The sequence below is a fragment of the Acinetobacter stercoris genome, from assembly GCF_900323515.1.
Taxonomy (GTDB): domain Bacteria; phylum Pseudomonadota; class Gammaproteobacteria; order Pseudomonadales; family Moraxellaceae; genus Acinetobacter; species Acinetobacter stercoris.
The window spans coordinates 1-40,782 of the sequence record NZ_OOGT01000007.1 but is presented as its reverse complement, the minus strand read 5'-3'; the positions used below and the strand labels follow the sequence as shown (position 1 = coordinate 40,782).

47 protein-coding genes, 4 tRNA genes and 2 pseudogenes are annotated in these 40,782 nt (G+C 39.6%); 12 read left to right on the top strand and 41 right to left on the bottom strand.

All coding sequences use genetic code 11. The features are described 5' to 3' along the window. Positions 1 to 104: 104 nt before the first annotated feature. A tRNA-Arg gene (locus tag KPC_RS01500) sits at positions 105 to 181 on the bottom strand. 122 nt (positions 182 to 303) lie between these two features. Then, positions 304 to 1,527 carry an MFS transporter gene (locus KPC_RS01495; RefSeq protein ID WP_121972671.1) on the bottom strand — a complete coding sequence of 408 codons (1,224 nt, stop codon included), beginning with the start codon at positions 1,525 to 1,527 and terminating at the stop codon, positions 304 to 306. A gap of 94 nt (positions 1,528 to 1,621) precedes the next feature. Here KPC_RS01495 and KPC_RS01490 point away from each other — a divergent pair, with 94 nt between their 5' ends. Next, a complete protein-coding gene (locus KPC_RS01490; protein WP_121972670.1) occupies positions 1,622 to 2,062 on the top strand; it encodes a winged helix-turn-helix transcriptional regulator in 441 nt (146 codons plus the stop codon). A 704-nt stretch (positions 2,063 to 2,766) separates the two neighbouring features. Further along, positions 2,767 to 3,039 carry a hypothetical protein gene (locus KPC_RS01480; protein ID WP_121972669.1) on the top strand — a complete coding sequence of 91 codons (273 nt, stop codon included), beginning with the start codon at positions 2,767 to 2,769 and terminating at the stop codon, positions 3,037 to 3,039. Between the two features lie 122 nt (positions 3,040 to 3,161). On the opposite strand, the gene KPC_RS01475 is transcribed toward KPC_RS01480, so the two are convergent. From KPC_RS01475 to KPC_RS01465, 3 genes are all read right to left on the bottom strand, one after another. Then, positions 3,162 to 3,238, bottom strand: a tRNA-Arg gene (locus KPC_RS01475). Positions 3,239 to 3,295: 57 nt separating this feature from the next. Then, positions 3,296 to 3,372, bottom strand: a tRNA-Arg gene (locus KPC_RS01470). A 15-nt stretch (positions 3,373 to 3,387) separates the two neighbouring features. Next, positions 3,388 to 3,477, bottom strand: a tRNA-Ser gene (locus KPC_RS01465). Between the two features lie 269 nt (positions 3,478 to 3,746). Here KPC_RS01465 and rnr point away from each other — a divergent pair. The 5 genes and pseudogenes from rnr to KPC_RS01440 all read left to right on the top strand — a co-directional run bounded on the left by rnr (position 3,747) and on the right by KPC_RS01440 (position 10,066). Further along, entirely contained in the window at positions 3,747 to 6,170 is a 2,424-nt protein-coding gene (gene rnr / locus KPC_RS01460; protein WP_121972673.1) for a ribonuclease R, read from the top strand. A gap of 254 nt (positions 6,171 to 6,424) precedes the next feature. After that, a complete protein-coding gene (locus tag KPC_RS01455) occupies positions 6,425 to 8,464 on the top strand; it encodes a M3 family metallopeptidase (RefSeq protein WP_121972668.1) in 2,040 nt (679 codons plus the stop codon). A gap of 43 nt (positions 8,465 to 8,507) precedes the next feature. Beyond that, on the top strand, positions 8,508 to 8,714 hold the full coding sequence (locus tag KPC_RS01450; RefSeq protein WP_171334405.1) for a YheV family putative zinc ribbon protein: 207 nt from the start codon (positions 8,508 to 8,510) through the stop codon (positions 8,712 to 8,714). A 21-nt stretch (positions 8,715 to 8,735) separates the two neighbouring features. Next, positions 8,736 to 9,170 (top strand): hypothetical protein, encoded by a 435-nt coding sequence (locus tag KPC_RS01445; protein ID WP_121972666.1) that lies wholly within the window; start codon positions 8,736 to 8,738, stop codon positions 9,168 to 9,170. A gap of 12 nt (positions 9,171 to 9,182) precedes the next feature. After that, a pseudogene (locus KPC_RS01440) lies at positions 9,183 to 10,066 on the top strand (DMT family transporter). 222 nt (positions 10,067 to 10,288) lie between these two features. Here the strand turns inward: KPC_RS01440 and KPC_RS01435 are convergent. The 5 genes from KPC_RS01435 to KPC_RS01415 all read right to left on the bottom strand — a co-directional run bounded on the left by KPC_RS01435 (position 10,289) and on the right by KPC_RS01415 (position 15,602). After that, the gene (locus KPC_RS01435; RefSeq protein ID WP_121972665.1) at positions 10,289 to 12,481 is read right to left on the bottom strand and encodes a TRAP transporter large permease subunit; all 2,193 of its coding nucleotides are present in this window, start codon (positions 12,479 to 12,481) and stop codon (positions 10,289 to 10,291) included. 174 nt (positions 12,482 to 12,655) lie between these two features. After that, on the bottom strand, positions 12,656 to 13,237 hold the full coding sequence (rrtA, locus tag KPC_RS01430) for a rhombosortase (RefSeq protein ID WP_121972664.1): 582 nt from the start codon (positions 13,235 to 13,237) through the stop codon (positions 12,656 to 12,658). 80 nt (positions 13,238 to 13,317) lie between these two features. Beyond that, a complete protein-coding gene (locus KPC_RS01425) occupies positions 13,318 to 14,403 on the bottom strand; it encodes a hypothetical protein (protein ID WP_121972663.1) in 1,086 nt (361 codons plus the stop codon). A 541-nt stretch (positions 14,404 to 14,944) separates the two neighbouring features. Next, positions 14,945 to 15,352, bottom strand: coding sequence for a hypothetical protein (locus KPC_RS01420; RefSeq protein ID WP_121972662.1), 408 nt, complete (start codon positions 15,350 to 15,352; stop codon positions 14,945 to 14,947). Then, the gene (locus tag KPC_RS01415; protein WP_121972661.1) at positions 15,345 to 15,602 is read right to left on the bottom strand and encodes an FAD assembly factor SdhE; all 258 of its coding nucleotides are present in this window, start codon (positions 15,600 to 15,602) and stop codon (positions 15,345 to 15,347) included. The genes KPC_RS01420 and KPC_RS01415 overlap by 8 nt, the downstream gene beginning before the upstream one ends. A 183-nt stretch (positions 15,603 to 15,785) precedes the next feature. Here KPC_RS01415 and KPC_RS01410 point away from each other — a divergent pair, with 183 nt between their 5' ends. Next, the gene (locus KPC_RS01410) at positions 15,786 to 16,958 is read left to right on the top strand and encodes an acyl-CoA dehydrogenase family protein (protein WP_121972660.1); all 1,173 of its coding nucleotides are present in this window, start codon (positions 15,786 to 15,788) and stop codon (positions 16,956 to 16,958) included. Positions 16,959 to 17,356: 398 nt separating this feature from the next. On the opposite strand, the gene KPC_RS01405 is transcribed toward KPC_RS01410, so the two are convergent. The 30 genes and pseudogenes from KPC_RS01405 to KPC_RS01260 all read right to left on the bottom strand — a co-directional run bounded on the left by KPC_RS01405 (position 17,357) and on the right by KPC_RS01260 (position 33,631). Beyond that, positions 17,357 to 18,847 carry a flavin-containing monooxygenase gene (locus KPC_RS01405; protein WP_121972659.1) on the bottom strand — a complete coding sequence of 497 codons (1,491 nt, stop codon included), beginning with the start codon at positions 18,845 to 18,847 and terminating at the stop codon, positions 17,357 to 17,359. A 205-nt stretch (positions 18,848 to 19,052) separates the two neighbouring features. Beyond that, on the bottom strand, positions 19,053 to 19,430 hold the full coding sequence (gene rplQ, locus KPC_RS01400; protein ID WP_004869494.1) for a 50S ribosomal protein L17: 378 nt from the start codon (positions 19,428 to 19,430) through the stop codon (positions 19,053 to 19,055). An 18-nt stretch (positions 19,431 to 19,448) separates the two neighbouring features. Beyond that, a complete protein-coding gene (locus KPC_RS01395; protein ID WP_086174445.1) occupies positions 19,449 to 20,456 on the bottom strand; it encodes a DNA-directed RNA polymerase subunit alpha in 1,008 nt (335 codons plus the stop codon). Between the two features lie 17 nt (positions 20,457 to 20,473). Then, positions 20,474 to 21,100 (bottom strand): 30S ribosomal protein S4, encoded by a 627-nt coding sequence (rpsD, locus tag KPC_RS01390; protein ID WP_121972658.1) that lies wholly within the window; start codon positions 21,098 to 21,100, stop codon positions 20,474 to 20,476. Positions 21,101 to 21,112: 12 nt separating this feature from the next. Continuing rightward, the gene (rpsK, locus tag KPC_RS01385) at positions 21,113 to 21,499 is read right to left on the bottom strand and encodes a 30S ribosomal protein S11 (RefSeq protein WP_001040166.1); all 387 of its coding nucleotides are present in this window, start codon (positions 21,497 to 21,499) and stop codon (positions 21,113 to 21,115) included. A 19-nt stretch (positions 21,500 to 21,518) separates the two neighbouring features. After that, positions 21,519 to 21,875 (bottom strand): 30S ribosomal protein S13, encoded by a 357-nt coding sequence (gene rpsM, locus KPC_RS01380; RefSeq protein WP_005012957.1) that lies wholly within the window; start codon positions 21,873 to 21,875, stop codon positions 21,519 to 21,521. A 107-nt stretch (positions 21,876 to 21,982) separates the two neighbouring features. Further along, entirely contained in the window at positions 21,983 to 22,099 is a 117-nt protein-coding gene (rpmJ, locus tag KPC_RS01375) for a 50S ribosomal protein L36 (RefSeq protein ID WP_000867907.1), read from the bottom strand. Between the two features lie 20 nt (positions 22,100 to 22,119). Then, entirely contained in the window at positions 22,120 to 23,436 is a 1,317-nt protein-coding gene (gene secY / locus KPC_RS01370; protein WP_171334404.1) for a preprotein translocase subunit SecY, read from the bottom strand. Positions 23,437 to 23,481: 45 nt separating this feature from the next. Next, positions 23,482 to 23,922 (bottom strand): 50S ribosomal protein L15, encoded by a 441-nt coding sequence (rplO, locus tag KPC_RS01365; RefSeq protein ID WP_121972656.1) that lies wholly within the window; start codon positions 23,920 to 23,922, stop codon positions 23,482 to 23,484. Positions 23,923 to 23,925: 3 nt separating this feature from the next. Then, the gene (gene rpmD / locus KPC_RS01360) at positions 23,926 to 24,102 is read right to left on the bottom strand and encodes a 50S ribosomal protein L30 (protein WP_000849088.1); all 177 of its coding nucleotides are present in this window, start codon (positions 24,100 to 24,102) and stop codon (positions 23,926 to 23,928) included. A 6-nt stretch (positions 24,103 to 24,108) separates the two neighbouring features. After that, positions 24,109 to 24,606 (bottom strand): 30S ribosomal protein S5, encoded by a 498-nt coding sequence (gene rpsE / locus KPC_RS01355; RefSeq protein ID WP_121972655.1) that lies wholly within the window; start codon positions 24,604 to 24,606, stop codon positions 24,109 to 24,111. Positions 24,607 to 24,608: 2 nt separating this feature from the next. Then, positions 24,609 to 24,959: a 50S ribosomal protein L18 gene (gene rplR, locus KPC_RS01350; protein WP_121972654.1), complete on the bottom strand. Its 351-nt coding sequence runs from the start codon at positions 24,957 to 24,959 to the stop codon at positions 24,609 to 24,611. Between the two features lie 14 nt (positions 24,960 to 24,973). Next, positions 24,974 to 25,507 (bottom strand): 50S ribosomal protein L6, encoded by a 534-nt coding sequence (gene rplF, locus KPC_RS01345; RefSeq protein ID WP_121972653.1) that lies wholly within the window; start codon positions 25,505 to 25,507, stop codon positions 24,974 to 24,976. A 13-nt stretch (positions 25,508 to 25,520) separates the two neighbouring features. Next, entirely contained in the window at positions 25,521 to 25,916 is a 396-nt protein-coding gene (rpsH, locus tag KPC_RS01340) for a 30S ribosomal protein S8 (RefSeq protein ID WP_121972652.1), read from the bottom strand. A gap of 11 nt (positions 25,917 to 25,927) precedes the next feature. Further along, positions 25,928 to 26,233: a 30S ribosomal protein S14 gene (gene rpsN, locus KPC_RS01335; protein WP_121972651.1), complete on the bottom strand. Its 306-nt coding sequence runs from the start codon at positions 26,231 to 26,233 to the stop codon at positions 25,928 to 25,930. A gap of 9 nt (positions 26,234 to 26,242) precedes the next feature. Beyond that, positions 26,243 to 26,779 carry a 50S ribosomal protein L5 gene (gene rplE / locus KPC_RS01330; protein ID WP_004869527.1) on the bottom strand — a complete coding sequence of 179 codons (537 nt, stop codon included), beginning with the start codon at positions 26,777 to 26,779 and terminating at the stop codon, positions 26,243 to 26,245. A 15-nt stretch (positions 26,780 to 26,794) separates the two neighbouring features. Then, a complete protein-coding gene (gene rplX / locus KPC_RS01325) occupies positions 26,795 to 27,115 on the bottom strand; it encodes a 50S ribosomal protein L24 (protein WP_121972650.1) in 321 nt (106 codons plus the stop codon). Between the two features lie 11 nt (positions 27,116 to 27,126). Next, a complete protein-coding gene (rplN, locus tag KPC_RS01320; protein WP_004725701.1) occupies positions 27,127 to 27,495 on the bottom strand; it encodes a 50S ribosomal protein L14 in 369 nt (122 codons plus the stop codon). 92 nt (positions 27,496 to 27,587) lie between these two features. After that, complete coding sequence (gene rpsQ / locus KPC_RS01315; protein WP_121972649.1) at positions 27,588 to 27,845, bottom strand: 30S ribosomal protein S17; 258 nt, start codon at positions 27,843 to 27,845, stop codon at positions 27,588 to 27,590. Next, the gene (gene rpmC, locus KPC_RS01310) at positions 27,842 to 28,039 is read right to left on the bottom strand and encodes a 50S ribosomal protein L29 (RefSeq protein WP_004869536.1); all 198 of its coding nucleotides are present in this window, start codon (positions 28,037 to 28,039) and stop codon (positions 27,842 to 27,844) included. The genes rpsQ and rpmC overlap by 4 nt, the downstream gene beginning before the upstream one ends. Next, positions 28,039 to 28,452, bottom strand: coding sequence for a 50S ribosomal protein L16 (rplP, locus tag KPC_RS01305; RefSeq protein ID WP_121972648.1), 414 nt, complete (start codon positions 28,450 to 28,452; stop codon positions 28,039 to 28,041). Before rplP ends, rpmC begins: the two co-directional genes overlap by 1 nt. After that, positions 28,392 to 29,208: pseudogene (gene rpsC, locus KPC_RS01300) on the bottom strand (30S ribosomal protein S3). The gene rplP and the pseudogene rpsC overlap by 61 nt, the downstream one beginning before the upstream one ends. Position 29,209: 1 nt before the next feature. Beyond that, positions 29,210 to 29,539, bottom strand: a complete 330-nt coding sequence (gene rplV, locus KPC_RS01295) for a 50S ribosomal protein L22 (protein WP_001982638.1) — start codon at positions 29,537 to 29,539, stop codon at positions 29,210 to 29,212. Between the two features lie 12 nt (positions 29,540 to 29,551). After that, positions 29,552 to 29,827, bottom strand: a complete 276-nt coding sequence (gene rpsS, locus KPC_RS01290; RefSeq protein WP_001138119.1) for a 30S ribosomal protein S19 — start codon at positions 29,825 to 29,827, stop codon at positions 29,552 to 29,554. Positions 29,828 to 29,846: 19 nt separating this feature from the next. Then, positions 29,847 to 30,671: a 50S ribosomal protein L2 gene (gene rplB / locus KPC_RS01285; protein WP_121972646.1), complete on the bottom strand. Its 825-nt coding sequence runs from the start codon at positions 30,669 to 30,671 to the stop codon at positions 29,847 to 29,849. An 11-nt stretch (positions 30,672 to 30,682) separates the two neighbouring features. Continuing rightward, positions 30,683 to 31,003 (bottom strand): 50S ribosomal protein L23, encoded by a 321-nt coding sequence (gene rplW / locus KPC_RS01280; RefSeq protein WP_004825192.1) that lies wholly within the window; start codon positions 31,001 to 31,003, stop codon positions 30,683 to 30,685. After that, on the bottom strand, positions 31,000 to 31,602 hold the full coding sequence (gene rplD / locus KPC_RS01275; protein WP_016654879.1) for a 50S ribosomal protein L4: 603 nt from the start codon (positions 31,600 to 31,602) through the stop codon (positions 31,000 to 31,002). The genes rplW and rplD overlap by 4 nt, the downstream gene beginning before the upstream one ends. Positions 31,603 to 31,613: 11 nt before the next feature. Beyond that, positions 31,614 to 32,252 carry a 50S ribosomal protein L3 gene (gene rplC, locus KPC_RS01270; RefSeq protein ID WP_121972645.1) on the bottom strand — a complete coding sequence of 213 codons (639 nt, stop codon included), beginning with the start codon at positions 32,250 to 32,252 and terminating at the stop codon, positions 31,614 to 31,616. Between the two features lie 59 nt (positions 32,253 to 32,311). Beyond that, entirely contained in the window at positions 32,312 to 32,623 is a 312-nt protein-coding gene (gene rpsJ, locus KPC_RS01265; RefSeq protein ID WP_004725677.1) for a 30S ribosomal protein S10, read from the bottom strand. Between the two features lie 279 nt (positions 32,624 to 32,902). After that, positions 32,903 to 33,631, bottom strand: a complete 729-nt coding sequence (locus KPC_RS01260) for a type 1 glutamine amidotransferase (protein ID WP_121972672.1) — start codon at positions 33,629 to 33,631, stop codon at positions 32,903 to 32,905. 189 nt (positions 33,632 to 33,820) lie between these two features. On the opposite strand from KPC_RS01260, the gene KPC_RS01255 reads away from it, so the two are divergent. From KPC_RS01255 to KPC_RS01240, 4 genes are all read left to right on the top strand, one after another. Next, complete coding sequence (locus KPC_RS01255; protein ID WP_121972644.1) at positions 33,821 to 35,020, top strand: PLP-dependent transferase; 1,200 nt, start codon at positions 33,821 to 33,823, stop codon at positions 35,018 to 35,020. 18 nt (positions 35,021 to 35,038) lie between these two features. Next, a complete protein-coding gene (locus KPC_RS01250) occupies positions 35,039 to 36,577 on the top strand; it encodes a helicase HerA-like domain-containing protein (protein ID WP_121972643.1) in 1,539 nt (512 codons plus the stop codon). Between the two features lie 148 nt (positions 36,578 to 36,725). Further along, on the top strand, positions 36,726 to 37,490 hold the full coding sequence (locus tag KPC_RS01245) for a globin domain-containing protein (protein ID WP_121972642.1): 765 nt from the start codon (positions 36,726 to 36,728) through the stop codon (positions 37,488 to 37,490). Positions 37,491 to 37,685: 195 nt separating this feature from the next. Beyond that, positions 37,686 to 38,132 carry an RrF2 family transcriptional regulator gene (locus KPC_RS01240; protein ID WP_121972641.1) on the top strand — a complete coding sequence of 149 codons (447 nt, stop codon included), beginning with the start codon at positions 37,686 to 37,688 and terminating at the stop codon, positions 38,130 to 38,132. An 83-nt stretch (positions 38,133 to 38,215) separates the two neighbouring features. Here the strand turns inward: KPC_RS01240 and KPC_RS01235 are convergent, their stop codons facing one another. Continuing rightward, a complete protein-coding gene (locus KPC_RS01235) occupies positions 38,216 to 40,627 on the bottom strand; it encodes a membrane-bound PQQ-dependent dehydrogenase, glucose/quinate/shikimate family (protein ID WP_121972640.1) in 2,412 nt (803 codons plus the stop codon). Between the last annotated feature and the right edge of the window lie 155 nt (positions 40,628 to 40,782).

The following is a 40,782-nucleotide window of genomic DNA, read 5'->3' as shown; positions in this document are numbered from 1 at the left end:
ATACAGTAGATAATTTCATCTAGCTGCCCAAGATCTCATCAATTATTTAATATTAAATAAATTAAAAACAAAAAAACCGCTAAAAAGCGGTTAATTTTTCAAGTTGGTGCGCTCAGAGAGATTCGAACTCCCGACCCCTTAGTTCGTAGCCAAGTGCTCTATCCAGCTGAGCTATGAGCGCGTACTTGATGGGGACGCATTATACGCCTTTTTGTTATTTTGATAAGTCCTTTTTCACATTTTTTATTTCAATCGCATAGATATTGGACAATTCAGACATTTTCTTGGTAAAAAACAAACAGATTATGTTTTTATTTTAATTTTAGGATTAGAAATAAAAAATATAAGCGCAAGCACGCTACTGAATATACCTGCACCGCAAATACCGGTCCATCCCCAATGAGCGTAGACACTTGTTGCAATTGCTCCCCCTGTAGCACTTCCCAATGCATAAAACAACATATAAGCACTAACTAGTCGGGCGTGTAATTCTATTTTTGCCTGTTTTAAAATAGCACTCTGATTACTGACATGAATAGCTTGTATTGCAATATCCAGAATAATAATTCCAAATATAAACAATATCATAGAAGTTTTAAGCCATAGCAAAAACAACCATGAAAGTATCAATAACATTAAAGCACAGACTGTAATTTTATCCAGATATCCTTGATCAACCCACTTTCCCACTCGGATAGCAACCATTGCCCCAACAGCACCAATGAGTCCAAAAGCACCAATAGCACTATGAGAATACTGAAATGGAGAAACACTTAAAGGAAAAACCAGAGCATTCCAAAATAAATTAAGATTCATAAATCCCCAGAAGGCCAGAACACCCCTGATTTGTAATATTCGGTTAGTACATAATTGTTCAAGTAAAGAATAAATAATATTTTTATAGGAAATTTCACGTCTTACTTTGCCCGTAGAAGGTAAATTTATCCATAAGAAAAAAGAAATCAAAAAAATAATCAGTGCCGAGCTAAAATACACTCCCTGCCACCCAAATAAATCACTAAATACCCCAGCAAAAACCCTTGATAATAAAATGCCAAATAAAACACCGGCTTGAACAATAGCAACCGCAGCCCCTCTTTCTTCAGCTTTTGACAAAACTGATGTATACACGATTAAACTTTGTGTCATAGCAGTTCCTAGCATTCCGACCAGGAAGAAACTCAAAAGTAATAACCATATTTGCCCTGCTGAACCCAATAAAAGTAATGCCAGAATTAAACATGTCGCCTGAATCAATAATAATGGTTTACGTAATACTAAATCCCCTAAAGGCACAATAAAAAGTAAAGCAAAAATAGTCCCGAGTTGAGTTATTGTTATAACAAGACCTGTATATGCAGGCTGAAGAGCAAAGCCTTGCGCAATAAAATCCAATATCGGTTGCGCAAAATAAACATTTGCAACACTTATCCCTGCCGCACATGCCAAAAAAATAACAAGCGTATTCGATAACGGCGCAATGCTATTTTCAGAATGGATTAAATCAGCGGCTTTATCTTTTTGCATTTGACAACCTAGTTTTATTTTAAAACCAGTTGTACAATAAATAATCTTGTTTTAAAATGCAACTACTTTTAATGATCTGAAAAAAATATTAGCAATGCAAGATAATCACTACGAAGCATGTCCTGTTGCCCGATCCATCCAGCTTATAGGTGACCGATGGGCTTTGCTCATTGTCAGGGATGCTTTTGATGGCATAACCCGTTTTAGTGATTTTCAAAAAAGCTTGAATGTTGCCCGAAATATTCTTTCTGACCGGTTAAAAAAATTACTTGAAGCAAAAATTTTACAAGTTCGCCCTGCATCTGATGGCTCTGCTTATCAAGAATATATTTTAACCAGGCAAGGATTAGCACTATTTCCAATTATTGTAGGTTTGCGTCAATGGGGAGAACAGTTTTTATTTTCTGAACAAGAGCCTCATTCCAAACTGATTGATATAAAGACTGGATTGGAATTGGCTCCAATGGTGCCGATAAACCAAGATGGAAATGCGGTTTCCTCCAAGGATACTCAAGTGAAAAAAATAAAAGGCTGACTGTAAAATCTTATTTATTAATAGATATTTCCGTCAGCAAACACATACACTGTCCACAATAACAAACCGTTTCATCTGTAGTCTGAATTTTTAATTCGTAGGCAAATCCAATGAGCGAACGGTTACATCCGTCACAATTTTTTAACGACTGATAACAGATAAAATCAATGTATTCATAAGTGTAATATCCATCTGTAAATTTTCTCATTTTAATTTTCAGCAATGCCAAATCATGACTCTATTTTAGTAGATTTTATCTACATAAAAACTTAGAAGAATAGGTAGTACGACAAAAAATGTCGTGCTATTCATTTCCGTTTTAACACGATATATTATTGATCCACGAATAATTCAATAAAAATAAAATGGCGAACTGCTCGGTACTTTGGATTAAACCCGATATTCATTCTGAACTAGATGATAATGATATTTATCAAGAAACCAGATATGGTATTCCTTTATTTTGACTCGCATTATTTACGCAAGAAGATATTCAAATTATCCAAGATGAAGCAGATGGAGCGTTATATCCAGTTTTTAGAGCAACAATAAAAAAGAGTATCACCACATTTCAATCCAAGTTTGATCTTTGGACAAGCATATTCCATGATGAGCAAGTCAATGAATTAGCAGAGAAATTTATAGGTTTTCTTGGGCAATACCAGAACTGGGTTGTCGAGTTAGATATTAACCAAATTACTGCAATGGATCTCGAAAGCGAAAGTTGTACTGATTTTAAAAACGGAATGATCAAGATCGTCGATATCATGGATCATATCCTTTCACATCCTCAAGCGCCAATCCCTGCAAACTCCTGGCTACCCAAAAAAGTAAAGTTACTTACAACTCAAGACCGGATTCTATATTTAGACGGTTTTGGGAAACAGTTGATTCCATATCCTGAATTTGATGCACAACTAGAAAAAAATGATGAACAAGCATCTAAGTCAAAAAAATTAGGCGACGACTATTTTTAATCATTCTGATTGTATTTATAACAATGATCATTTTTCATTTAAGCAAATAATATCAATACATTGCTTTAAATATTATTTTTAGACACAAAAAAACCGCTATATAAGCGGTTAATTTTTCAAGTTGGTGCGCTCAGAGAGATTCGAACTCCCGACCCCTTAGTTCGTAGCCAAGTGCTCTATCCAGCTGAGCTATGAGCGCAATACTTGTATTGCCGAATAAACGGCATTCGTTAATTTCGCAGAGGTTTTAATTGATTGGTGCGCTCAGAGAGATTCGAACTCCCGACCCCTTAGTTCGTAGCCAAGTGCTCTATCCAGCTGAGCTATGAGCGCATCATAAGAAAAACGTGGCGGTGAGAGAGGGATTCGAACCCTCGATACAGTTGCCCGTATGCGTCCTTAGCAGGGACGTGGTTTCAGCCACTCACCCATCTCACCGTAACGAGCCGCCATAATACAAATTAATACTCGATTCATCAAGTCATCGATTCACTTTTTTATCAGTTTTTTACTCAATTAAATATTTTTTAAGCAAATTTCTTATTTTTGTTGATTTTTTATACCAAAAAAGCGCTATTTAAAATGTGCCTGATAAAAATCATAAAAAATTTGCTGCTAAAAACAGATTATTGCAATCAATTGCGTGCAGTCTTGGCTCGCATGACTTATGCTAATCACATATCTTTTGAATGCGTCCAAATGACATTATGAAAAATTGGGTAGATCCTGAAGCTAAAGCAGAAGCTGAGCGTTACGACAATCCTATTCCCAGCCGTACTCTTATTCTGGAGACGATAGAACAATTAAAAGCACCACAATCACATGCAGATTTAGTGGAGCATTTTGAAATTGCTGATCAAAAAAGTATTGATGCATTAAGTCATCGCTTAAGTGCGATGGTTCGTGACGGTCAGCTGATGAAAGACGGTTATAAGTTTGATCTGATGGCAGATCAACCTATTTATGATGCAACGGTTTATATCAATGCAAAAGGCCTAGGTTCTGCAAATATTGATGGTCAACGTGAAGAAATATTGTTACCTGAGCGCGAACTTCGCCAAGTCTTTCACGGCGACAGAGTTAAAGTTCAACAAACATCTGTAGATCGTAAAGGTAAAGCATGGGGCTATATCACTGAAGTTACGCAACATAGAGTGAAAGAGTTAATTGGGAAACTTGCTACTTATGATGATGAATACTTTATTCAACCATCGAATCCCAATGCACACCAACCCATCACATTAGAAAAAGAACTGATTGAATATGCTAAAGCCAAAGTCGGTGATGCATTACGTGTAGCCATTGATGACTACCCTACTCGTGATGAATTTTCGACTGGACACATCGTGCAATCCATGGCAGATCAGGCTGATACCCAGATCATTATCCCACAGACCATTTTGGAATATGGTTTGCCTTATGAGTTTCCTGAAGATGTTATAAAAGAAGCTGAAAGCTTTAAAGAACCAGGTGCCAAAGATCGTGCTGGTCGTATTGATTTAAGAGATTTACCTTTAGTTACCATTGATGGTGAAGATGCACGAGACTTCGATGATGCAGTCTATGCTGAAAAACGTCCTGGTGGCGGCTATCGCGTTGTGGTTGCAATTGCGGATGTAAGTCATTATGTACGTCTTGATAAACCACTTGATAACGAAGCACAAGAACGAGGTACTTCGGTATATTTTCCTCATTTTGTACTCCCTATGCTTCCTGAAGCACTTTCGAATGGATTATGTTCACTTAACCCACATGTAGATCGTCTGTGCATGGTATGCGATCTGACCCTTTCTCGTGCAGGTCGTGTTACTGGATATGAGTTTTATCCATCGGTTATGCACTCGAAAGCTCGTCTTACCTATACACAAGTTGCCAAATATTTTGAAGGCGATAGTGCTGCGATTACTGAAGATCGCAATGTTAGAAAATCGCTCAATACCTTGTTCCAGCTTTATCAAACTCTCAAGGAGCTACGTGCTAAACGTCACGCTATGGAGTTTGAAACTGTCGAAACTTATATGACTTTTGATGAGTTAGGTGGTATTGAACAAATTTTACCGCGTACTCGCAACGATGCACATAAATTGATTGAAGAATGTATGCTGCTCGCTAACGTGGCTGCTGCTGAATATTGTTTAAAAAATGATATTCCAATGTTATATCGTGTACATGAAGCCCCTGAGTTTTCTCGTATTCAAAAAGTCAGGGATTTTGTCAAACTGCTTGGACTCAAGTTCCCTGAGCAGCCAACGCAGGCAGATTATCAGGCAGTCATTGAAGCAACCAAAGATCGTATCGATGCTCCAAGTATTCATGCCGTACTATTACGTTCAATGATGCAAGCTTATTATGGCCCTAAGAATGTAGGTCACTATGGTTTGGCGTACGAAGCATATACTCACTTTACGTCACCTATTCGCCGTTATCCTGATCTGTTATTGCATCGTGCAATCAAAGCCTATTTGAATAAGAAACCTTACCCTCTTTCTGGAGCTGCGCTTGATGATGCTGGAGAACATTTCTCCCAGACTGAACGCCGTGCAGATGAAGCTTCTCGTTCAGTGACCTCTTGGTTGAAATGTCACTATATGTTACAGCATTTGGGTGAAGAATTTGTCGGGATTATCAGTGCTGTTACAGAATTTGGTCTATTTGTTACCCTCAAAGATTTGTATGTCGATGGCATGATTCATGTCAGTCAACTCGGAGAAGATTTCTTTGTTTATGATCAAGTCAGCCAGAGTCTGGTCGGACAAAACAAAGGGCAGATTTTTGGTTTAGGGGATGAAGTTAAAATCAAAGTTGCAGGCGTTAATCTTGAAGAACGTAAAATTGACTTTGAACTTTTAAAACAGCTCACCCATGCAGGTCGTGTCATTCGTAGTCGTGCACCACGTGTTGCCAAGCCTACGGCAACTGAAGAGGTTTTTGGTAAAACAAAACCTGTTGAAGCAAAAACCAGTGATGACGGAGAACAACCAGTTCGTAAGAAAAAACCTAAATCCAAGCCAAGCTCATATTCAAAAAAACCAGGTAAAAAAACTTCAAGTAAGTCTGATGCCAAAATCAAAGACAAAGTGAAGAAAAAAACCAAAAAGAAAAAATCCAATGCTAAGGCTAGAACTGAATAACACAAAAAGAGAGCTACGGCTCTCTTTTTACTTAAACCTATTTATTCAAGTGATAACTCATGTGAAAAAGAATATTTTATAACAGTATATTTGGCGAAATAATGCTGGTTATCTTTTTGAAGATAATAATGAGAACCAGATAAAAAAATACAGTGAATATAAGTTAACCAATTGTTAATTTAATAGAAATTCACTTGATTTCTATCTTGATAATCCACACATTACAAACATGACTTATATTTGGCTGAAATAATATGACATTAGAAAAGGCAACTTTGCCAGTTCCCCAGTTTGATCGCATCACACTGAAAGATTTAAAGAAACAGATTAAAGCTGCAATTCAAAAAGGTCAGACTTTTTTAAATGAATTGCAAGAGGTCGCTGTCGACCCTGAACAACAATTACTTGTATTAAATAAAATTGATCATTTAGAAAATGATTTAAATGAGTCATGGGGCATACTTTCTCATTTAAATGCCGTAATGAACAATCCAGAAACTCGTGAAGTTTATCAATCATTACTTCCTATTTTAAGTGAATATTACACTCAATTAGGACAACATAAAGTTCTATATCAGACATATCAAAACATCGCAGATCATCCTATTTTTCAAACATTGAGTGCAGCCAGACAAAGTGCAACTCGACTGGCACTTCGGGATTTCAAGCTATCAGGTGTCGCACTCGAGGGGGATGAACAAAAACGTTATGCTGAAATCTCAGCCCGCTTGTCTCAATTGTCTTCTGATTTTTCCAATCACGTCTTGGATGCAACACAAGCTTTCAGTAAACCGCTTGATGAAGAACAACTCAAAGGTTTACCACAAAGCAGTATCGAACTTTTAAAACAACTGGGACAGGCACGTGATATTGAGCAGCCTGTAGCTACTCTGGATATTCCATCCTACATGGCAGTAATGACATATGCAGATGATCGGACATTGAGAGAAGAACTCTACAAAGCATACACAACTCGTGCATCTGACCAGTCAGATCATCCTGAGTTTGATAATACTGAAACCATGGTTGAAATCTTAAGTTTACGTCAGGAAATGGCAAAGCTTTTAGGTTTCAACAACTTTGCTGAATATTCGCTTGCCAGCAAAATGGCACCAGATGTTCAGACAGTAGATCAATTTCTTGTTGATTTGGCTAAACATGCAAAAGCTCCTGCACTTCAGGAAATCGGGGAACTAAAACAGATTGCGGCTCAAGATGGTGTAACGGACCTGCAACCTTGGGATACGGCATATTATTCTGAGAAATTAAAACAACAACAATTCAATCTCTCTCAAGAAGATTTGAAACCTTATTTTCCTGCCCCTAAGATCATTCAAGGCTTATTTAGTGTCGTAAATCGTTTATACGGAATCAATATCGTAGAGCGTGAAGCTCCTGTCTGGCACCCAGATGCACATTATTTTGAATTAGAGGATCAAGGTCAGGTCATAGGCGGTTTTTATTTTGATCTTTATGCGCGTAGTGGTAAACGTGGTGGTGCGTGGATGAGTGGTTTCCGCTCACGTATGCAAACTGAAAATGGGCTACAAAAACCGATTTGTTATATGGTCTGTAACTTTACTCCACCTGTAGGCGATCAACCAGCGCTATTAACACATGATGAATTGGTTACTATTTTTCATGAGTTTGGTCATGGCTTACATCACATGTTAACCGAAGTGGATAATATTTCAGTTGCAGGCACGCATGGTGTCGCCTGGGATGCAGTTGAATTACCAAGCCAGTTTATGGAGTTCTGGACCTGGGATAAAGAAAGTCTGGATGCCTTAAGTGAACATATCGAGACTAAAAAAGTGTTATCAGCTGAGCTATTAAAAGCACTACTTGATGCTCGCTTCTTCCAGTCAGGTATGCATACTCTGCGTCAAATTGAATTTGCATTGTTTGATTTAACCATTCATAAACTTACACCTGCATTAAATGCTGCACAAATTCAAGATACTCTTGATGACATACGAACACGATTTTCGGTTGCACCGACGACTACATATAACCGCTTCCAGAATAGTTTCAGTCATATTTTTGCGGGTGGATATGCTGCAGGATACTACTCCTATAAATGGGCTGAAGTTCTGGCGAGCGATGCTTTTGATCGCTTCGAAAATGAAGGGGTTTTTAATACGAAAACTGGTGCGGAGTTCCGTAAAGCAATATTAGCTGTAGGCGGCAAAGATGCAGCTCTCGATGCTTTTATCAATTTCCGTGGTCGTGAGCCAAAAATTGATGCTTTACTACGTCATCAAGGTTGGACGAACAGTACTAAAAGTGCTTAAAATACCAATCTAGATTAATCAATAAGTGGTAAACATGATGAATATCAAAAAGCGTTTCATCGCGGGTGTAAAGTGTCCAAAATGCGAAGCGCTAGATCGAATCATTATGTTAACCACTGATGATGCGGAATGGATTGAATGTATCGAGTGTGGCTATTCAGAAAATCGTCCAACACATGTTGAAGTACAGTCGGAGCCAGCAACACCTGATGAAATTGGGGTAATTCAATTCAAGCCGCGTCAGAAATAACCTGAAAATAACGGAAAAAAAATGACGCAAACTCAGAGAGAAAACTCTCATTTAATATGGTGGATTGCTGGGGGCTTATTCAGTATTGTTTTAGCTATAATTGTTTTTTTCCAGATGAATACTCCGCCCAGGACGGAGCACCAAACATTACAAATTCCTAAGACTGAAAATCAAAGCAAACTTAAAAAAGAAAGTGCTCAACCCACACCCACGCCACCAACAACGACATCCGAATTAAAAACATTGGTAAATGATGATCTCTTAAAACAGCAGATACCAACCAGTCCAAGTCTTGCCAAAGAGGAAATGACTAAACTGGATGATATACAAAAACAGCTTCATGATCAGGCGAATACACTAAAAGATCAACATATTGATGCTGAACAATTAATTAAACTCAAAGAAGAGCAAATCAAGTTATTGGAATCACAAATGCAAGAACACAATAAAATCTAAGCTTCATATGAAATGAATCTAATCATATCAAATCGAAATCTGGTTAAAGCCATTGTTTATTTGACCTTTTCAGCCTTTTTATTTTCGGTTATGGGAGTACTGATCCGTTTTGCCTCCTATACTGTAGATAATTACACGATTGTTTTTTTTTCAGGAATTCGGTCGGTATTTTCATTTTTTTACCTCTCATTCTGAACAAAGGGTTAAATTTTTTTAAAACCCAAAAACTCTGGATGCACACATGGCGATCAGTCGTGGGATTGGCAGCCATGTATGGTTTTTTCTACGCCATCGCACATTTAAAACTATCTAATGCCATGGTTTTTACTTATTCCTCTCCAATCTTTATCCCACTGATTGCCTGGTTGTTCCTAAAAGAAAAGATTACCTTAGCCATGCTTATTGCTGCCGGTTTAGGGTTAGCTGGAGTAATCATGGTTGCCAAGCCAGATAGTGGCTTATTTAATCATATTTCAATGATTGGGTTATGTGCGAGTTTTCTTGCAGCTATGGCATTTGTCACGGTACGGGCTTTAACCAATACAGAACCTCCTGAAAGAATTGTTTTTTATTTTTGCATCATTGGCTCACTCATCTCGGCAGTCCCAATGTTTTGGGTATGGCGTCCCTATACATTTCATGAGCTTTGCTTATTGATCGGAGCTGGCTTACTTGCAAATATTAGTCAGATGTTTATGTCTTATGCCTATAAGCTTGCACCTGCTGGACAGATTGGACCTATCAATTATGTAGCTATTATATTTGCAGGAATCCTGGGTTTTTTATTCTGGCATGAAATCCCTGACCACTATGCCCTTATCGGTTTCGGATTAATTATTTTGGCAATTATCTTGTGTAGTCCCCTTATTCAAAATAAATTTCGCCAGAAAAAATAACCTAAATCAGCAATACAAAGCTTATGCTGTATTCAACATACTTTGCCTATATTTAAATCACTTCTGAATTTATATTTTGGATCAGGTTATATGATAAATATACTCAATTTAAATATATTCATACCTATAATATTCCCCCCAAATAAACCACTTAAATAAAAATGCCAGTCAATTTATCTACTGACTGGCATTGATGTTAAGTGACATACTTACTTTTCAAAATTAGTGATACCACCCAAACATTTTGAAAATATACGGTGCATAAGTCACGATTAACAGTGATGGGAACAGAACCATAATCGGTAGTAACCAACGCTCATATCGATAATAGAACTTTGTATATTTACTCTTGGCTTCTGCATCTGCTGCTGCCACCTCCTCATCACCAACAGACAGTCTTGTTAGCAAGTGATTCAATGCGACTGGAGGCGTGACATAACCAAGCTCAAATGCAACCAATACAATCATCCAGAAGTGAATTGGGTGTACCCCATTTTCAAAAGCAACAGGAGCAATCGTACCAGCAACCAAGATGACAGCACCAAATGGGTCAGTACACATGCCAATGATAGCGAGTAACAATGCCATAAAGCCCAGTGTAATCAAAATACTGCCTAGATGTGTCGGAACCATAGTCACAATTTCTGAACGCTCGATCAGGCCTGCCATGCTTGCAGACAATGCCATCAGAATGATAAGAGCACCGATATGCCCAACTGTTTCTGCTGTGGCAAAACGTACAGCACTACCAAAACCGCGACGGTTATTTGGTGTATCACTATGCTCACGCATGAATTTTGATTCACTGGCATGTATCGTAGCCAAATCTACAGTTTGTGCCTGATTGGTCGATAGTTTTTCCGAGAATAATTTATCAAACAAAATATATGCGAGGAGGATAAATGGAAGCATTACTGGAGCAGTAAACTCATCCATTTTTGTATCTAGACCATAACGATATATCGCGATAACAGCAATCGTAATCAAGATATATGGAATGACAGGAACAAAGGCTTTAGCCATGCCTGGTAATGCAACTTTTGGTGAGTTAATACGGAACTTTTGATCCGCCAGCATCAACGACACACCTAAGAATAAAAATGCAGTTAACCAGAAAACATATATACCATGGTTAAATAGCTCGTCAGAAGTCACATGACGGCTATCTAGCATAGCGATCAGCACAACCAAAAGACAAGGACGGATAACCACACCAAGTGAACCAGACATTGCTGAAACTGCCAAAGCATATTGACGTCGAGCACCAGCATTCCAGACTTCTTTATAAATAATCGCACCCGCAGCAATCACGAAAATACCCGATGCTCCCGTATATGCTGTTGGAATTGCTGCAGCAATCAAAATAAGCCAGGTCAGTGTTTCTGGAGCAAGATTCCATGGACGAAGAATATTTAGGAATAAATCCATAACACGTGTTTGTGTCAGTAACATCCCGGCCCAGATAAATAAGGCAAGTTTTAGAAAAATATCTGCAAACTCTGTAAGTTGTCCCAGATAAATCCCTTGCCCCATCGGATAGTCCATAACAAAAATGAAGACTAATCCAGTCAGTACCGCCATATAGGCATACAAAGGCACACTCAGTAATGCTAGCCCAAAGTTTCCACCTTCTTTGGTTGGTTTTGGTGGTTTAACTAACTGATACAAGCTAATTATGGTTAATGAAGCAAATAAAATAATCCATAGCCAGTAAATAGCGAGCGTCTCAAAGGTAGATGTCACCCCTGAATTAAGTACTGAACGATATTGACTAATAACCGAATAAGTTAATAGACCATTCCCCAGAACCATGACACTGGAATAAACACTAAAATCCAGCCTGGTTACTGCAGGACGTAAGCCAATATGATGCATTTTGACTGATGCAGTAATCGCAGAGACCACAACCATCAATAGTAAAATCAGAACTTTATTATCTACACCAAACTTAAAGACCCCAAAAAAAGTGGTCTCAAATGTACGATAAGGACGGATGCTTGGATGATCATCCATATATTTCATCGCCTTATCGTAAAATATATGCTTATCTTCACATAGTTGTTGAGCGGCAAGAACCGAATTACGAACGTCTGCCTCTGAAGAAGTACCAAAAATATCAGCGAATTCATCATTAGCATTAGCTTTCATCTGTTGCTGAACAAGTACATCGATATTTGGATTGCGATCACAGGTCGGCTTGCTTGGTTCAGCGCGTAGAAATGAATATTGTATCCCGCTTTTAGGATCTCCATATAAACCTTCGCCTATACGGAGCAATTGACCATGAATCATTTCACCTGTACCGATAATCAGGGTCAAAAGTAGAAGAATGAGAATGGAAAAAGTGGAAATCCACTCATTCCAGACATAACGGATGAGACCAAACCCTGATCTCTTTTCATCATTGTTTTGCATGTTTTTTCCACTTTTTTTTATTCGCCATCACAAAATTGAATTTTTTGTATAGTGCGATGTTTTCCTTGATTATGAGAATCGCTTCTCACAAGCTTTCTTTAATCTATGTTTAAATTTGCATCAAAAGCTAACAATATAAAATGACAAATTCCACAATTTTTATGGTCTTTTATGTCAACCGTCTATCTTTAAGCACTTGTGTTTAAATAATAAATACAGTAATGCAAGGATAGTTGAGCAAATAGCTCCCCATAAATGTGCTTCAACAAGAACAGGGCTACCAATCAGTTCTGCCGTTCCTGTTTGCCCAAAAGTATTTTCCCAAAGCAACTTGACCATGACTAAAGTCAGAATCAATAGTGCAAATTTTCGTTCCGTTGGTATTGTTAAATACAGGATCGCCGCAAAAACATATAAACCATGTAAAACACCTGAAAGTCCTGCATAAGCTTCAATTGCTGGATATAAAAAATAAAACACCAGACTAATCAGGGGAGACAAAACGAAAAGCGAAGTCACAAATATTTTATTTTTAATTTGTGGAAATATAAAAGGCAAACATGCAAATGCGAGCATATTCAAAAGGTAATGCACCCACCCGACATGTACCCAATGTGCTGTCCACAAACGCCAAAATTCAGAGAATAAATTAGCTCTTAAATAAATAAAAAAACCGGGAAATACCTGTAAACAGGCTGAGAAAGAGCAACATACTGCAATCAATACAATTTTTGATCGTAATTCATTTACCTGCATGTTGCTATCTCTAAGTCTTGTCAATTTAATGCCATATATTGATGATTAATCTTTGATGCATATCATCAATAAAAAATAGCTTAATTGGCATTTGTCTCTGTTGCAGGCGGAGCTTCTATGGTACCAGAGTCACCATCCTGAAACAGTTCATCTAAACCACTAGAATCGCTTTTATCATCCCAGAATGTAGTAAAACCATCATCAGCTGCACGTACTCCAGTATTTTCTGTCCAATATCGATCTGCAATTTCTTGCATCATTTGACCTGCCATACTGTCAATCAATCGGAATTCAGGATTTACAGGCTTATCTTCAGCCCGAGAAGCCCCATAAGCACGTAGCGCATTACGAATCTTGGTATCATCGCCACTGGCTTGTGCAGCCATTGCATTGAGTGCATAAGCCAAGCGTACCCCTTTCTGATCAGCAATTTTCATAGACTGATCTAAGGTTTGATATGGATCTGGTTTACCATCACCTGAACCTGGCAATAAAGTCCAGATTGTTGCACGTGTTGCATTTGGTGCTCCCCAGAACTTGGCATTATCTAAACAGCCGATGCTACGTTCAACAATTGCAGCAATATCTTTTGGCACATTGACTTGACCACCAGAGTTAATATCATTAGTCATTGCCTGTAAGCCACTTAACAGTCCCAATAAATAAACTGTTTGATCCAGATCTTTATGCATTGTTGGGCAAGAATCTCCCAACTTGTATTTATATTTTGCTTGCCAGCGCTCAGCAAACAATTGATAAGCTGTATATTGCCGCTCTGCAGCAAGAGCTGCCCAGCGCTTTTGCTCAACCCGCGCATCTTGAGCTTCAGAAACCTGATTGGCTTTTGAAGCTCGCAAATAGCGTAATTCTGCGTCAACTGACTTCCCTTCCGCACACATACCGGCAGCAGAGTATAATAATACTGCCATTCTGGTTGGATCTGCCCCCATATCTTTAGTTGCCATAATCGCTGGCGTTAAAGCTGTCCCCGTTTGACATGCCATATCTGCATCACCCATTTTCAAGATAGGTGGAACGATATGTTTATCACTAAATCCAATGGCAACATTTGCACCAGATTTAACTACATAAGAACAGCCTGATAAAACAGAAGATGCAATAAGTGCAGTCATTGCAAAACGAGTAATTTTTTGGACTTTAGACATTCTTCCTGTCCTCTATATAATTTTGTTTATATCCTTTGCCTAACATATCAGAAGCAATTTTTTAAAAACAGAGTAATTGCTCTAATTATATAATTGTAATGTGCCACAGTTAATTTTTAAAAAAATTGACCTAATCTTGGGTCTATAAAAAATTTAGGCAAAAAAAAGTAGCATTGCGACGGTTCAGCACATGCTACTTATTAAATGGTAAACTCTCAAGAGAGTCTGTTCGTTTTATTTTTTTCGATTCGTTCCCTCAGCACAGTTCCTAGTCTTCCTACAAAAATCGCTAAAAAAATAGCGATGACCAAGAACCACCACGTATGAATTTCACCCATTTTGAAATTCCTCATTCGCTGTTGGTATATTTAATTTAACTGCTGTTTGAAAATTGTGTGGCTCAAATTGTCTAACAAGGCTGAAATTCATAATTTTTTTGATGTTTTGGTCTAACAAAAGCTAAAATCCCCCCAAATAAATTTATAATATTTTGATTTTTAATAAAAATTAAAATACAAAATAAAGTTACCTTGTTAGACAATTAATGTAATTTTGCACGTGATTTTAGGCTTTTCCATTGCAACCTGCTCAATTGATCTTGCCATATCAATACAGATTCAGGCTTTGAGCCATAAAAATAAAGCACAATATAAAGCTGATGATCTAACATTCTTTCTAGTTCTAGAGTTTGTGTATTTTTATTATCACTATACTTTAATGACCAATCATTTTGATCAAGCCACTCAAGTTTTATTAACTGTTTCTGATTCAGAAAAAATATATAACTCAAAATCAGGCCTATACCCGCAATGAAACACATCCAGATATTTAAAGCTTGATATATACAAAAACAAATCAGCAGTAGCATAAATATATGCAACGCGATCGATAAACGACTGTGTTGCAAGCTGAAACTAAAGTGATTCATTTTACCCGTTACATTAGCCATGAACGTAATGTTTTAGTTTTAAAATAAAAGCTCTTAATTCTGGACGTGGTGGCTCAGCTACTTCCATGAACCAGTCCAAAAGATCAGGATCTTCCTGATCGACCAGTTCTTTGAACAAAGCCTTTTCTTCTGCATCTGCCTGTAAATAATACTGCTTCACATAAGGGTCGAAATAAACATCAATTTCTTTTAAGCCGCGACGTGCACGATAAATAACTTTACGTTCTTCTAAAGTGATTTCTTCAGACATCATTTTCCCCTTTTCATTGACTGATAATAGTGTACTGAACATCCAGAATAATTTCTTAGCTAATTTTCAAAATTGACAAAATTTATCATTTCAACATGATAAATGAGCATTCATCTCATTGTACCTGAAAGCCGCATCTGTAACGATCAAAGCACACCATAACACTATAGGGATAGAATAAAAATGCAATCAGGTGCAATCCGTCCACTTGCCAACATGTTGTCGCGCAATTTATTTACACAAGAGCATGAAGCTTTTCGTGACACAGTACGCAAATTTTATGAAAAAGAAGTTGTTCCAAATATTGCAAAATATGAACAACAGCAACATGTAGACCGTAACCTCTGGAATAAGGCAGGCGAAATGGGACTGCTTTGTACCACTATGCCAGAACAGTATGGTGGCTATGGTGTAGATCGTCTATACAGTATGATCCTTATTGAAGAACAGGCTTATGCTATGGATTCTTCGACTGGTTTTTCCCTGCACTCAGATATTGTTGCGAATTACATCAATAATTTTGGTAATGAAGAACAAAAACAAAAATGGCTGCCTAAAATGGCTTCAGGTGAGGCCATTACTGCTATTGCAATGACAGAGCCAGGAACAGGCTCAGATTTACAGGCTGTTAGAACGTCAGCAGTTTTAGATGGTGATGAATATATTATTAATGGTTCAAAAATTTTCATTACCAATGGTTATCTATGTGACATGGCTGTCGTTGTTTGTAAAACAGGCAATAGCGATAAAGGTTCAGCAAATTTGTCTCTAATCATCATCGAAGCAGATCGTGACGGGTTCAGTAAAGGCAAGCCACTGAATAAAGTTGGAATGAAAGGTCAGGATACGTGTGAATTATTTTTTGATAATGTCCGTGTACCAAAAGAAAACTTGTTAGGTGCGGAAGGAATGGGTTTTATTATGCTCATGAAAGAACTTGCCTGGGAACGCATGATTGTGGCCATTGCCTGTCAAGCTGGAGCTGAAGCTGCTTTCGCACATACAGTTCAATACACAAAAGATCGCAAAGCTTTTGGAAAGGCTATTGGTACTTTCCAGAATACACGTTTTAAACTCGCTGAATTACGCACAGAAATTGATTTTTGCCGTGCTTATCTGGATCGAAGTATGCAACTTCAGCTAAACGATGAACTTGGTATTGATGCCGCTGCAGCCGCTAAATATAAAATTTCAGATATGTTTTCAAAAGTAGTTGACGAATGCGTACAGTTACATGGGGGCTATGGTTATATGCTGGAATATCCAATTGCACGTGCATATATAGACAACCGTGCTAACCGTATCTATGCAGGAACCAATGAAATCATGAAAGAATTAATTTCTCGCACACTCTAAAACCCCAAAATAATCACTTGTGCACTAGTGGGAGGATGGCTTTTTAATAGTGAAATATTAGATCAAGATAGTCATTGCACGTTTTCTAAAAAAGCTACAATGACTTCTGAGCGTCTCCCAGCTTTTCCTAACATGGAATACACCCAAACCAATGCTTAAATAGAAACTAATCTATTGTTGTCTAGGGCTAATCCGATAACATACCTAGACGGCATAAGTGTTGTACATTCAGCATTTTCACAATCTATAAGCTATATTTTATTTTCATGATTATCTAAAACATCAATACTTATACTGCAAATTGATTTTCTATTTTTATGATATTTCTAAAATACCAAGTCAAAACATAAGCTTAAATAAAAAAGGAGCCGAAGCTCCTGAATTAAAATTAATTGTATTTAGGATACTAGCTTAGGTTTACGATTATCTTCTAAATCCCGTTTAAAAAACTTTAGAATGCCATCTTCAAATTTCGCATGTTTTAGTTCTTTACGATCTGCCAGATAATTATTAGTGACTTTCCATGGTGCATGTTTACCTTGCTTAGGCATAACATCCGCTGCACGTGCGATATAGCCTGAAGAAAGACTACCCATCACAGTATCTTCGAGAATCTCAGTTTGATCCCCCTGAGGAATAACCTCATCGTAACCCTTTTTGTCCATATAATTCAGTAGACGGCAAATGTAATCAGCAGCAATATCAACTTTCAACGTCCAAGAAGCATTAATATAACCGATGATCATTGCCATATTCGGAACATCACTAACCATAACCCCTTGATAAAGCATATGTTTAGACGTATTTAAAGGTTTTCCATCTAAGGTTGCTTTAATTCCACCCAAGATTTGAATTTCTAAGCCCGTTGCAGAAACAATAATATCAGCATCTAAATGTTTTCCAGATTTTAACTGAATGCCAGTTTCCGTAAACTTCTCAATTTGATCAGTTTCAACACTTGCTTTACCAGAACGTAATATCTTAAATAAATCTCCATCAGGAACCACACATAAACGCTGATCCCATGGATTGTATGCAGGTGTAAAATGTTTCATATCCACTTTACCCTTTAATTGCATTTCTATAGATTTTAGAAGGAATTTTCGGAGTAATTTAGGTTGTTTCTGCGCGATCGCATATATACCTCGTTGCATACCAATATTACGTGCACGGGTTAACTTATATGCTACATCTTCGGATAATACTTTACGCATTTTCTCATAAAGAAAATCAATAGATGGAATAGAAGCAATGTAAGTCGGTGAACGTTGCAACATCGTAACATGTTCTGCACCGCCTTTTGCCATGGCAGGAACAAGTGTAATTGCTGTAGCACCACTACCAATAATGACTACCTTTTTACCAGTATAATCCAAGTTTTCAGGCCAATGCTGAGGATGAATAAACTGTCCTTTAAATGCTTCACGATTCGGGAACTCTGGTTCATAACCATGATCATAATTATAATAACCTGTACAACCCAAAACGAAATTTGCTGTCCAAGTTTGTTTCTTTTGATTTTGATCTTCTACATTCAATATCCATTGCTTTAATGAAGAATCAAAATTTGCTGAAAGTACACGATGCCCAAAATTAATTTTATCTTTAAGTTTATATTCATCTACAACTTCAGATAGATAACCTTTGATTGCAGAACCAGAGGCTAATACATTAGACTGTTGCCAAGGCTTAAAATTAAATCCAAAAGTAGACATATCAGAATCTGAACGAATACCAGGATATTTGAACAAATCCCAGGTACCGCCAAAACTGTCACGACGCTCTAAAATTTCAAATTGTCTATTTGGACAATTCCTCGAAAGATGTGCTGCCAAACCGATTCCTGAGATACCAGCACCAACAATCAATATATCAATATGCTTATCCATTTTCTTTTTATAACCTTTAAACGAGTACAGTTTTATTTAAGCACAAAACTGACAATACACAATGTCAAGTTTGGAGTTTTTTTAATATTTTTTTGTCAATTCGGGACACAGTATCTAAATTGTTAGACAATCTATTTACATGCAATAAAAAAGGTCGGTTTTAAACCGACCTTTATTGAATAATAAAAAAGTAAAACTTTTAAAATTATTCTGCAGAAGATTTAACTTCGCGATCTACAAGCTCTACATAAGCCATCGGCGCAGCATCACCTGCACGGAAACCAGCTTTAAGAACACGTAGATAACCGCCGTTACGTTCTTTATAACGAGGGCCAAGAACTGTAAATAACTTACCTACAGTTGCTGCTGAACGAGTACGAGCAAAAGCCAAGCGGCGGTTTGCTACAGTATCGTTTTTAGCTAAAGTGATTAAAGGCTCAGCAACGCGACGTAATTCTTTTGCTTTAGGCACAGTTGTTTTAATCAACTCGTGTTCGAACAAAGAATTAGCCAAGTTTTGGAACATCGCTTTACGATGACTGCTTGTACGGCCTAATTTCACACCACTATTACGATGACGCATGGTGATAGTCCTACTTAATTAACGGCTACGATAGGCAAAACGATCGTCCATACGGAGACTAGCTGGTGGCCAGTTCTCTAAACGCATGCCGAGTTGTAAGCCTTTCGAAGCTAGAACATCTTTAATCTCTGTTAACGATTTTTTACCTAGGTTAGGAGTTTTTAATAACTCAACTTCAGTACGTTGAACAAGATCACCGATGTAGTAAATATTTTCTGCTTTCAAACAGTTAGCAGAACGAACAGTAAGCTCTAGATCATCTACTGGACGAAGCAAGATTGGGTCAACTTCTTCACGAGGCTCTTGAGCAACTGGAGCTTGATCTTTCTGAAGATCAACAAAAATTGCAATTTGTTGTTGCAAAATTGTAGCCGCTTTGCGGATTGCTTCTTCAGGATCTACAGTACCATTTGTTTCAAGATCAATGACCAATTTATCAAGGTCAGTACGTTGTTCTACACGAGCATTTTCTACTGTATAAGACACACGTTTAATCGGGCTATAAGAAGCATCTAACTGTAGACGACCAACAGGACGTGTTTCACCTTCAGGGAAACGGGAGTCAGAAGTTTCATAACCACGACCTTGAGAAACTTTCAGGCGCATTTTCAAATTGCCTGATGCACTTAGAGTGCCGATCAAGTGTTCCGGGTTAACCACTTCAACATTATGAGGTAAACGCAGGTCAGCAGCGGTAACATCGCCAGGACCTTGTTTTTCTAATGTTAAATATGCTTCATTTTGATCGAACAGCTTAATAGACAATCCTTTTAGGTTCAGCAAGAGCTCGACGATGTCCTGCTGCAAGCCTTCTAAAGTACTGTATTCGTGCTCGACACCTTCTATTTCAACTTCAACCACAGCAGCGCCTGGTAAAGAAGATAATAGAATGCGACGTAAAGCATTACCAAGAGTATGGCCAAAACCACGCTCTAAAGGTTCCAGAATCACTTTTGCCGAGGTCCCGCTTGCCGCTTCGACCTTGATCGCTTGCGGAGTTAGAAACTCGTTTGCAGTACGCGTCATTATTGCTACCTCAAGGATTATTTAGAATACAATTCTACAATCAAGCTTTCGTTGATTTCAGCAGGTAAATCAGAACGATCTGGTGCAGCTTTAAACGTACCTTCAAATTTAGAATGGTCAACATCCATCCAAGAAGGAATACCACGTTGAGCAGCTAATTCAATTGCGTTTTTAATACGTAATTGTTGTTTAGCACCTTCGTGAACTGCAATTACATCACCTGCTTTAACTTGGATTGACGCGATATTAACACGACGACCATTTAAAGTAATGCTACGGTGACTTACTAGCTGACGAGCTTCTGCACGTGTAGAACCAAAACCCATGCGATAAACAACGTTATCTAGGCGGCTTTCAAGCAATTTCAACAAGTTCTCACCTGTTGCACCTTTAACACGAGCTGCTTCTTTATAGTAATTACTAAATTGACGCTCTAACACACCGTACATACGACGTACTTTTTGTTTTTCACGTAATTGTAGTGAATACTCAGATTGTTTACCACCACGAGCCCCGCCATGTTGACCAGGAGCTTTAGCGTGTTTTTTTGTTTTGACGTCAAATGGTTTAACGCCAGATTTTAACTGCAGGTCTGTCCCTTCGCGGCGAGAGAGTTTGCATTTTGGACCAATATAACGAGCCATGAATGTTTCTCCTTACACGCGACGTTTTTTAGGTGGACGGCAACCGTTGTGAGGGATTGGTGTCACATCGGTAATGCTGTTGATCTTATAACCCACTGCGCCTAATGCACGAACCGCAGACTCACGACCTGGACCAGGACCTTTTACAAGGACGTCCAAGTTTTTCAAACCGTAATCCAAAGCTGCTTTACCAGCAACTTCAGCAGCTACCTGAGCAGCAAACGGAGTTGATTTACGTGATCCACGGAAGCCTTGCCCACCTGAAGTGGCCCAAGCCAATGCATTACCTTGACGATCGGTAATCGTAACAATGGTGTTATTAAAAGACGCGTGAATGTGTGCAACACCTTCAGAGACGGTACGAGTGACCTTCTTGCGTGTGCGAGTATCTTTTGCCATCTTTTAGCTTCCAGAAATCTTACTTTTTAATCGGTTTGCGCGGACCTTTACGGGTACGTGCGTTAGTTTTGGTGCGTTGTCCGCGGACAGGCAAGCTACGACGATGACGAAGACCACGGTAGCAGCCTAAATCCATTAAACGTTTAATGTTCATGGAAATTTCGCGGCGTAAGTCACCTTCGGTAGGAACCTTAGCAACTTCTGCACGAATCGCATCGAGCTGAGCATCATCCAATTCACGGATCTTGGTAGTAGTAGCGATACCAGCAGCAGCTAAGATGTTCTTAGCAGTGTGGCGACCAATACCAAAGATGTACGTGAGGGAGATAACAGCATGCTTGTTATCCGGAATGTTTACACCGGCAATACGAGCCATTCACTTTTCTCCAAAAAGGCAGTAGAGATAATCAACCGCCCCACAAAAATCTTGAGGGGCGGATATTAACCCAATTCGCCTACTGAAATCAACAGGTCTTGATCAGATTAACCTTGACGCTGCTTATGACGAGGTTCTGCGCTACAAATTACGCGGATAACCCCATTACGACGGATAACTTTACAGCTACCACAAATTTTCTTTACAGAAGCTTGAACTTTCATGATGAAACCTCTAAGTGCGCTTATCCCTTAGGATGAGCAGTCTTTCTCATTAACGATTGATTATCATATTGGTGAGACGTGAGATGAGCTTGAAGCTGAGCCATAAAGTCCATCACAACTACCACAACAATCAGCAAAGAAGTACCCCCCAAATGGAATGGGATACCAAATGAACTTTGCAAAATCATTGGCATCAAACAAATGACAGTGATATAGATTGCACCAATAAACGTCAAACGATTAAGAATATGATCTAAATAACGAGCAGTTTGCTCACCTGGGCGAATACCAGGTACATATGCTCCACTTCGTTTCAAATTCTCTGAAACTTCTTTAGGGCTAAATACTAGCGCAGTATAGAAATAACAGAAGAAAATGATTAACGCAGCGAACAGCACCAAATACAAAGGTTGTCCAGGCGATAATACTAATGCCAAATCTTGTAGCGTACGTTTTACAATTCCTGCATTTGGATCAGCACTTCCAAGCCATTGACCTAAACTTGCAGGGAACAACAATAACGAACTTGCGAAAATTGCTGGAATAACCCCTGCCATGTTAATTTTTAATGGCAAATGTGTTTGCTGAGCAGTGAATATGCGACGCCCTTGTTGCTTTTGAGCATAGTTAACAGGTATACGACGCTGAGCTTTTTCAATAAACACGATCGCTGCGAGTACTGCTAATGAAAGCAAACCAAATATAGCTAAACCAATAAGACTGGTTTGTCCTTGCTCAACAGATGAGAAAGACTGAATAACTGTAGTTGGCAATGCTGCAACAATACCAGCAAAAATGATCATGGAAATACCATTACCGATACCACGTTCGGTAATTTGCTCTCCTAACCACATCAGAAACATTGTTCCAGCCACTAAAGATGTGACTGCTGGAATATAAAAAGCCAGACCCGAAGTCAAAGTAATTCCTTGACTGATGAGTCCCGCACACATTCCAATACCTTGCACAAAGGCAAGTAACAATGTGCCATAGCGAGTGTACTGATTAATCTTACGTTTACCCTGCTCGCCTTCTTTCTTTAATGCTTCAAGCGAAGGAACAACTGTTGACATCAACTGCACAATGATGGATGCAGAGATGTATGGCATAATACCCAACGCAAGAATTGACATACGTTCTAATGCCCCGCCAGAGAACATATTAAATAAGCCTAAGAAAGTACCTTCATTAGCCTTAAAAAAACGCTCTAGCGCGACATTATCAATACCTGGCAGAGGAATATGCGATCCTAGTCGAAAGACGACCAAAGCACCAATCAAGAACATTAATCGGCGAATAATTTCACGATATTTCACATGAAATGGCTGCCCTTTCATCATGTTAACATGACCTGAAGAACTAGGAGACATAGTCACTCGCGATTACTCCTCGACTTTACCGCCAGCAGCTTCAACAGCAGCTTTAGCGCCTTTAGTCAATGCAACACCTTGAACAGTGAATGCACGAGTGATTTCACCAGAAAGTACGATACGAGCACGTAACATATCTTTACGTACAACGTTCGCAGCTTTTAAAGTTTCTAGGCTAACAATATCGCCTTCAACTTTAGCAAGTTCAGACAAACGTACTTCAGCAGTTTTCAAAGCCAATTGGCTAGTGAAACCGAATTTAGGTAAACGACGATAAATCGCTGTTTGACCACCTTCAAAGCCTGGACGAACGCCACCACTTTTACGTGATTTCTGACCTTTGACACCACGGCCACCAGTCTTACCAACGCCAGAACCGATACCACGGCCTAAGCGACGGTTTTCACGTTTTGCACCTTCTGCAGGCGCAAGCTCATTTAAACGCAGAGTCATGGCTTATTCCTCTACACTAACCATATAGTAGACTTTGTTGATCATACCACGATTAGAAGGAGTATCTTGCACTTCTACAGTATGACCAATACGACGCAGACCTAAACCTTGTAAGCAAAGTTTGTGATTTTTCAAACGATGCGAAGAAGATTTAGTCTGGGTAACTTTAATCGTTTTCATGATTGATTACCCTAAAATTTGTTCTACTGAGAGACCACGTTTCGCAGCAACCTTTTCAGGAGAAGTCATATCACGCAAACCATTAAAAGTTGCATTTACGACATTTGCAGCGTTAGTAGAACCATAACACTTAGTCAATACGTTACGCACACCAGCAGCTTCTAAAACTGCACGCATTGAACCACCAGCAATTACGCCAGTACCTTCAGATGCAGGTTGCATATAGACATGACTTGCACCATGACGAGCATGGATAGGGTGCTGTACAGTACCATCAACAAGGTCAACAGTAATCATGTTACGACGCGCAGCTTCAAGTGCTTTAGAAATAGCAGCTGGAACTTCACGCGCTTTACCACGACCAAAACCTACGCGACCATTACCATCACCAACCACAGTCAATGCTGTGAAAGAGAAGATACGACCACCCTTAACAACTTTGGCTACACGATCAACGGCAACCAGCTTTTCAACAAGACCTTCGTTTTGTTCAACTTTAGCCATGATTAGAACTCCAAGCCGTTTTCACGAGCAGCATCAGCCAAGGCTTTGATACGACCATGATATTTAAAACCAGAACGGTCAAATGCAACTTTAGTTACACCAGCTGCTTTAGCACGTTCTGCGATTAAAGCACCTACTTTCGTAGCAGCATCGATGTTACCAGTCGAACCGCTACGTAAAGATGCATCCAAAGTAGAAGCTTGAGCTAATACTTTGCCACCATCTGCTGAAATAACTTGAGCATAGATGTGACGCGGAGTGCGGTTTACACACAAACGAGTCGCACCCAATGCACGAATGTGCAAGCGTGTGCTTTTCGCACGACGCAAACGGGATTGTTTCTTTTCGTTCATAAGAACCTCGCGCCTTATTTCTTCTTAGCTTCTTTACGAAGAACAACTTCATCCGAATAACGAACACCTTTACCTTTGTATGGTTCTGGTGAACGGTAAGCACGGATTTCTGCAGCAACCTGACCTAACAATTGTTTGTTAGCTGACTTGAGAACAATCTCAGTCGCAGTCGGAGTTTCAGCAGTTACGCCTTCTGGAAGTGAGTAATCGATTGGATGTGAATAACCAAGGTTAAGGTTAACTACATTACCTTTAACCGCAGCTTTATAACCTACACCGATAAGTTGTAACTTACGTTCGAAACCTTCGTTAACACCTTTTACAAGGTTATTTAACACAGCGCGAGCAGTACCAGCTTGCATCCAAGAGTCTTTAGACTCTTTAACTGGAGCAATTTGAAGTTTACCTTCTTCCTGTTTTAGCTCGACCAGCGCATGCAGGTTGAAAGACAAAGTACCTTTACTGCCTTTCACTTCGACCTGCCGGCCGTTCTGAGTAACTGTTACACCATTAGGTACAGTTACTGGGGCTTTAGCCACACGAGACATGAGGAATCACCTATTAAGAAACAAAAGCAATAACTTCACCACCAACGCCTGCAGCACGTGCAGCGCGATCAGTCATGATGCCTTTGCTTGTAGAAACAATTGCAATACCCAATCCTTGCTTAACGCTAGGAAGATTATCTTTACCGCGATATTGGCGAAGACCTGGACGGCTTACGCGTTTCACAGTTTCAATAACCGGTTTGCCTTCAAAATATTTTAAAGTAATAGTCAAAGTAGCTTTGCCTTCAAGATCAGCAACTTCTACATTTGAAATATAACCTTCTTGTTGAAGTACGTTTGCAATCGCAACTTTCAACTTAGAATTTGGCATAGAAACAGTTTGTTTTTTTGCCATTTGTGCGTTACGAACACGTGTTAGCATGTCGGCAACGGTATCTTGCATACTCATTTAGTCGCTCCTTACCAGCTTGCCTTAACAACGCCAGGTACATCACCTTGCATTACTGTATCACGTAATTTGTTACGGCTTAAACCGAACTTACGGAAGTAACCATGAGGACGTCCAGTTAAACCACAACGGTTACGTAGACGAACTGGTGATGCATTACGAGGCAACGCTTGTAATTTTAACATCGCTTCAAAACGCTCTTCATCACTTGCATTTACGTTAGCAATAGTAGCTTTGTATTCAGCACGTTTTGCAGCGTATTTAGCAACTGTTTTTTCGCGTTTTAATTCGCGATTAATCATACCTTTCTTAGCCATATCGACCTCTTATTTGAACGGGAAGCCGAATGCACGCATAAGCGCACGGCCTTCGTCATCGGTGCGAGCAGTCGTAGTAATAGTAATATCCATACCACGAATACGATCAATCTTATCGAAATCGATTTCTGGGAAAACGATTTGCTCTTTCAAGCCCATAGAGTAGTTACCACGACCATCGAAAGATTTCGCAGAGAAACCACGGAAGTCACGGATACGAGGGATTGCGATTGAGATCAAACGGTCTAAGAATTCGTACATACGTTCGCCACGTAAAGTAACTTTACAACCGATTGGCCAACCATCACGGATTTTGAAGCCCGCGATTGATTTACGTGCAAGTGTTAACACTGGTTTTTGACCAGCGATAGCTTGCATATCTGATAATGCGCCATCTAATAATTTCTTATCAGCTGAAGCTGCACCAACACCCATGTTTAGAGTGATTTTAGTAATGCGAGGAATTTCCATCACATTAGCTACGCCAAGTTCTTCTTTCAACTTAGCTTTAAGTTCGTCATTGTAACGCGCTTTAAGTCTGGCCATTGCCTTGTCAACCTATTACTTCGCCGCCGCCACTGATTCACCATTTGATTTGAATACGCGAGTTTTCGCGCCTTCAGCATCAACTTGGTAACCAACACGGTCAGCCTTTTGGGTTGTAGCATTAAAAATTGCCACGTTTGAGATATGAAGCGAAGCTTCTTGAGTTACGATGCCGCCTTCAGCGCCAGTAACACGATTCGGCTTTTGATGCTTCTTAACTAAATTAAGGCCTTCAACCTTAACTCGGTCATTAGAAACAGACAAAACAGTACCCTGTTTGCCTTTTTCTTTACCTGCGATCACGATTACTTGATCGCCTTTTTTAATCTTAGCCATGATTGCCTCTATTATAGTACTTCAGGAGCCAATGAAATGATTTTCATGAACTGTTCAGTACGAAGTTCACGAGTCACTGGTCCGAAAATACGAGTGGCAATCGGAGCCTTGTTGTTGTTCAAAATAACAGCAGCATTGTCATCAAAACGGATCACAGAACCGTCTGGACGACGAATACCGAATTTTGTGCGAACTACAACTGCATTCATCACGTCACCTTTTTTAACACGGCCACGTGGAATTGCTTCTTTTACAGTAACTTTAATAATGTCGCCAACAGAAGCATAACGACGATGTGAACCACCAAGTACTTTGATACATTGTACGCGGCGTGCACCACTGTTGTCTGCTACGTCGAGCATACTTTCGGTTTGAATCATTGCCCTACTCCAAAACCGAGCATCACCGGTCACAATTTCGAAAGGCTCAAAGAGTACTCGAAATTGACCGATGATGCAACAAGAACGTCTAATTACTCAGCAGCTGCTTCAACAACTTCAACCAAAGTCCAAGCTTTAGTTTTAGAAATTGGGCGGCTTTCTTTGATGGTTACAAGATCGCCAAGTTTAGCGGTATTGTTCTCATCATGAGCGTGTAATTTAGTTGAACGGCGGATTGATTTGCCGTACAACGGGTGTTGAACTCGGCGTTCGATAAGAACAACAATAGACTTGTCCATTTTGTCACTTACTACTTTGCCAGTTAACGTGCGGACTGTTTTTTCACTCATTGTCCGTTCCCCTGTTTTTCGGTAAGGAGTGTCTTGATACGAGCAATTGTCTTACGAGCAACTTGCACTTCGTGCGATTTACCCAATTGACCAGTTGCTTTCGCCATACGAAGACGGAATTGGTTAAGCTGTTGCTCTTCAAGCAAAGCTTGCAACTCTTCTACCGACTTTTCACGTAGATCTTTAGTTTTCATTACATTACCGTCCGAGTCACGATAGCGGTTTTAAACGGAAGTTTAGCAGCAGCTAAAGTAAATGCTTCGCGCGCTAATTCTTCGCTTACACCTTCCATTTCGTACAGGATCTTACCTGGCTTGATTTCACAAACCCAGTATTCCACATTACCTTTACCGTTACCCATACGAACTTCTAATGGTTTTTCAGTAATTGGTTTGTCCGGGAATACACGGATAAAGATTTTACCACCACGTTTTACACGACGGCTAATGGTACGACGCGCAGCTTCAATTTGACGCGCAGTCATACGACCACGTTCAACTGATTTAAGTGCGATAGTACCAAATGATACTGTACTGCCACGGTGCGCTAGACCAGTGTTACGGCCTTTTTGCACTTTACGGAATTTAGTACGTTTAGGTTGCAACATGGATTATTCTCCTTTATCAGCAGAACGATCATTGCGACGACCACGACGCTCTTGACCTTCACCACGACCGCGACCGCGTTTAGCTGGACGTTCTTCAGCAGGAGCCGGGTTCATGACTTGTTTCATGCCACCCAGGATTTCTCCACGGAAAATCCAAACTTTAACACCAATCGTACCGTAAGTAGTTTCAGCACGCATTGTTGCATAATCAATGTCAGCACGAAGAGTATGCAAAGGTACACGACCTTCACGATACCATTCAGTACGTGCGATTTCTGCACCACCTAAACGGCCTGAAACTTCAACTTTGATACCTTTAGCACCAGCACGCATAGTGTTTTGTACTGCACGTTTCATAGCACGGCGGAACATTACACGTTTTTCTAATTGAGAAGCGATTGCTTCAGCAACTAAACGAGCGTCTAAGTCTGGGCGATCGATTTCGTTGATGCTTACTTGCGCAGGAACACCCATGATAGATGTTAATTCGCGTTGTAATTTTTCAATGTCTTCGCCTTTTTTACCGATAACGATACCTGGACGTGCGGTGCTAATTGTTACTTTAGCAGCACCTGTAGGACGTTCGATAAGAATATTGCTTACCATTGCATTCTTAAGTTTTTTAGTTAAAAACTCACGAACTTGCAAATCTTTAAGCAAGTATTCAGCGTATTGTTTCGGATTCGCATACCAGTTAGCGTTATGACGTTTCACAACACCTAGGCGGATACCGATTGGATGAACCTTCTGACCCATATCAAACCCCTACCTTAACGGTGATGTGACAAGTACGCTTAGTAATACGATCCGCACGGCCTTTAGCACGTGGCATGATACGTTTAAGGCTCATGCCTTCATCAACGTAGATCGTAGAAACTTTAAGATCATCAACATCTAAACTGTTATTATGTTCAGCGTTTGCGATAGCAGATTCCAAAGCTTTTTTCACTAAAACTGCAGCTTTTTTGTTGCTGAAGTTCAAGATATTAAGCGCGTGAGCAACTGATTTGCCACGGATTAAATCTGCAACCAAACGTGCCTTTTGTGCCGAGATAGCGGCACCGCGTAATTTTGCAGTTACTTCCATCATTAGCACCTATTAACGTTTAGACTTCTTGTCAACACCGTGACCACGATAGGTACGAGTTGGCGCGAATTCACCTAGTTTATGACCTACCATATGTTCAGTTACGATCACTGGAACATGGTTACGGCCATTATGTACAGAAATTGTTAAACCAACAAAATCCGGGAGGATCATCGAACGACGCGACCAAGTTTTGATCGGCTTGCGAGAATTACTTGCAACAGCCGCTTCAACCTTAGCGAACAAGTGCGCATCGACGAATGGGCCTTTTTTCAGAGAACGAGGCATTGTCAGATTCCTTTACTTGTTACTTAACGCGACGGTCGCGAATAATCATCTTAGTCGTACGCTTATTGGTACGTGTCTTGTACCCTTTAGCTTTTTGACCCCATGGGCTTACAGGTTGAATACCTTTGTTACGCCCTTCACCACCACCATGTGGGTGATCAATCGGGTTCATCGCCATACCACGAACGGTAGGACGAACACCACGCCAGCGCGCAGCACCAGCTTTACCTAGTGAGCGAAGGTTGCTTTCTGAGTTAGATACTTCACCTAACACAGCGCGGCATTCAACATGTACTTTACGCATTTCGCCTGAACGAAGACGAATGATTGCGTATGAACCGTCACGACCCAACAATTGAGCAGAAGTACCAGCAGAACGCACTAATTGTGCACCTTTACCGATTTTAAGCTCGATGTTGTGAAGAGTAGAACCGATAGGCATGTTGCGAAGTGGCAAGCAGTTACCAGTACGAATTGGAGCATCGTTACCAGATTGCACTTTATCACCAGCACGCAAACCTTTAGGTGCAATAATATAACGACGCTCACCGTCAGCATATTTCAACAAAGCAATATGTGAAGTACGGTTAGGATCGTATTCAATACGTTCAACTACAGCAGGAATGCCATCTTTGTTACGTTTGAAGTCAACAATACGGTACTGTTGTTTATGACCACCACCAACGTGACGAGTCGTGATGTGACCGTTGTTGTTACGACCACCAGTACGTTTTTTAGCTTCTGTCAACGGAGCATAAGGTGCGCCTTTGTGAAGGTGGCTATGAACCACTTTCTCTACAAAGCGACGCCCTGGAGACGTTGGCTTACATTTTTGAATCGGCATAATTTTCGTCCTTATTCCGCTGCGCTTTCAGCGGTATCGCCCAAGTCAGCCATTTCAACATCTTGGCCAGCTTTCAGGGTGACGTATGCTTTTTTAACATCAGAACGACGTCCCAATGTACGACCAAAGCGCTTAGTCTTACCTTTAGTGATAGTTGTGTTAACTTTAACAACTTCTACACCAAATAATTGTTCAACTGCTTTTTTGATTTCAAGTTTGTTTGCATCTAGTGCAACTTTAAATACTTGAACACCAGCAGTTTCACCTAAAACTTGTGCTTTTTCTGAGAATACAGGTCCTTTTAGGACTTGATAGATACGTTCGTTGTTCATCCGAGTTCTACCTCAATTTTCTTAGCAGCAGCAACAGACATTACAACTTTATCAAACGCGATCAAGCCAACAGGATCAATAGCAGTAGCATCAACCACATCAACGTGTGGAAGGTTGCGAGCTGCAAGATACAGATTCTCATCAACAGCATCTGTAACGATCAATGCGCGAGTAGCGTTCAAGTCGTTAAGTTTTGCAAGCAATTCTTTAGTTTTAGGAGCTGCAACAGCAAATTCTTCAACTAATACAAGACGATCTTGGCGAACAAGTTCAGCTAAGATACATTGCATTGCACCGCGGTACATTTTGCGGTTAACTTTTTGAGACCAATCTTGTGGACGAGCAGCAAAAGTTTTACCACCACCAACCCAGATTGGGCTACGAATAGAACCAGCACGAGCGCGGCCAGTACCTTTTTGACGGAATGGTTTTTTACCACCGCCAGAAACGTCTGCACGTGATTTTTGCGCACGAGAACCTTGACGACCACCAGCTAAATAAGCTGTAACAACTTGGTGTACAAGAGCTTCGTTAAATTCGCGTCCGAAAGCAACTTCAGACAATTCAACAGCAGAGCCGGAAACAGTTTTTAAATTCACGTTATTTCCCCTCAGGCCTTGATAGTAGGACGAACGATAACGTCGCCACCAGTAGCACCAGGAATCGCACCTTTAACAACTAAAACTGAACGTTCAGCGTCGATAGATACAATTTCAAGACCTTGTACTGTTACGCGTTCATCACCTAAGTGACCAGCCATTTTTTTGCCTTTGAACACGCGACCAGGAGTTTGGTTTTGACCTGTAGAACCTAATACACGGTGAGAAACAGAGTTACCGTGAGTAGCGTCTTGAGTACGGAAATTCCAACGCTTAACACCACCTTGGAAACCTTTACCTTTAGACTGACCAGTTACATCAACGATTTGACCTACAGTAAATAGATCAACACCGATAGTACCACCAACTTCACGACCTTCAAGATCAGCTTCTGCAACGCGGAATTCTTTAACCAAACGACCAGCAGCAACACCAGCTTTCGCAAAGTGACCTTTTTGAGCGTTAGTTACGCGAGATTCGCGACGTTCACCAGTAGTGATTTGAATTGCTTGATAACCATCAGTTTCAAGCGTTTTGATTTGAGTGATTCGGTTAGGATCAACCTCAATCACTGTAACAGGTACAGAAACACCAGCATCTGTAAAGATACGTGTCATACCGCACTTGCGACCGACTAAACCAATAGCCATGTGCATAAACCTCTAAAAAAGCGGCTTAATTAACTCAGAGTGTTAATTAACCGAAAGCCTTAACCCAATGCGATCTGAACATCAACACCAGCTGCAAGATCCAATTTCATCAATGCATCTACAGTTTTGTCTGTAGGTTGAACGATATCGATCAAACGTTTGTATGTGCGGATTTCATATTGGTCACGCGCATCTTTGTTTACGTGTGGTGATGTTAAAACGTTAAAACGTTCGATGCGAGTAGGCATCGGGATTGGACCACACACTTGTGCACCAGTACGTTTTGCTGTTTCTACGATCTCTTGAGAAGATTGATCAATTAAACGATGATCAAAAGACTTAAGACGGATACGAATTCTCTGGTTAGACATACCAGTTAACTCCAAGCCAAATATATAAAGAATCACCCTTGACGCATCTCACCCCACTTTGAAGAAGGCAAGTGTCAAGAGCAGTGAATTATCACTAAGGTCGTGATCGATGCCACGACTGTAACGATCTGAATGACTTTCTTCGCCATTCAGCCCTTCCTATCGAAGGGTCGCCCATTATAACGACTGCTTATGCATTAAGCAAACCTTTTCAGACCTTTTTACATATTTTTAACTATTTTTTTAATATTGGTGAGTTTAAAAAATAGCCAGAACCAACTACACCCTTAAAACATAATCTATTGCCTGATTTAACAATTGATTACCTTGTATAAACTGTTGAGATTGTGAGTTTTTCAGTTCACTTATAGCCTGTATAGCAGCCCCCTGAAATATATTCAACTCCTCCTCATGCTCAATAAAAATATCAAGTACTCTCTTGGTAATTTCCGGATGAAATTGAAAACCCAGTACATTAGTACCTATTTGATATAATTGATTCGCACACACTTTACTTTCAGCCAGTCGTATAGCACCTTTTGGAATATCAAATGTTTCACTATGCCATTGCATGACCTGTATTTCAGCTGGCATCTGAAAGCAATCCTTCTCAATATAATTACTCTTGTATACAGTGCTCCAACCCATTTCTTGAACCGTATTTCGCGTAACTGAAGCACCTAATGCGTTTGCAATAAGCTGCCCCCCTAGACACAATCCTATTGCAGGTTTTGATTGTGCCAAATAGCGCCTAATCCAGCGTTTTTCTATTTTTAGCCATGGGAAATTCACTTCATCATTTACACTCATTGTGCCACCCATAATCATAAGCAAGTCCACATCTTCTACATCAGGCAAAGCTTCAATATCAAAACTTAAATCTGTAGGTAAAGCGAAAAACTCCGTTGCGGTTATCTCTGCGCCAAGGGTTTTTAAATAGTCATAACAACTACCAAATCCCTCACCAGCAATATGCTGAAAATAATGAACCTTTAATTTTTTCATGATGAATAGCCTATTTTTATTTATGCTTTTTTGATGTTGCAAAAATAAAGCCAACAAGATTAATACTTTTACAATTCATTAATAAATCACTTTAAAAGTAAAGTTTTTATGTTTTTTCACAATTCTTTGCTTTGCCATTTGTCCTGAATATGTTTTCTTAAACAAAATGTTAAAACGTTTATTGGAAAATTCGTGAAAAATAAAATTCAAACAGCACTCATTCATGCTGAACGTAAAGCACCACAGTATATTGAAACTATTCAACCTCCCATTTTCCGTGCATCTACTATTATTTTTAAAAATACTGCCGCACTTTTTGATCGCCACTGGACAGATGAATATGACTATAGTTATGGCACACATGGAACACCAACCACATTTACCTTAAGTGACAATATTGCTCAAATCGAAAGTGGTCGATATTGTTTACTTGCTCCAAGTGGGTTATCTGCCATTAACCTTGTGAACTCCTGTTTTTTAAATCGCGATGATGAGGTTTGGGTCGCTGATAATATTTATGGTCCAAATATGGAGCATCTGGATTACTTGCAAAAACATTATGGTGTTGTGGTTAAAGTGTATAACCCTCTCCTCGCTGAAAGCTTCCAGCCGAATGAGAAAACCAAGTTACTTTGGCTGGAGGCTGCGGGTTCAGTTACTTTAGAGTTTCCTGATCTAGTTAATCTTGTAAAAAAAGCCAAACAAGCGAATGTGCTAACAGCATTAGACAATACATGGGGTGCAGGCTTGGCATTTAATGCTTTTGATTTTTCAGAAGAACATCTCGGTGTTGATATCACTATCCATGCCTTAACAAAATATCCAAGTGGTGGCGGAGATATTCTGATGGGATCAGTTGTCACCAAAGATAAAAAATTACATCATCAACTTTTCAAAATGCATTCTATCCAAGGGATTTCTATTTCTGGTGATGATGCTGCACAGGTCCAACGCAGTCTTGCCTCAATGCAAATTCGCTATGAACATCAGGCAAAGAGTGCTTTAAAAATCATGCAGTGGTTAAAGACAAATCATGCATTTTCCCAAGTATTACATCCAGCAAACCCTGACTCTGCAGGTCATCAACACTGGAAAGAGATCTGCACAACAGAACAAAGTGCCGGTTTAGTCAGTGTTATTTTTAAACCTGAATATGATTTAACAGCAATTCGTAAGTTCTGTGATAATTTAAGTTTATTTAAACTAGGATTTAGTTGGGGGGGGCCTGTTAGTCTGGCAATGCTCTATCAACTAAATCAAATGCGAAAATTGCCAACACCACATTTGGCAAAAGGAATATTGGTACGCTTTTGTATTGGTCTTGAAGATCCAGAAGATCTGATTCAAGATATCCAAAATGCATTAGAAAAAATGAATGATAATCATATTTAAAAACATATAGGACACATTATGGGCACCCCACTTGTTATTGCGAAAAAAACATCAGACGCAGCACAACAAATCGTTTTACATTCTGAGTTTGCCAACCGTCATGGGTTGATTGCAGGTGCAACAGGTACAGGTAAAACTGTCACATTAAAAGTACTCGCAGAGAACTTTTCACGCATTGGTGTTCCTGTTTTTTTAGCAGATGCCAAAGGTGATGTATCCAGTATAGCCAAAGCCGGTAGTAGCAATCCGAAGTTTGATGAACGAATTGCAAGTTTAGGTATCGAAAGTATTCCTTTCGCAGCTTCACCCACTGTTTTCTGGGATTTATTTGGTGAACAGGGTCATCCGATTCGCACTACTGTTTCGGAAATAGGTCCATTACTGATGGCTCAGATTTTGAATCTAAATGATACTCAGGAAGGCGTTTTGTCTGCTGTCTATCGTATTGCTGACGATCAGGGATTATTGCTGATTGATTTTAAAGACCTAAAAGCCATGCTGACTTATGTCAGTGAGAATGCGGCAGAATTAAAAGCAGAATATGGAAACCTATCTCCTGCAAGCCTAGGTGCAATTCAGCGTAATTTACTCGCTCTAGGTGATCAAGGCGGCGATAAATTTTTTGGTGAACCCAGCTTAGACATTCTGGATTTTATCCAAAATGATGAAAAAGGTCTGGGTTATATCAACTTGTTAGCAGCTGATAAACTGATGAATACACCAAAACTATATGCTACTTTCTTGCTTTGGATGCTATCTGAGTTATTTGAAAAATTACCAGAAGTTGGTGATCTGGATAAACCTAAACTGGTTTTCTTCTTTGATGAAGCACATTTACTTTTTGACAATGCCAGTCCTGCCCTACAAGAGAAAATCAAACAGGTTATTCGTCTTATTCGCTCAAAAGGTGTTGGTATTTATTTCATCACACAAAGCCCATTAGATATTCCCGAAGATGTACTTGGACAACTCGGTAACCGTGTGCAACACGCGCTTCGTGCATTTACTCCTAAAGATCAAAAAGCTGTCAAAACTGCTGCTGATACTTTCCGTGCCAATCCAGAATTCAAAGTTGATGAAGTAATCACTCAACTTGCTGTAGGAGAGGCATTGATTAGTTGTTTAGATGAACAAGGTACACCACAAATTGTAGAACGCGGTATGGTCATGCCTCCGTATTCATCATTTTCCCCGATCACGATAGAAGAACGCAGAACTTTAATGCAGCAAAGCATTATTGCTGGCGTATACGAGCAAGAAGTTGATCGTGACAGCGCTTATGAAATGCTACAACGTAAAATTACTGAAAGCGCCCAACAACAGCAAGCTCAAGCCGAGGCACGAGCTCAAGCGGAACAACAGCAAGCTCTTGCCAAAGAACAAGAAAAGCTGGCAAAACAGCAAGCCAAAGAAGAGGAAAAAGCCGCTGCTGCACGTGCCAAACTCACTCAGGATGTGATCGGGACTTTTGCAAAAAGTGCTGCCCGCACACTAGGTGGTTCTACAGGTCAAAAACTGGTTCGAGGTTTATTAGGGTCGTTATTTGGAAAAAGATAAATTTAATTTTCCAATCAGTTTGGCGCTTTTTAGGGGATATTTTTATATCCCCTAATATTTTTATGGTTTTTTTATGAAGAGTATTTACATTACATTTTATAAGATGTATTTTAAATACATCTTATAGCCATAACAGTAGTTTTTAGCCATGACTCCACAACATATCGAACTTGTAAAAAATACAGTACCAGTATTACGTGAAAATGGTGTTGCACTCACCAGCTATTTTTATAAAAGAATGCTCGGCAATAATCCTGATTTAAAAAATGTATTCAATCTCGATCATCAAAGTACTGGTCGTCAGCCACGTGCGCTTGCAGCGGCTGTTTTAGCTTATGCAGAACACATTGAAAACCCTAGTGTTTTAGCAAAAGCAGTTGAACACATTGCAACCAAGCATGTGAGTCTTGATATTCAGCCAGACCAGTATTCCATTGTTGGTGAAAATCTACTTCATTCGATTAGCGAAGTATTGAATGTTCCAATGGAATCTGACCTGATTGCTGCATGGAAAGAAGCTTATTTACAGCTCGCAGATATTTTAATTAACGCTGAAAAAGCAAAATATGATGGTCTAGCAGCTCAAACTGGAGGCTGGGCTGGTTGGCGTGAATTTGAGATTGCTGCAATTGAAACAACTGATGCAGGTAAAAAAATTACGCTTAAACCTACTGACGCCCAAGCAGTTCCAGAAGGTCAAACTGGTCAATATATTTCAGTGAAAGTACAAGTACCAAATCATAATATTCAACAGCCACAACAATTTACTTTTACTGATGCTCAAAGTTCATCTGAATATCAAATCGAAGTTAAACCTGAAAAAGACCATACTGAATATTCCGTTGCCAATATCTTATTAGACAATTATAAAGTCGGCGATAAAGTTCAAGTCACTGCACCTTTAAAAGGTTAAGTCATTCTGCATACATATTTCTTTAAGGCTGATTTTATTTAATATAAAATCAGCCCACATCCCATTAAAATCATAAAAAATATTTTTAAATCAAACAATTGAATTTAAAACTTCAGCACTTTCTATTTTTTAAAATTTCCTTTATTCATGCTTTCGAGTTAAGATATTATCCAGATTCTTGTATTTTTAATTTCTATGCAGCTCAATAAGTTTACAGACTATGCCTTACGTATACTGATGTATATCTCAAGACCTCGAGATATGCCATATACCATTGCAGAAATTGCTGAAGACTTGCATGTATCGCAAAACCATTTAGTCAAGATTGTGCACTTCATGGGTAAACAAGACTGGATTATGACTACTCGTGGTAAGGGAGGTGGTATTCGCCTTAATCCTGAAGCCCTTGAGTTAAAACTAGGTACTATCGTTCGCATATTACAAGGCAATCAGCAAATTGTTGAATGTAATACGCCACCCTGTGTTTTCCGCAGCAATTGCGGTTTAAAAGGTATTTTGGATCACGCTTTGAATGAGTTTTATCAGAGTCTTGATCAACACACCTTAGCTGATGTGCTTGACACCTCCTCTACAACAAAAGTGGCTTTCAACTCCCCTATTTCACTGCTCAACATCCAATAAAAAAAGCTACATTAAAATAATAATGTAGCTTTTTAAAATCGATTATCGCTGTATACCATACAACGATAATCCAGCTTTAAATATTATGACTTAGGTAATTTATAAGCCACAAGATAATCACCCACAGGAGTTTTCATAAAGTGGTGTCCACCTGCCATAATGACCAGGTATTGCTCACCATTTTGTGAATAAGTCATAGGCGTTGCCTGACCACCTGCTGGAAGTGTATCACTCCAAAGCTCTTTACCTGTTCTCACATCAATTGCACGAATCTTATCATCAGTTGTTGCAGCGACAAATGCTACGCCACCAGCCGTGATAATCGGACCACCATTGTTTGGTGTACCAATATTGATTGGCATATGAGTAGGAAGACCAAATGGACCATTACGCTCAGCACTACCTAAAGGATGTTGCCAAAGGATTTTTTTAGTATTCAAATCAATCGCACTAATCATACCGTAAGGTGGTTCACTACATAGCATTTGTGTTGGGCTAAAGAATGGACCAATTGTAACGCCATAAGGTGTTTCATCCATAGGACGTTTCGGACTAACTAAATTTGGATCAAATTTAGGATTATCCAGAGAATATACGCCATCTTTCACAACATCTTTACGTTGTAATAGTTGTGCATACATCGGAGTATTGTTCCAGTTCGCAATAATCACACCATGATTTGCATCATATGCATAACTACCCCAATCGCTACCACCATTATTACCTGGATACATAATCCAAGGTTTAGATAGACTAGGTGCAGTGAACATACCTTGATAATTGGCTTTTTTAAACTTGATACGACACATCATCTGGTCGATTGGTGAAATACCCCACATTTGCTTTTCAGTTAAAGCAGGGAAGCCTAGACGAGGAATGTCAACAGAGAACGGTTGTGTTGGAGAAAGCGGATCTTCCTTTAACTCTCCTTTCGGAACTGGACGTTCTTCAACAGTTGACAGTGGCTGACCATTTACACGGTTGATCAAGAATGTCTGACCCAATTTTGTTGGAATCAGCATTGCAGGAACAGCTTTACCTGTTGCATCCGGATAATCAATCAATGTCGGTTGTGAACCCAAGTCCATATCCCACACATCTTTATGTACGGTTTGATAGACCCAGCGCACATCACCAGTTTGTGCATCTAATGCAACAACAGCAGAAGAAACTTTATTTTCTTCAGGTGTACGCATTGCACCATAGTGATCGGCAGCAGAGTTACCCATCGGGATATAAACCAAACCTAATTTTTCATCACCCACAGAAGCAGTCCATGAGTTTGGTGTACCACGACTATACTCTTCACCTGGACCAGGTTCACCTTTTTGTCCTGGACGGTTTACGTCCCAAGCCCATTTGAATTTACCAGTTTCTGCATCATAGCCACGAACCACGCCAGATGGTGCCCAACGTCTTTGGTTATCTTTCACTTCCTGACTAGTCACAATTGTATCTTTTACAATAGAAACTGGCGCAGTGATTGCCAAGAAACTTGGAACTGTTTTACCCATGCCAGTCAGTAAGTTGGTTTGACCATTTTCACCAAAGCCAGCACATGCTTTACCAGTTTCAGTATCCACAGCAAGCAGACGCATATCTAAAGTACCCACGATGATACGAGTATGACATGCCTGTCCAGCTGGAATTACTTTTGATTCATAATATGTTAAACCACGGCATGCAGCTGTGTATGGAACACTCTTATACGCTACGCCTGATTTGAATTTCCAGATTTCTTTACCTGTTGCAGGATCTACACGGCTAATGTTATTCGTCGCACTACATACATATAAACCGTTACCCACCTTAATTGGTGTATGTTCCGCAGCCCATTTATTAATTTTACCTTTTGGTGGTAAATCACCAGTACGATAAACCCATGCTCGTTCCAGCTTCCCAACATTATCAGCATTGATCTGTTTCAATGGAGAATAACGTGTTGCATTGGCATCACGACCATAATATTTCCAGTCTGAATCAGCCTGATCTTGATCTTTACTTTCACTAACAAGCGGTTTATCTGGAAATGGCAGACCAGAATCATAGGTAAATTTAGGTGTAAATGCCAGAATGCCCGCAATAACAAAACAGACAACGATAACACCCGTTAATCCCAAAGATACTTTACGACTCGCGCCACGCTCGATTTTCGGTAACAATAATGTCAGGAAAAAAGCGAAAACTGCGAAAACTGCAACACGCGGAACCCATCCCCAAAACCGAGAACCACTTTCCCAGATTGTCCAGATTAAGGTTAAAATAAAGAAAGCGCCAAAGAGCCAAGCTCCTGACATTTTATTTTTAAAGAGTAATATCCCTGACACAATTAATGCCAAACCAGCAATTAAATAGTACCAAGAACCACCGAGTGTGATGAGATACCCTCCACCAAACAGTAGTGGAAGACCAAACAGAATAAATACTACAGCTAAGATTTTGACTAAAACAGAATGTTGTATTTTTCTTTCTGTCATATCGGAATCTGACGTCATATAAACACTCCATAGCAGGATCACCTCTTTTCTAACGGAAAGAAAAAAGGAGTAATTTGATAAAATACTTATTTTTTGAAGCGCAAATAGATGATATCTACAAAATAAATATCAATATGTGACAATCAATAAGATCAACTTGAACACTTTATATT

What these genes read in the sequence shown, in the direction of transcription:
- KPC_RS01495 (WP_121972671.1), bottom strand. Translation starts at nt 1,527, where the DNA reads ATGCAAAAAGATAAAGCCGCTGATTTAATCCATTCTGAAAATAGCATT.
- KPC_RS01490 (WP_121972670.1), top strand. Translation starts at nt 1,622, where the DNA reads ATGCAAGATAATCACTACGAAGCATGTCCTGTTGCCCGATCCATCCAG.
- KPC_RS01480 (WP_121972669.1), top strand. Translation starts at nt 2,767, where the DNA reads ATGGATCTCGAAAGCGAAAGTTGTACTGATTTTAAAAACGGAATGATC.
- rnr (WP_121972673.1), top strand. Translation starts at nt 3,747, where the DNA reads ATGAAAAATTGGGTAGATCCTGAAGCTAAAGCAGAAGCTGAGCGTTAC.
- KPC_RS01455 (WP_121972668.1), top strand. Translation starts at nt 6,425, where the DNA reads ATGACATTAGAAAAGGCAACTTTGCCAGTTCCCCAGTTTGATCGCATC.
- KPC_RS01445 (WP_121972666.1), top strand. Translation starts at nt 8,736, where the DNA reads ATGACGCAAACTCAGAGAGAAAACTCTCATTTAATATGGTGGATTGCT.
- KPC_RS01435 (WP_121972665.1), bottom strand. Translation starts at nt 12,481, where the DNA reads ATGCAAAACAATGATGAAAAGAGATCAGGGTTTGGTCTCATCCGTTAT.
- rrtA (WP_121972664.1), bottom strand. Translation starts at nt 13,237, where the DNA reads ATGCAGGTAAATGAATTACGATCAAAAATTGTATTGATTGCAGTATGT.
- KPC_RS01425 (WP_121972663.1), bottom strand. Translation starts at nt 14,403, where the DNA reads ATGTCTAAAGTCCAAAAAATTACTCGTTTTGCAATGACTGCACTTATT.
- KPC_RS01420 (WP_121972662.1), bottom strand. Translation starts at nt 15,352, where the DNA reads ATGGCTAATGTAACGGGTAAAATGAATCACTTTAGTTTCAGCTTGCAA.
- KPC_RS01415 (WP_121972661.1), bottom strand. Translation starts at nt 15,602, where the DNA reads ATGTCTGAAGAAATCACTTTAGAAGAACGTAAAGTTATTTATCGTGCA.
- KPC_RS01410 (WP_121972660.1), top strand. Translation starts at nt 15,786, where the DNA reads ATGCAATCAGGTGCAATCCGTCCACTTGCCAACATGTTGTCGCGCAAT.
- KPC_RS01405 (WP_121972659.1), bottom strand. Translation starts at nt 18,847, where the DNA reads ATGGATAAGCATATTGATATATTGATTGTTGGTGCTGGTATCTCAGGA.
- rplQ (WP_004869494.1), bottom strand. Translation starts at nt 19,430, where the DNA reads ATGCGTCATCGTAATAGTGGTGTGAAATTAGGCCGTACAAGCAGTCAT.
- KPC_RS01395 (WP_086174445.1), bottom strand. Translation starts at nt 20,456, where the DNA reads ATGACGCGTACTGCAAACGAGTTTCTAACTCCGCAAGCGATCAAGGTC.
- rpsD (WP_121972658.1), bottom strand. Translation starts at nt 21,100, where the DNA reads ATGGCTCGTTATATTGGTCCAAAATGCAAACTCTCTCGCCGCGAAGGG.
- rpsK (WP_001040166.1), bottom strand. Translation starts at nt 21,499, where the DNA reads ATGGCAAAAGATACTCGCACACGCAAGAAGGTCACTCGTACCGTCTCT.
- rpsM (WP_005012957.1), bottom strand. Translation starts at nt 21,875, where the DNA reads ATGGCTCGTATTGCCGGTGTAAACATTCCGGATAACAAGCATGCTGTT.
- rpmJ (WP_000867907.1), bottom strand. Translation starts at nt 22,099, where the DNA reads ATGAAAGTTCAAGCTTCTGTAAAGAAAATTTGTGGTAGCTGTAAAGTT.
- secY (WP_171334404.1), bottom strand. Translation starts at nt 23,436, where the DNA reads ATGAAAGGGCAGCCATTTCATGTGAAATATCGTGAAATTATTCGCCGA.
- rplO (WP_121972656.1), bottom strand. Translation starts at nt 23,922, where the DNA reads ATGACTCTGCGTTTAAATGAGCTTGCGCCTGCAGAAGGTGCAAAACGT.
- rpmD (WP_000849088.1), bottom strand. Translation starts at nt 24,102, where the DNA reads ATGAAAACGATTAAAGTTACCCAGACTAAATCTTCTTCGCATCGTTTG.
- rpsE (WP_121972655.1), bottom strand. Translation starts at nt 24,606, where the DNA reads ATGGCTAAAGTTGAACAAAACGAAGGTCTTGTTGAAAAGCTGGTTGCC.
- rplR (WP_121972654.1), bottom strand. Translation starts at nt 24,959, where the DNA reads ATGAACGAAAAGAAACAATCCCGTTTGCGTCGTGCGAAAAGCACACGC.
- rplF (WP_121972653.1), bottom strand. Translation starts at nt 25,507, where the DNA reads ATGTCTCGTGTGGCTAAAGCCCCAGTAACTGTACCTAATGGTGTAACA.
- rpsH (WP_121972652.1), bottom strand. Translation starts at nt 25,916, where the DNA reads ATGAGTATGCAAGATACCGTTGCCGACATGCTAACACGTGTTCGTAAC.
- rpsN (WP_121972651.1), bottom strand. Translation starts at nt 26,233, where the DNA reads ATGGCTAAGAAAGGTATGATTAATCGCGAATTAAAACGCGAAAAAACA.
- rplE (WP_004869527.1), bottom strand. Translation starts at nt 26,779, where the DNA reads ATGGCCAGACTTAAAGCGCGTTACAATGACGAACTTAAAGCTAAGTTG.
- rplX (WP_121972650.1), bottom strand. Translation starts at nt 27,115, where the DNA reads ATGGCTAAGATTAAAAAAGGCGATCAAGTAATCGTGATCGCAGGTAAA.
- rplN (WP_004725701.1), bottom strand. Translation starts at nt 27,495, where the DNA reads ATGATTCAAACCGAAAGTATGCTCGACGTAGCAGACAACAGTGGTGCA.
- rpsQ (WP_121972649.1), bottom strand. Translation starts at nt 27,845, where the DNA reads ATGAGTGAAAAAACAGTCCGCACGTTAACTGGCAAAGTAGTAAGTGAC.
- rpmC (WP_004869536.1), bottom strand. Translation starts at nt 28,039, where the DNA reads ATGAAAACTAAAGATCTACGTGAAAAGTCGGTAGAAGAGTTGCAAGCT.
- rplP (WP_121972648.1), bottom strand. Translation starts at nt 28,452, where the DNA reads ATGTTGCAACCTAAACGTACTAAATTCCGTAAAGTGCAAAAAGGCCGT.
- rplV (WP_001982638.1), bottom strand. Translation starts at nt 29,539, where the DNA reads ATGGAAGTAACTGCAAAATTACGCGGTGCCGCTATCTCGGCACAAAAG.
- rpsS (WP_001138119.1), bottom strand. Translation starts at nt 29,827, where the DNA reads ATGCCTCGTTCTCTGAAAAAAGGCCCATTCGTCGATGCGCACTTGTTC.
- rplB (WP_121972646.1), bottom strand. Translation starts at nt 30,671, where the DNA reads ATGCCGATTCAAAAATGTAAGCCAACGTCTCCAGGGCGTCGCTTTGTA.
- rplW (WP_004825192.1), bottom strand. Translation starts at nt 31,003, where the DNA reads ATGAACAACGAACGTATCTATCAAGTCCTAAAAGGACCTGTATTCTCA.
- rplC (WP_121972645.1), bottom strand. Translation starts at nt 32,252, where the DNA reads ATGGCTATTGGTTTAGTCGGTCGCAAGTGCGGTATGACACGTATCTTT.
- rpsJ (WP_004725677.1), bottom strand. Translation starts at nt 32,623, where the DNA reads ATGTCTAACCAGAGAATTCGTATCCGTCTTAAGTCTTTTGATCATCGT.
- KPC_RS01250 (WP_121972643.1), top strand. Translation starts at nt 35,039, where the DNA reads ATGGGCACCCCACTTGTTATTGCGAAAAAAACATCAGACGCAGCACAA.
- KPC_RS01245 (WP_121972642.1), top strand. Translation starts at nt 36,726, where the DNA reads ATGACTCCACAACATATCGAACTTGTAAAAAATACAGTACCAGTATTA.
- KPC_RS01240 (WP_121972641.1), top strand. Translation starts at nt 37,686, where the DNA reads ATGCAGCTCAATAAGTTTACAGACTATGCCTTACGTATACTGATGTAT.
- KPC_RS01235 (WP_121972640.1), bottom strand. Translation starts at nt 40,627, where the DNA reads ATGACGTCAGATTCCGATATGACAGAAAGAAAAATACAACATTCTGTT.